The following is a 50,895-nucleotide window of genomic DNA, read 5'->3' as shown; positions in this document are numbered from 1 at the left end:
CTTGCGACCTACAACGACGATCCCAAGCCGTTTGTCTGGCGTAAAACAGCCAATCAAATCATTGCGTCAATCGCTCGGCTGTCCGACAAAATCAATAATAAGACGAACTTTTGTTAAAGTACACTAGTTGCAGCTATAGCGAAAACTGTCATCCAGTGCCAATGGCAGCACGAGGGTGCTGAACTGTCGGTTAATGCTGTCCGTGCACAGTGCTGCTCGTTGCGATGCGTCATTCGCATAGGCATCGAGGTATTCCGCGTTGAGCACCGGCTTGCTGGCATCGATAAAGGGCTGCAGCCTGTCGCACTCGTCGTACTGGAAGCACTGCTCGTTCACCGCGAAATCAAAATAGCTTACCAGCGAGTCGATTTGGTTCAGATCGTTCTTTAGACCCACGGCCAGTGTTCTTTGGTGGGTCTGGTTGGCGAGCCAGCGGTTGTAGGTGAGCTGGTCTGCGGCGGTGAAGCCGAAACCGGGATCGTTGGTGTAGCCGTCCATGTTGTCTGGCTCGACGCCGTCGCAGCCCTTGCTGACGGCGAGATCCAGCCGTGCCTCCATGATGCCCCGCACGTTCGGGTTGCGGATATCCAGCCAGCGTTCACCGGCCCAGCCATCCAGCGTGTTGCCCAGATCCGCGGCCTCGAAGTCTCCGGCATCGTCGCGCCAGTTTTCATAGGACCCGGCCGAGAAATAGCAGATGACTTTCCTACCCGAGGCCTGGATGGACTGGATAAGCGAGACATCGGAGTCGAACAGGTCGATGTCGTAGATTTCCACATCGTAGCCGGTGTCCACCGTACCCTGGAGTTGCCACTGCCAGGTCACCAGGGGAACCGGTTGATACCAGGCGCCGGCGGTAATCGGGGCGGGATCGGCTGCTTGGCCGGGTGATGCGCTATCGGATGTGCCGGTTGACGAGGAGCCGCCGCAGCCTGAGAGAAGGAGCGGCAGGAACAACAGTGTTCCCAATGCTTTCATGGAACCATCCCTGTTCGAATCACGGTTCCATTATAGGGCTTCGGGTGGGGCGGAGGTTGCCCATTCCTGTTGGGATACCCAATAAAAATCAGAGTGGGGTGGTGTCTGGAAGGGGTGAGGAAAGCCGGACCCCGGGTCGACGGGGTCCGGTGAGCGGGTGATCAGTAGTGAATCACCGTCCGGATGCTCTTACCTTCATGCATCAGCTCGAACGCTTCGTTGATGTCTTCGAGCTTGAGGTTGTGGGTGATGAAGGTGTCCAGCGGGATCTCGCCTTTCTCGGCTTTCTCCACGTAGCTTGGCAGCTCTGTCCGGCCCTTCACGCCACCGAAGGCTGAGCCTTTCCAGACCCGGCCGGTGACCAGCTGGAACGGACGGGTGCTGATTTCCTCACCGGCGCCGGCGACGCCGATGATGATGGATTCGCCCCAGCCCTTATGGCAGCACTCCAGGGCGGCGCGCATCAGCTTCACGTTGCCGACGCACTCGAATGAGTAGTCGACGCCGCCGTCGGTCATCTCGACGATGACTTCCTGGATCGGCTTGTCGTAGTCGTTCGGATTGACGAAGTCGGTAGCGCCCAGCTCTTCGGCGATCTTGAACTTGGCCGGGTTGATGTCGATGGCGATGATACGACCGGCCTTGGCCATCTTGGCGCCAATGATCGCGGCCAGGCCGATGCCGCCCAGACCAAAGATGGCGACGGTCGCACCTTCCTCAACCTTGGCGGTGTTCAGCACGGCACCGATACCGGTGGTGACGCCGCAACCCAGCAGGCAGACCTTGTCCAGCGGCGCTTCCTTGGGAATCTTCGCCAGCGACACTTCCGGCAGCACGGTGTACTCGGAGAAAGTAGAGGTGCCCATGTAGTGGTACAGCGGCTCGCCCTTGTAGCTGAAGCGGCTGGTGCCGTCCGGCATCACGCCCTTGCCCTGGGTGGCCCGGACCGAGCCGCACAGGTTGGTCTTGCCGGATTTGCAGAACTTACACTCGCCGCACTCGGCGGTGTACAGGGGGATCACGTGATCGCCCACTTCGACGGAGGTCACGCCCTCGCCAACGGCTTCAACGATACCGCCGCCCTCGTGGCCGAGGATGGTCGGGAACAGGCCTTCCGGATCGGCGCCGGACAGGGTGTAGGCGTCGGTGTGGCACACGCCAGTCGCGACGATGCGCACCAGCACCTCGCCCGCCTTGGGTGGTTCCACATCCACTTCAACGATTTCCAGGGGCTGGTTGGGGCCAAAGGCAACGGCCGCGCGGGATTTCATCTGTTGGTTCTCCTCAATTTCGATGTGCGATGCAATTCGATTAGGATAATGCACACTGCCGCCGTCCGCCCGTCGAATTGCCCCGGTTCAGGGACACATCGCCTGTAAATTTGGACACGGCGCGCCATCCGCCATTCAGTGAAGAGGTATTGCATGTCTGAACGCCAGAGACACCGCGTCGATCTGGTCATCTATCCGGGGTTCAAATCACTGGAGGCGATCGGCCCGCTGACGGTGTTCACCTATGCTAACAAGCACCTGGAAAGTCAGGGAATGCCCGCGTTTTATGATGTCCGCGTGGCCGCCGCGATGGCCGGGCCGGTGGAATCCGATACGGTGATGACGCTGGAAGCCGCCCAGCGACTCGACCCCGACGACCTGCCGGACACCGCCCTGGTGGCCGGCGCCCACGACATCGAAGGGTCCATGGCCAACGCCCAGGGGGTGATCGACTGGGTGAAAAGCAGCGCGCCGCGGATCAACCGGTTCGCGGCGCTGTGCACGGGCACCTTCTTCCTGGCGGAGGCCGGCCTGTTGGATGGCCGGCGGGCGACGACCCACTGGCGCATGTCGAAGCGGCTGGAGCAGCGCTTTCCGGCGATCGAAGTGGACGTGGATGCGATTTTTATCCAACAGGACAACCTGTGGACGTCGGCCGGCGTGAGCGCGGCGATCGACCTGTCGCTGGCGTTTGTCGAGCGCGACTGCGGTCACAAGCTGGCGCTGGAAGTGGCGCGGGATCTGGTGATCTTCCTCAAGCGGCCGGGCGGGCAGTCGCAGTTCAGTGCGGACCTGGCCAGTCAGATGTCCCAGTCCTCCGCCGTGCGGCGCATCCAGGCCTGGATCATGGATCACCTGGAAACGCCGTTCACGTCCAACGAACTGGCGGAGGAAGCCGCCATGAGCCTGCGCCATTTAACGCGCCTGTTCCAGAAAGAGACGGGGATGAGTCCGATGGAGTTTGTCGAGCGCTCGCGTCTGGACAAGGCCCGTCGCCTGCTGCAGGACACGGAATTGCCCCTGAAAAGCATCGCCTTTCGTTGCGGATTTTCGTCGGACGAGCAGCTCCGGCGCACTTTCCGCAAGTACCTGTCGATCCTGCCCACGGATTACCGGGCTCGGTTTTCCAGCCCTAATTGATACCAGCTCCGCAGTGCAGAGTTTGAGAGCCTCGATGTTCCGGGAAACTGTGCCACAACAACGGCATCCCTTACGAATCGGCCTTGAGGAATTGATAGCGTACCGGGCGATTCAGTTTCCTGACCTGACCCTCATCAATGGCACGCTTCAGCCACTCGTTGACCTGGGTTTTGTGCAGCCCCATGCTTTCCGTGAGAGTTTCCGGCGAAAACGGTTCTTCGGCCATGCGGCCCAGCTCCTTCAAGAACAGCAGGTAGAAGTCTGCGGGCTCCCCGCTTACAGATCCTTCTTCTTTTTCAGCGGAGATATCTGCAGGCTCTTTTTTGGCGGCAAACAAGGGTGGTTGTTGCTGGCCAGCAAACAGGTCATTGCTTTCATTGATTGGCTGCCCATTGAAGTTGTTGCTCTCCAGAAGGTTTCTGACGGAAATCGTGTCCGGATTGTTTCCACACCAATGACCGCCATGATTTACCAGATCCGCATTGGCGGCAGCAGGGTCATCAGTCGGCTTTACCCAGAGCGGCACCCAACTGTGTTTCAGATTTTCCCTAGCGCCATTGAGAGTGCCGCCTTTTTTGCCCGAATGGATTACTAGTGAACTGTCTGCCAGGCAATAGATGTATTTGTTTCGCGCCATTGCGTTGCCGGCGCTGAAGCCAGCCTCCGGATAGAACGGGGATACCAGAACAAGATTGCCCTCCATCAAGCCTTTGCGCCATTTGGCGCTGGTGGCTGCTTTCAGCAAGCTGTCCGCCATGACGCCGATCACCGGGCCGCCTTGGTCGATGGCTCCAAGCATGGCGGTTTCATCCACGCCGCGGGCACCGCCCGAAACGATGGCTATATCTTCAGAAGCCGCCTTGACACCAACCTGCCGGGTGAACTGTAGATCGATTTCATTGGCGTTGCGGGAGCCAATAACCGCAAGGCCGCCACTGTTGAGAAGCGCCTTGTTACCACAACCGAATAGCACCGGCGGCGAGTCGGCTTTCAGGTTTTTTTTTAGCCGTGCGGGGTATTCTCTGTCTGAGCGGGTAACCACCCAAAGGCCGGCCCGCTGCCACTTCTCGACCGCCAGGGCGAGGCTGTGCCCACGGTTCAGCAGGCTGACAATCCGGTCCTGCGTGATTTTGGCATCATGCCAGCATTTCAACAGGGCCAGCGGGTCGGCCTTCAGCAAATCCGCGGGGGTGCTGTTCTGATGCCTTAGCCACAGCGCAAACCGGCCCCACTCCTTGTTGGTCAAAGGCTGAGCCGGTTCCGACGAAGCTTTAGAAAAGTAGCTGGTCAGCAATAAGGTGGCTTGTGCGGTATGGGATAAATTCATGAGTCTTTTACCGAAGAAGAGGCCAGTGCAGCCGGGTAGACAACACCGCTGCCTGCTTGTTGTAGCAAAGCTGAGATGACTGTGAGCGTCCAGCCGGAATCAACGATATCGTCTACGAGAAGTACCGGTGTGTCTGGTATGCCTTCGGCGATCTCAAAGACACCATCCAGGTTCCGGCACTGATGAAAACGATTCTGTTGCCCCTTTTGGGGTTGGTTATCCTTGATCTTGGCCACTGCATCCACGAACGGCAAGTTCAGTCTTGCTGCCAGACGGCGAGCGAAATTCGGCACCACTTCAGGGTGGTTGCGTGAGGGCACGCAGCAAATCCATTCCGGCGTGGGGTTGGGCTGCCAGCGTTGGAGGATCATCTCTGCCAGGGCTTCCATCAGCTCATCGCTGAATTGCCCGGTGTGTTTCTGGTGCGCAACGATGCGACCCCAGCCAGCATCCCCCCAGCGGCACAGTACACGGCCTTCCTGTGCTCGGAGCTCCAGAGGCAGGTTACCTCTGAATCCGTATTCCATAAAGGCGTTGGCGGCGACTTGGGCTTTGGGTGGAATCACTATTTCAGCGTGTTTCAGGAAGGCCGCCGCCTGATGTGTGAGAGCCGGGTCAATCGCCTGGTTGGTCACTGGCTGCCCCAGGCAGGAGTCGCACTTTCCGCAAGACGTGGTGTCGTTGTCATCCAGTGCCTGTCGTAGATAGGCCATCTTGCAGCCGGTTTCGTTCAGGTAGGCCTGTACCTCGGCCCATTCCTGTTCCCGTTGATGGGTCAAGTGGTCAATCCGGGCCTGGTCCATGGTAAAGGGGACTGCGGTTCTGCGCCATTGGCTGCCAATTTTGACCACCGGTGCCGGGTTTTCGACGCTCAGCAACTTGAGCACTTTTTCGATCTGTCCGTGGCGCAGGTTGGTTTGCTCCTCGATACTGCGAATCGATAGTCCGTCGCTTTGCGCCATTAGCTGTAGTATTTCATCGACATGCGCCTGGGAGGGGAAGGCTGAACCCCGGAAGAACTCGTGAATATCGCCATCCTCGGTACCGGACATCAGTATGCCAACGGCGTGATCGATGCCTCGGCCGGCACGTCCCACCTGCTGGTAGTAAGCCACAATAGAGCCCGGAGCCTGATAGTGAACCACAAAGCTGAGATCGGGTTTGTCATAACCCATCCCCAGCGCAGTTGTGGCAACCAGTACCTTGAAATTGTTATTCAGCAATTGTGTTTCCAGATGCTGGCGATACTGGTTACTGTTCTCGAAATCTTCTGCGTCAATACTGCCATGATAGGCTTTTGCATCGATGCCCTGTTCGCGTAACCAGCGGGCCACCTGCTCGGCATCCCGCACCGTGAGCGTATAAACGATGCCCGTTCCATCCAGCGCGGGGATCACCTGAGCCAGCCATGCCAGGCGCGACGCTTGGTCGGGCAGAACCAGAGTTTGCAGAGCCAGGCTTGTCCGGGTTAGCGGCCCCCTGTGAATCTTGATATCGCCCAACTGGGTCTGAATGTCCGCGACCACCCGATTATTGGCGGTTGCGGTAGTGCCCAGCACGGGGGTGTGAGGGGGAAGTTGTTGGAGGATGCTCACGATGCGCCGGTAATCCGGGCGGAAATCGTGGCCCCAGTCAGAAATGCAGTGAGCCTCATCAATCACCATCAGGGCAATTCGGTCTGCTATGGGCTGGAGCACCGTCTCAATAAACCGGTCATTGGCCAGACGTTCCGGGGAGATCAGCAGGCAGTCGATTTCGTTATTCAGCATCCGCTGGGTAACGACATGCCAGTCATCACTGTTCGTTGAGTTCATGGTCTCGGCCGCAATGCCAAGGTTTCGGGCCGATTCGATCTGGTTGCGCATCAGGGCCAGCAGGGGCGAGACAATGATGGTTGGCCCCAGCCCCCGGTCCCGGAAGATTTTGGTACTTATAAAATACACCGAACTTTTGCCCCAGCCGGTGCGCTGGACCACCAACAGTTTCTGCCGGTGATTGACAAGGGCCTCGATAGCTTCCCACTGGCCCTCACGGAAAGCTGCGTTGGGGTTGGCGAGGGCGGTTTGTAGCAGTTGTTCGGCGCTGGCTTTATCAGTCTGGGTGTTCATCATCGGTCCTTGATGGGGTTATACGGTGAGCTCTCCGCTCATGAGCTTGGGAAGGAGAAGGTCTATGGCTTGAGCGAGCTTCTGGTTGTGTTCTTTGAGTTTATCTATTTGTTGATGAAAACAGCGCTGGTCTGGTCTTCAAACTCGCTCATAAGCTTCTGCTCGGGGCGCGGTACGTCTACTTTATGGACATCATTTCGGTTCAGCGTCGGTACCGTAGACCTGCCGTTATAGCCTTCATGCAGAATCTCCCTGCGGGTAGCTTACGGAAAATTCTACTTTTGAGCACCGCTATTTTCGGGGGGATTACCCACCTACCGGAATCGTTCACTTTGAGATTATCAAAGAGCATCTCGACCCTGAACTGAAAGCCGAGGTGATACTCTGCGCAGTGCCAGCGCAGAAAGTACGGCGCTTTGGGTGCGGTTATCTCGCTCCCGAGCACGGACCGCTCGAATTTCTGGCTCAGCATCACCCATCGGGCAAGGTTCGTGTAAGGGTGATTGCGATGCTGCACGACGCAGCCACCAAGGAGGCGCAGCAATGCGGACACGTATTCCGGCAAGTACACTGAAACGACTGGAGGCCTTGGAGCACTCGCGTGGTAAAAGAAAGGTCGTGGCCCTGTTCCCCGAGTTGATGCCCGTTGACGAGTGGGGAGCCATTGCCAGTAACATGCAGGCGGAGCTGAAAGCGAATATCAAGAAGGACTGCCCGCCGCAGTACGACAAGGGAGGCTTGAGCCATCTTGTACTTGTCGCCAGTGGGTAAAGTGTCTCCGGTCCGGGAGCCGTGCCTTAGAGGTGAGTCGCACGTAAATCAAACCGCCTCAGTTGGGGCAGTCACCCGCTCCACGACCTGTGACCCAGCCTTCAGCGCCCCTTGGCAGCAATGTCTCGGGGCGCTGTCGTTTGCGTTCACTGTGGGCTGGCACAGGCGACGATCGGCAGGCCACCAGTACGCTAGTGGCGGTGACAGGTGATCGAGCGGCCTGCGCGAGTTGCTACACCTTTATCGGGCCGAACATTCCGGTGTAGATGAGCGAGTTCCAAATCTTCTTGATGGCCTGCCCAGTCTCCTGATTCACGAATAGCGAGGAACGGGCACCGTGTGGGCTGCCTAGCAGGTAGTAGCGCATTGACTCCCAGGTTTCGGCCACCTCAGCCCAGCGCCAACATGGAACCTCGTGTTCGAGGATCAGGGGCATGGCGATAGAGAGCGGAATTGTCCCATCGAGGTTGAGGGGCCTATCCCAGTTGCACTTGACTAGCACCGGTGTCGCGTCTGGGTTGTATAGCTTCACGTCCAGCTTTTCGGCTGTGATGTTTGCGATGGGGTGGGGAGGTAGCGCGTTCACCGACTCAATGACTTTGTCGGCTTTACCGCTCGCGGTATACGGGCAGGTGATAAAGCCGTTGCGGAAGAACCTTGTGTGATCGAGCCCGTTGTAGCCACAGCGGTCACTGGGCGCAATCTCAGGGTGACGACTGTTGTGGTTACAGACCAACGGGTGCCATGTGGGGTAGCTATCAACCACTGGTCCGATCTCATCAGCTATGTCCATCAGGGCCTCTCTGCTCTGCGCCCTTATTGACTCGTCTGCGTATTGAGGCCTCGGAACTAGGTAGGCCTCCACATGCTCATATCCCCGTTGTGCTGCTTCGTCTGCTCGAAATGCCATGGTTCACCTCTCAATCGTGAGTACCAGCGCATAGCATCTAGGATTTTAGCATAAAGAAAGCATTTCATGCATGGAGTTGATTTTTTGTGTGTCGTGCCGACGATGTAAGCGCATGTAAGCATGGTGCAGCGGCTTGGATTTCAGGCAAAGAAAAAGCCCCAGACCGCGTGGTGTGGGGCTTTGTATGGTGGGCCTTGCTGGACTTGAACCAGCGACCAATCGATTATGAGTCGAGTGCTCTAACCAACTGAGCTAAAGGCCCGAAACTTTGTAAAACGTTTACACACCTTTTACATGGTGCTGCCGCTGAGTTTTTTGGCTTCGGGTAAGCGGCTGTATTTGCAGTGTTTTCCTTCCTGGTCTACCCGTTAGCGCATTCTATTATGAGTCGCCTGCTCTAACCAACTGAGCTAAAGGCCCGGACGGAAACTAAAAACGGGCGCCATTATACTCATCGTACAGGGCGCCCGCCAGAGCTTGTTGCGCGAGTCGTTGAGGCGGCCCGCGCAAGCTCGATCAGGAGTTGTGGTCGTCGATGAAACCGCGCAGGTGATCGGAGCGCGAAGGGTGGCGCAGCTTGCGCAGGGCCTTGGCTTCGATCTGGCGGATCCGCTCGCGGGTGACGTCGAACTGCTTGCCGACTTCTTCCAGTGTGTGGTCGGTGTTCATCTCGATACCGAAGCGCATACGCAGGACCTTGGATTCCCGTGCGGTGAGGCCGGCCAGGACGGAGCGGGTGGCTTCGCGCAGGCCTTCGGCCGTGGCGGAATCCACCGGCGACAGCGCCTGGATGTCCTCGATGAAATCGCCCAGATGGGAGTCTTCATCGTCACCGATCGGGGTTTCCATGGAGATCGGCTCCTTGGCGATCTTCAGGACCTTGCGGATCTTGTCTTCCGGCATTTCCATGCGCTCACCCAGCTCTTCCGGGGTAGGCTCACGGCCCATTTCCTGCAGCATCTGGCGGGAAATCCGGTTGAGCTTGTTGATGGTCTCGATCATATGGACCGGGATCCGGATGGTCCGGGCCTGGTCCGCGATGGAGCGGGTGATCGCCTGACGAATCCACCAGGTGGCGTAGGTCGAGAACTTGTAGCCACGACGGTATTCGAACTTGTCTACCGCCTTCATCAGACCGATGTTGCCTTCCTGGATCAGGTCCAGGAACTGCAGGCCGCGGTTGGTGTACTTCTTGGCGATGGAGATCACCAGGCGCAGGTTGGCCTCGACCATCTCTTTCTTGGCGCGACGTGCCTTGGCTTCGCCGATGGAGACGCGGCGATTGATTTCCTTGATCTCCGGTACGGTCAGGTCGACATCGCTCTGGACGTTGATGATGCGTTTCTGCATCCGCACGATTTCATCCAGGCGCTCGCCAATCCTGTCGGCATGGGCGCCCTTGCCCTTGGCGATTTCCTCGGCCCAGGCCAGGTTGGTCTCATTGCCGGGGAAGGATTTGATGAAGTTCTTGCGCGGCATGTTGCTCTCGCGCACGCAGATGGCCATGATGGCGCGTTCGTTTTCCCGCAGGGCCTCATTGGTGGAGCGGATGACATTGACCAGTTCGTCGAAGGCCTTGTTGGCCAGCTTGAACGGGGCGAACACTTGGCCCAGCTCGTTGAGGGCTTCCTGGGTCTTCTCGTCGTCACGGCCGTGCTTGGCCAGGGCCTCTTCGGCAATCCCCAGCTTTTCCCTCAGCAGCTCGAAACGCAGGCGCGTTTCTTCCGGATCCGGACCGTTGTCGGTATCTTCATCGGAGGAATCGTCATCGTCGTCACTGCTGGATGAGCTGTCATCGTCGTCACTGCTGGGCGTGGGCTCGCCCATGAACGGCTCGGCATCGTCCGGATCGAGGAAGCCGGTGACGATATCGCTCAGGCGACCTTCGTTCTCGATGATGCGGTCATAAGCCTGGATAACGGTGGCAGCTGTACCGGGGAAGTGGGCAATCGCGGCCATCACATCGCGGATACCTTCCTCGATGCGCTTGGCGATCACGATTTCGCCCTCGCGGGTCAACAGTTCGACGGTACCCATCTCGCGCATGTACATGCGCACGGGGTCGGTCGTGCGGCCAGCGTCGGTTTCCACCGCAGCCAGTGCCGCAGCTGCCTCGGCAGCCGCTGCCTCATCGGCTGCGGTGTCGCCATCGGTCATGAGCAGGGTATCGGCGTCCGGTGCTTCCTCGGATACCTGGATGCCCATGTCATTAATCATCCGGATGATGTCTTCCACCTGATCCGGATCCGCTATATCCTCAGGCAAGTGGTCATTGACTTCGGCGTAGGTCAGGTAACCTTGCTCTTTGCCGCGGGCAATGAGATCTTTTAAACGGGACTTCTGCGAATTGCTGCCTGACATAGACACCCTATGGACTCGCTGGTAAAAAGATGAAAAGATAAACAGCCATTATAGCTGTCGCTCAAATTCTCTGCCACAAAGCTTAAATTGTGGCACGGCTCCCCTGTTTCAAGAGAAACCCCAGTAAGTAACCTTCACAATGCCTTTCGATTCGGCATTTCCGAAAAGGTTCAACCGCCTTCGCCACTGCTCAGGCGCTTCAGTTCGCGGTGATCTTCCGCGGTAAACTCGCCGGCGGCCTTGCGCTTGATCAGCGCTGCGATTCTCTGTTTTCGAACCGCTTCGCGGTTCGGTGTCAGGATTTCTCTGGCCGAGGCGATGGTATTCTCCCGTTCGGGGACATGCTCGATGCCGTCGAACAGGTGGAAAAACTGTGACCGGGCCCGGCTGTCGAAGGCCAGGGCGGTAATCACCTCCCGGTGCTTTTTCAGATTCGACTCCCGAATCCAGTGTGCCAGTCGGCCCGACTGTCGCAGGCTGCGATCCTGGCGGGCCGCTTCCAGTACTTCGTCCGCGAGCTCCGGCGCTTCGATCAGTGCCAGGCTGAGGCTGCTGTCGCGGCTCAGGCGAACCTCTACCGGTTCTTCGTTGATGCGCTCGGGAGCCCTGAACCCTTTGCCCCCGAAGCCCTTGCCCTTGTTGCCGTCGCGCCGTGGTTGCCATTCCCGGCGACCGCAAAGGCGCATCATTTCCTGCCACATGGCATCGCGCAGCGTGCTGCGCGGCATCTTGTTGAGCAGCGGTTCGACCCGCGCCCGCAGTTCGCCGCGGGCCTCCGGCAGATTGAGGTCGAGCCCCTGGCTCTGCCGGTCGAACAGGAAGCGCGACAGAGGCGTCGCCCCTTCGATACGCTTGCGGAAGGCGTCTGCACCTTCCTTGCGGACCAGCGTGTCCGGATCCTCGCCCTCGGGCAGCATCAGGAACTGCAGGTGCAGTCCGTCGGCCATCAACTCCAGGGCGTTGTCCATGGCCCGTTCGGCGGCCCGGAAGCCGGCGTTGTCACCGTCGAAACAGAATACGACGTGCCGCACGTGCCGAAGCAGCGCCTGCAGGCTGTCCTGGTTGGTGGCCGTACCCAGTGTTGCCACCGCTTCATGGATGCCGTGCTGGGCCAGGGCGATGACGTCCATATAGCCTTCGACCACCAGCAGACGGTCCAGCCGGCGGAGCGATTTCTGTGCTTCAAACAGGCCGTAGATTTCCCGGCTCTTGTGAAACACGTCCGACTCTGGCGAATTGATGTACTTCGCCTTGTCGTCGCCCAGGGTGCGGCCGCCAAAAGCAACCGTGCGGCCCCGCGTATTGCGGATCGGGAACATGATCCGGTTGCGGAACAGGTCCCGTGGGCGCCCATACTTGTCCGAGACGGTACCGGTCTCGATCAGCGGCCCGCGCAGGGCCGGCTCGGCAGCCTGGTGTAGGGCGGTGCCGTCGCCCGGTGCAAAACCGATCTGGTACTGCTCGATGGTGGCGGCATCCAGGCCGCGTTGGCGCAGATAGTCCCTGGCCAGTGCTGCGCCTGGTTGTGTCAGGGTGTCGCGATAGAACTGGTTGGCAAACTCCAGCGCGTCGGTCAGCGTCTTTGCCTGCTGCATTTCCTGGCGGGCCGCCTGGTCATAGGGCACTTCCAGGCCCATGCGGCGTGCCAGTTCCTCAACCGCTTCGGTGAATCCCAGATTGTCGTATTCGCGGACGAAGCTGATAGCGTCCCCATGGGCGCCGCAGCCGAAACAGTGATAGAACCCCTTGTCGGGGCGGACGTTGAACGATGGCGTCTTTTCGTCGTGGAAAGGACAGCGGGCCTTGTAGTTGCCGCCGGCTTTCTTGAGTGTGATCCGGCTTCCGATCAACTCGGCCAGATCGACCCGATCCAGGAGCTCATCGATAAAGCGTTGGGGGATCAGACCACTCATGACATCTCCGGCGTTGTACAACTCTCAGCATCAAGAGACTAGACCATATCGCTCCGGTTGCCAGCGGGCCCGTGAGCTGGATCATGGCTCATTGCTATCGTGTAGAGTCGGGACGAAAAGGGGCATCTACAAGCCAAAAATGCCGCCGAAGCAGGGCCTCGACGGCATCGGATGCATGCATTCCACAGCCCGGCTGACCGGGAAGGGAATGTGAAGCGGCAATTCCGGGCGGTCTGAAACTCAGTACAGACGCTCGAACTTGCGCTGTTCCCGCTGAAGCTTCTTGAGATGGCGCTTGACGGCAGCAGCAGCTTTGCGCTTACGAACGGCAGTCGGCTTCTCGTAGTGCTCGCGACGACGCACTTCGGACAGAATGCCGGCCTTTTCACAAGACCGCTTGAAGCGACGCAGCGCTACGTCGAATGGCTCATTCTCTTTCACTTTAACAGCTGGCATTCGAAAATCACCTACCTTTAAGATCGATTCGGTTTGAGTTCAGTTCCCGCGCGGGCCGGGGCCCGTGCCTGGCGCTGATGATTCGGTTGATCCGGCGCAGATCGGTACAGAATTGTCTAAAACTCGACCAGCGCAGATTTAAGGGCGGCAATGATAGCGTTTTCCCAGGCTGGTTGTAAAGCGCCCAATTCGATCATCCCGGTCATCCGGGGCCAGGGAAAACCACAGCGCCGGCGGCGGCCCTGATCTGGTAAAATACGGCGTCATTTTTTTACCTGCCCCGGTTATGGGGGCAACCCTATGGAAGTTCAATATGCTGGTTCTGGGAATTGAGACATCCTGCGATGAAACCGGTGTCGCGCTGTTCGACAACGAGCGCGGCCTCCTGGCCCACGCGCTGTTCAGCCAGATCGACATGCATGCCGACTATGGCGGCGTGGTGCCGGAGCTGGCGTCGCGGGATCACGTGCGCAAGCTGCTGCCGTTGTGCGACCAGGTGCTTTCCGAGGCGGGTTGCACTCGTCACGACCTGGACGCGGTGACCTACACCGCCGGCCCCGGACTGATCGGCGCGCTGATGGTGGGCGGTTCGGTGGCCCATGCACTGGCATTGGCGCTGGATATCCCGGTCCTCGGCGTACACCACATGGAAGGACACCTGCTGGCGCCCATGCTGGAAGACAATCCGCCGGCGTTCCCGTTCGTGGCGCTGCTGGTGTCCGGTGGCCATACCCAACTGGTCCGGGTGGATGGCATTGGCCAGTATGAGTTGCTGGGTGAATCGGTGGATGATGCCGCCGGCGAGGCCTTCGACAAGACCGCCAAGATGTTGGGGCTGGACTATCCGGGCGGCCCGCGCGTGGCCAAACTGGCCGAGCAGGGGCGGGCGGGGCGCTACCGCTTCCCGCGCCCGATGACGGACCGGCCCGGACTGGATTTCAGTTTCAGCGGTCTGAAGACCTACACGCTCAATACGGTGAACGAGGCGGAAGCCAGCGGCGGTCTGGACGACCAGACCCGGGCCGATATCGCGCTGGCGTTCGAGAGTGCGGTGGTGGATACCCTGGCGATCAAGTGCCGGCGGGCGCTGGAAGCGTCGGGCTGCAAGCGGCTGGTCGTGGCTGGCGGGGTCAGTGCCAACCGGCGACTGCGGGCCGCGTTGGAGTCAATGGTCGGCAAGTTGCGGGCGGAGGTGTTTTACGCGCGCCCGGAATTCTGTACCGATAACGGCGCCATGATTGCCTATGCCGGCTGCCAGCGCCTGCTCGCGGGGCAGCGTGACGGCGACCGGATTGTTGCGGTACCGCGCTGGCCGATGAATACGCTGCCGTCGCTGGAGGCGACGTGCCTCAACGGCCTGAAGGAGGCGACCCGGACGTAGTCAGACTGGGGGTTCCCGGCGCTGTGCCAGACGGATCAGGTTGTCCCGGTGACGAACCAGGATCAGCAGCGTCAGCAGGCCGAACAGGGGTAGGGCATCGGGTTCCAGCAGTGCGCTGACGATCGGGCCGGCCGCCGCCGCGGCCACTGACGCCAGTGACGAGATATGCCAGCGCCATAGGATCAGGCCCCACAGGCCGGCCAGTATCACGGTGGTCATCGGTGCCAGGGCCAGGCCGGCACCCAGCGCGGTAGCGACGCCCTTGCCGCCCTGGAAGCGGGCAAACAGTGGCAGCATGTGTCCGGTGACCGCGCAGAGGGCGACAATCGCCAGGGCTACCGGACTGAGTTGCAGCCAGAGCCCCAGCCAGACCGGGATGGCGCCCTTGATGGCGTCCAGCACCAGGGTCAGCAGAGCCGGCAGCCAGCCGCCGGCGCGGTAGACGTTAGTGGCCCCGGGGTTGCCTGAGCCAAGGGCGCGCGGGTCCGGCAGTCGCCACAGCCGGCAGATGACGGGAGCGAACAGGATCGAGCCCATGAGGTAGGCGAAGAGACCGGTGATCACAGTCAGTGCGGTTTCAGGCATGGGCAGAGACGTCGAACTGTCGATTGTGCGAGAATCGCTCCCCCGCACGTCGATCATTACGTGTGCGTTGGGAGAAAGGCCTGATTTTACGTTAATGGGAATGTGATGCAGGCCGCAAGTTTTTAATGAGGGCGACTGACCCGTGACTGACACGGTATTTATCGAAGGGCTCGTCGTGGAAACCGTCATCGGTGACTACGAATGGGAGCGGCATGTCCTGCAGCGTCTGGAAATTGACCTGGAGATGGCCTGGGGCAACCGGGCGCCGGGGGCCAGCGACAATGTCGCTGATGCGTTGGATTACGCCGCTGTCAGCGAAACGATTCGCCGGTGGTTCAGGGACAATCGGCCCCGACTGCTGGAGGCTGCTGCGGAATCCCTGGCTGCGGAGATTCGCAAGCGCCACGGTGTAAGCTGGTTGAGTTTGTGCCTGCGCAAGCCCGGTGCCGTTCCGGACGCGCGCAGCGTCGGGGTGCGTATCGAACGGGGGAGCCGCTAGTGTCCTACGCAGCGACCGTCTATCTCGGTATTGGTAGTAACGTCGATCGGGAACGCCACGTTCTCGCCGCCCTGAATGCACTGGCGGAGCGTTATGAGCTTATTGGGGTCTCATCCGTCTATGAAAGTGAGTCGGTCGGCTTCGACGGCAGTCCCTTCTATAACATGGTCGTGGGCATCCGTACGGAGGAGTCCATCGCGACGCTGTCACGTTTTCTCAAGGCGCTGGAAGTTGAGAACGGGCGCCGCCCCGGAATGCCGAAGTTCAGCCCGCGGACGCTGGACCTGGATATCCTGACCTATGACGATCGGGTCGGTGTGATTGACGGCGTGGAGTTGCCGCGCGGCGAAATCCTCACCAATGCGTTTGTCCTCCGGCCTCTGGCGGAGATCGCACCGGCGGTGCTCCATCCGGAAAAGAAAGTGGCCTACCAGCAGCTCTGGGCCGAATACACCGGCGACCAGAAACTGTGGCCCATCCCGTTCCGCTGGCAGGGGCGGGCGATCTCGCCCCGCCCCTGAGCGGTCAGCACGGGCGCCCGGCCTCAGGCGTCGTCCTTGTGTTTGCGGCGGAACAGGTCGATCAGGCCATCGGTTGAGCTGTCGGTCCGCTTGTCGTCGCTGGACGCCAGCAGGCGGTCGAGAATGTCCTGTCCCAGTTGCTTGCCCAGCTCCACGCCCCACTGATCGAACGAATCCACGTCCCAGATCGCGCCCTGCACGAACGTCTTGTGCTCGTAGAGCGCGACCAGTGCGCCCACGGTGCGTGGCGTGCTGCGCTCGAACAGGATGGTGTTCGACGGCTTGTTACCCGGAATGACTTTGTGTGGCGCCAGTTTTTCGATGGCCGCTTCGTCGAGCCCCTGTTCGCGCAATTCCGCCCGGGCTTCGTCGAGGTTCTTGCCGCGCATCAGGGCCTGGGCCTGGCTCAGGCAGTTGGCGAACAGGATCGCGTGGTGCGTGGCGACCGGGTTGTGGGTGCGCAGCGGGATAATGAAATCCGCCGGTGACATGCGCGTGCCCTGGTGCAGCAACTGGTGGTAGGCGTGCTGGCCGTTGGCGCCGGCGCCGCCCCAGATGATCGGGCCGGTCTGGTAGTCCACGGACGTGCCGTCGTGGGTCACGCACTTGCCGTTACTTTCCATGTCCAGTTGCTGCAGGTGGGCTGGCAGGCCACGCAGGTAATGGTCGTAGGGCAGGATCGCATGGGCATCGGCGCCCCAGAAGTTGCCGTACCAGATGCCCAGCAGGGCAAGGATCACCGGCAGGTTGTCTTCCAGCGGGGCATTCTTGAAATGCTGGTCCATGGCGTGGGCGCCGGACAGCAGCGAGCGGAAGTTTTCCATGCCGATGGTCAGCGCGGTGGGCAGGCCGATCGCGGACCACAGCGAGTATCGTCCGCCGACCCAGTCCCACATGGGGAAGATGTTTTCCTCGGCAATCCCGAAATCGATCGCTTCCTTCTCGTTGGCGGTGACCGCCACGAAATGCTTGGAAATCAAAGCCTCGTCGCCGCCGTTGTGGAGGAACCACTCCCGGGCCACCTTGGTGTTTTCCAGCGTTTCCTGGGTCCGGAACGATTTGGACTGGATCAGGAACAGGGTGGTTTCCGGGTTGATGTGGCGTAGCACCTCGGTGATGTGACTGCCGTCGATGTTGGCCACGTAATGGCAGTTGAGGCGGCCGTGCCAGTAGGGTTTGAGCGCTGCCGATACCAGTTTGGGGCCGAGGAAGGAGCCGCCGATTCCGATACTGACCACATCGGTGAAGGGCTTGTTGGTGAAGCCGCGCCACTGGGTGCTGCGGATGCGCCAGACGAACTCTTCCATGCGTGCCAGTGTTGAGCGTACCTCCGGCATGATGTCGTCATTGCCGACATGGACCGGATCATCGCTCAGGTTGCGCAGGGCAATGTGCAGGGCCGGCCGGTTTTCGCTGGTGTTGATGTTGTCGCCGCGGAACATGGCTTCAATCTGTTCCGGTACCTTACAGGCCCGCGCCAGCGCCATCAGGTGGGGCATGGTATCGCGGGTGATCAGGTTCTTCGAGTAGTCCAGGGAGATGCCGGCGGCTGTGGTGAAGTAGTTCCGGAAACGCTCCGGGTCCTGGTCGAACAGGTCCCGCATGTGGGTGTTTTTCAGACTGGCCTGATGGTCGATCAGGGCTTTCCATTCCGGCTTTTCAGTCAGTCCTGGCTTGCTCGTACTCATGTCCTCTCCCCGGTGGGTTGCCGTTGCGGCGCCGGGCCCTGGTTGGCCCGGCACTGCCACTAGCGGTTAATGGATAGGTTGTCGATCAGTCGAGTGGTTCCCAGAAAGGCGGCAGCAAGGATGGTGATCTGTGCGTCATCTTTCTGTGCCGGCTTCAGCGTCAGGCTGTTCACGATGTTGTAGTAGTCCGGCCGGAAGCCGGCTGCGGTCAGACGGGTCTGCGCCTCGCTTTCCAGTGCGGCGAAGTCGGTATTGCCGTCCTTGAGGGCCCGTGCCGTGGCTTGCAGGGTCCCGAACAGCGCGGGGGCGATGGCCCGTTCCTGCTCGCTCAGGTAGCTGTTGCGGGAACTGCGGGCGAGACCGTCGTTCTCACGATGTGTGGGGGCACCGACGATCTCGATCGGCATGAACAGGTCGCTGACCATCTTGCGGATGACGGCCAGTTGCTGGAAGTCTTTCTCGCCAAAAACCGCCACGTTCGGCTGGACCATGTTGAACAGCATGGAGACGACCGTGGACACGCCGTCAAAGTGGCCGGGCCGGCTGGCGCCGCAATGACCTTCGCTCACCCCGGGCACCGAAACCTGGGTCTGCTGGACTAGGCCATGGGGATAGACTTCCTCGACGCTGGGTGCAAAGACGATGTGGTTGCCGGCGGCCTCCAGCTTCTCCTGGTCGTCCCGCAGGGTGCGCGGATAGGTTTCCAGGTCCTCGCCGACGCCGAACTGCATGGGATTGACGAAGATGCTCGTCACCACCACGTCGGCTTGTTGCAGGGCCTTCTCGACCAGGGACATGTGGCCGGCGTGCAGGTTGCCCATGGTGGGTACCAGCCCGATCCGGTGGCCGTGCTGGCGATGGCTGTTCAGGAGCGCGCGAAGCTCCCGGACCGTATGTACCGTTCTCATGACTTGAACGTGTGCTCCTCAGCAGGAAAGCGTCTGTCCCGGACGGCGGCCACGTAGGCCTCGAAGGCGCCCTGGATCGAAGCCGCCTCCGCCAGGAAATTCTTGACGAAACGGGGTGTGCGTCCGGTGTTGGCGCCCAGCATGTCGTGCATGACCAGAACCTGGCCGTCCGTGTCCGGACCGGCGCCAATGCCGATAACCGGCGCGTCGACACTCTCGGTAATGCGTTTGGCCAGCGCTGCGGGTACGCACTCCAGCAGGATGACGTCGGCACCGGCGTCCACCAGCAGGCGAGCGTGCTCGACCATGGCGTCCGCCTGGGCATCGCTACGCCCCTGCACCTTGTAACCGCCAAACTTGTTGACGAACTGCGGCGTCAGACCCAGGTGGGCGCACACCGGCACACCCCGTTGGCTCAGGGCGTGGATGGTGTCCTTCATCCAGTCGGCTCCCTCCAGCTTGAGGGCCTGGGCGCCGGCGCGCATCAAGGCAGCGGCATTGTCCAGGGCGGCTGCGGTGGTGCCATAGCTCATGAACGGCATGTCCGCCATGATCAGGGCGCCCCGATTGCCTTTTGCCACCGCTCGCGTGTGATAGCACATCTCTTCCATGGTCACCGGGAGCGTACTGTCGTTACCCTGCAGCACCATGCCAAGAGAATCACCGATCAACATGACATCAACACCGGCTTCACTGATCAATTGGGCGAAAGTGGCATCGTATGCCGTCAGTACGGAAAAGGTTTCGTTATTCTGCTTGCGTTCACGCAGCGTGTTGATGGTGACAGCCATAGAATCCTTGCCTTATGGATGGATTATGGAAGAAGAGATGCCGGGAACCTTCCTAGGTTAATCGTCACCCCCTGACGAGGCAAGGCTGCCCGGGACAGGGTGAAGGCGGCGTAACCCGTTGTCCACGCAATGCCGGCGCAGGTCCGCAATGCGCTGTCCATCGGGAAGTTGCAGTTCCGGCGTCAGGTCCAGCAGCGGCTGGAGGACGAAATCCCGGTTGGCCAGTTCGATATGGGGAACGGTCAGGCGGTCGTTATGGATGCGCTGGTTGCCGTAGAGCAACAGGTCCAGGTCCAGTGTCCGTGGCCCCCAGCGTTGCAGGCGAACGCGATCATGGGCCTGCTCGATGGCCTGTAGCGCGTCGAGCAGCTCCAGCGGCCTCAGCCCGGTGCGCAGGTGCACCGCGCCATTGACGAAATCGGGCTGGTCCTGCGGCCCGACTGGTCGGCTTGCGTAAAACGGGGACTGGGCGACCAACTGGGTCCTTGGCAGCGCGGCCAGTCGCGCAACGGCGCCGGCCAACTGGCTCAGGGGGTCGGCCAGATTGCTGCCGAGACCGATATAGGCGTCAACCGGGGCCATGACCTACGCCTTCGGCTGAGGTTTCTTGCGACGCTTGCGGCGCCGGTTGCGGGGACCAGAGGGGCCGAGCTCGGACAGCATCTTCTCGCGGCCGCGTTCGTCGGCGTTCTGGAAGTCGGTCCACCACTGGCCCAGCCCGTCCGTATCCTCGCCGGCGGCCTCCCGTACCAGCAGGAAGTCATAGGCGGCCCGGAAGCGCGGGTGCTCGAGTGTGGCGTAGGCGCGTTTGCCATTCCGCCGGGGCAGGCGCATCTGCAGTTCCCAGATTTCCTTCATGGGGCCGGAAAAACGGCGCGGGATGGCGGTGGCCTGAACCTGCTGGCCAATCACCCGCGCAATGGCGGCGTGCAGGGCCGGCTGGGCGGGCTCACCCTGGTCCTGGCGGCGCTTCCATTCCGCCTGCAGGGCCGGCCAGACCAGCGCGGCGTACATGAAATAGGGGGTAACGGATTTGCCCTGATGGATGCGTCGGTCGGTGTTCTCCAGCGCCTGGCGAATGACGCCGTCCGGTTCGCCATGCTCGATCGCCACCGCCGTTGCCGGGAACAGCGGTGCGAACAGGCCATAGTGCTGGAGCAGGTCGTAGGTGGTGGCCCCGTAACCCGCGGAAAACAGTTTGAGGACCTCGTCGAACAGGCGCGCGGGCGGAATATGGGTCAGCAGCGGCGCCAGCTCATGGATCGGCTCCTCGGTTTGCGGCGCGAGGGTAAAGTCGAGTTTGGCGGCGAAGCGGATGGCTCGCAGCATCCGGACCGGATCTTCCCGGTAACGGGTTTCCGGGTCGCCAATCAGCGACAGGCGACGGGCGTTCAGGTCTTCCACGCCGCCGGTGAAGTCGATGACGCTGAAGTCTTCCATGCTGTAGTAGAGGGCGTTGACCGTGAAATCACGGCGCAGTGCGTCTTCTTCCATGGATCCGTAGACATTGTCCCGCAGGAGCAGGCCGTGCTCGTTGGAGCGGCGTTCGTCATCGTCGTCGCTGTCGGCTTCCATGGCGTTGCCGCGGAAGGTGGTCACTTCGATCACCTCTCTGCCGAACAGCACGTGCACGATCCGGAAGCGTCGACCGATCATGCGGGAGTTGCGAAACAGGTCCCGCACTTCTTCCGGCGTGGCGTTGGTGGCCACATCGAAATCCTTGGGATGACCGTCCAGCAGGATGTCACGGACACCGCCGCCGACCAGGTAGGCTTCGAAACCGGCCTTGTTCAGACGGTTCAGCACTTTCTTGGCCGGTTCGCTGATCAGGGAGCGTGAGACAGAGTGCTGGTCGCGGGGAATGACCTGCCGCTGGTAGGCGGGTTTTTGTTTTTTGCCTTTCCCGAAAATCTTGGATTTTATCTTATCTAACATCGATACAGATTCTGATGGTTAGGTCGTATGAATGCGCTGCCAGGGGATTTCCATCTGTATGGCCAGGATTCTGGCCATACAAAAACCGATCGGCAGGTTCGACGACAACGAGATTAGGGAGCCTCTGATGAACTCCTGAGGCAGGGAGTTTACCGGTTTGTCGCGATTAAGGCGAACAACCATTCGGCGGCGGGTATCGGGAAGGAGGGCATTTAGCTGGCCCCGGAAAATCAAAAGGCGGGAACGTGAAGCACGAACCCGCCGAGAAGAGTAGACGATCTGCATTGTTGTTGTTGTGGCGCGTTCTAAACGGTTGAACGCAAGCTCCAAGCAGGGAGCGAATGATGCGAGCGGAACGCTTTGACCACAGAGAGCGGCAATGACCTTTTGCGAGATTGGAGCAGGTGGAGGGTCGTCTGGAAGACGATTCTTTTCTTCACTTGCAACTCGCAACAGTCAGGCACCACTAAAAAGCTCAGCACCCAAAACACTCAGTTCGCTCGCGCTCAATTCTTGTTTTTGTTGATGAGCGCATTGCAGCTTTTTGTTCTTGTTTTGGCGCTACGTCATTCAGTTCTTGTTGTTGTTCGCCCGTATAGATTGCAGTGCGCGTGCCAGTTTTTTCTAATCCTTGATTAACAATGAGTTACGAATAAGTGGTTTCCGAAGGGCGGGATTTTTTTAGACCTGGGTGTTACTTCGATATCAGTTCTCAGACCGAGACTGTTCCCCCAGGTAACACCGGGTAACATATGAGGAGCGGTTCACACTTTGACCGGTAGCAGGCGTATTGGGGGTATTGACTAAAGAGTAGCCAATGCCTGTCGCTTGGCCACTTCGCCTCACCTGCGGGAAGGCCGGGTGCAGGGAGGACAGGTGTAGCAAGCCGGTCTGTGTTCATCGACAGACCGGATGGCAGGGTGGTTCCACGAGTTGGATTACGAAAAGGAAAGGTGGGGGCGCTCAGCCCTTCTTGCGCGGAATGCCCAGACGCTGACGGCGTTCCCAGAGGGACTTGCGGCTGATGCCCAGCTTCTGGGCCAGTTCCGTCTCGCTCATCTTGTCCTGGTTCTCCAGGACGAAATGCTGGAAGTAGTCTTCCAGCGAGAGATCGTTCGACGTCTGTGGATCCGGGGCTGGAGTCGGGTCCTCTTCCTCCAGCAGGCCGGCGGGAATATGGACATCGGAGCCATCCGTATCCAGGTCGAGCAGTGCCGGAGTGATCATGCCGTCGTCGCAAAGGATGGTGGCCCGCTCAATCGCATTCTCCAGCTCCCGCACGTTACCGGGCCAGCGGTGCTGTTCCAGCGCCCGCATGGCTTCCGGGCTGAGACTGATATCCGGCTTGCCCATGCGCTGGGCCTGGCGTTGCAGGAAGCGCTTGGCCAGCCCCAGTATGTCGCCGTTACGCTCGCGCAGTGGTGGAATGCGGATCTGCATGACGTTGAGGCGGTAATACAGGTCTTCCCGGAATTCGGCCGTCTTGGTCATGGCGCGGAGGTTCCGGTGGGTTGCCGCGATCATGCGGACATCCACCGTGCGGCTCTGGGTCGAGCCCACCCGACGAATCTCGCTTTCCTGCAGGACTCGCAACAGTCGGGCCTGGGCCTCGGCCGGCAGCTCGCCGATCTCGTCCAGGAACAGGCTGCCGCCGTCGGCCGCTTCGATCAGACCGGTGCGGGCGGACACGGCTCCGGTAAACGCGCCTTTCTCGTGACCGAACAGCTCGGACTCGATCAGGCTTTCCGGAATGGCTGCGCAGTTGACGCAGATCAGCGGCTGGCGCGCCCTTGGGCTGAGTTGATGCAGGGCGCGGGCGGCCAGTTCCTTACCGGTGCCGGATTCACCGTGGATCAGTACGGTGGTCTCGGTGGGAGCGACCTTGCGGATCAGCGTGAATACGGACTGCATGGCCTGGCACTGGCCGTACATGATGCGCGAAGGGTCGCCTTCGGCCGTGGCGCCTTCTTCCCCGGTGCTGTTTTCTCCGGCCGTATCCTGTTCCGGCGTGGCGGTGCGCCTGAGGATGTCCTCGACCGAGGCAAGCATTTCGTCATGGTCGAACGGTTTGGCGATGTATTCCACGGCGCCCATTTTCATTGAATCGACGGCCGATCGAAGGCTGGCATAACTGGTCATGATCAGGACCGGCGTATTGGGCGCCAGGCGAATCAGCTCGGTGCCGGCGGCACCGGGCAGGCGCAGGTCGGAAATGATCAGGTCAAAACCGTCGAGCTCGTAACGGGAGCGGGCCTCGTCCACGGAGCCGGCATCGGAGACATCGTAGTCTGCGTGGGTCAGCAGCTTGCGCAGGGCCGAGCGAATGATCTCTTCGTCTTCTACGATCAGGATACGATGCATGCCTTGGGAAACCGCCTCTTTCATGACTCTTGCAGGGTGTCAGTGTCCGCTTCGAAGGCCGGCAGGCTCAACCGCACGCAGGTGCCGCCATTGCCGTCTTTTGCGATCGGACTCTCAACCTGGATATGACCGTAATGCTCTTCAACGATGCTGTACACCAGCGAGAGCCCCAGACCGGTCCCTTCATTGGGGGCCTTGGTCGTATAGAAAGGCTCAAAGATGTGATCGAGCTGGTCTGCAGGGATGCCTGCACCCTCATCAACCACTTCGATGATAGCGGAGTAGGCTTCCTGCTTTCCACTGATCCGGATCAAGCTACCCTCAGGTGAGGCATCGCGGGCGTTGGCCAGCAGGTTGACGAAGACCTGCACCAGCCGCTGTTCGTCGCCCAACACCTGCAGTCCGGCCGGGCAGTCGTTGCTGTATTGCAGGCTGCGCCCCTTGCCGCTGAGCGACACCAGGTTAAGGGATTCGTCGATGCAGCGGCGCAGCTCCACCGGTTCATAGCGGTTGGCCGGGGCGTGGTTGCCGGAGCGGGCGAAATTCATCAGGGATTGCAGGATCCGTGAGATGCGCCGGGTCTGCTGCTGGATTTGATCGGCGGTCGCGAGGATATCCGGGTTGTCGGTCTCCAGCTTCAGGTTCTGGGCCAGCGACGAGATGCCGGTGACCGGATTGCCGACCTCATGGGCCACGCCCGCGGCGAGCCGACCCACCGAGGCCAGGCGTTCGCTGTGCATCAGCTCGTCTTCCAGCAGGCGGGTTTCGGTCTGGTCTTCCACCAGCACCACGCTGCCGCCCTCCGGATGGTCCGGCCCGCTGAGCGTCGACTTGTGCAGGTTGAACCAGCGGGGGCGGCCTTTCATATCGAGGCGGTGTTTGTAACGGTGCAGTTCCTCGCCGCTGACGAAGTCTTCCAGCATGTCACGCCACTGCTCCGGAAGGGCTGTCAGCCGGGCGCCGACCACGTCGTCGGCGGCGATGCCGGTGATCTCGTCCATGGCGTGGTTCCACATCAGGATTTCGCCATCGTCACCGATCGAGCAGGCGGCGATCGGCAGGTTCTGGAGGGTCTGGCGATAATGGCGACGCAGGTTGTCCAGTTCGCCGGCCAGGCCGGTCAACTGACTCTGGTAATCGCCCAGCGCCTTCTCGATGTAATGGATATCCTGCCCGGTACGGCCGCCGGCCTGGGGCTTGAAGCCCAGGTTGTGCTTGACGATGTCCTGGGCTACGGACGGCCCCATCAGCCCGGACAGGTTCACCTCGATCTGGTCACGCAGCCGGCGCAGCTGGTAGGGGCGGTACTCGATGCTGGGCAGGCGCAGCTGGAAGAGGGCCCGGTTGACCTCCCGGCTGGCGACCGCCTGGCCGAGCGGGATGGCCAGTTGCTGCTTGAATTCCTCCGACGAGCCGGAAAGCAGCTCACGCCGCTGGGGGCGGGAGAGTGCACCGAGGGAGCAGGATTGCGCGGCGCTGTCCTCTTCGCTGGACGTTTCCGTCAGCAGGGAGATGAGGGCAAAGACACTGAGGTTCACGGTCAGGCTGGCAAAGGCAAAGATGTGGGAATTGGAGACGGTGACCGAGGGCAGTCCGAAGGCGGTCAGCACATCGGCATTGACCGAAAACGGCAGGACCAGTGTCAGGGCCCAGATGCCGCCACCCGCCAACAGCCCGGCGATCAGACCCTTGCGGTTGCCTTCGGGCCAGTAGATCACGCCCAGGGCGCCGGGAAGGAGCTGCAGCACGCCGGCCAGGGCGAGGATGCCGAGCGTGGCGAAATCCAGCTTAGACCCCACACCTTCATAGAACACCAGCGCGGCGAAAATGATCACCGCGACCAGGATCCGCTTGACCCAGCGCAGCCAGCTGTAGATGTCCGCCCGTTCGCGGGGCGGGCGCAGCGGGAGCACCACGTGGTTGAGGACCATGCCGGCCAGGGCCAGGGTGCTGACGATAACCAGGCCGCTGGCGGCGGACAGCCCCGCGATGTACATGGCCAGTGTCAGGGCCGGATGCCCCAGGCCAAACGTGGCGCCGAGGGCAAAGTAGCTGGACTCGGTGGGTGCATCGAGCGCCTGGCCGCCCCACAGGATCAGCGGCACCGGTATCGCCAGCAACAGCAGGTACAGCGGCAGTCCCCAACTGGCCTTGGCGAGGGCCCGGGGGCTGGGATTCTCGCTGAAGATCATGTGGTACATGTGGGGCAGGACCAGCGCGGCGGCAAAGGACATCAGCATCAACGCCCGCCAACTGCCGTCGTCCAACTGGATACCGAAGGGCGAGGCCAGCGCCACATTATGGTTAAGCCAGATCTCCAGGCCATTGAATCCGTCGAAAACGGAATACAGCAGCAGTCCGCCCAGGAACAGCAGGGCCACCACCTTGACCAGCGAATCGAAGGCGATCGCGACAACCAGTCCCTGGTGGCTTTCCTGGCCCTGCTCGCGACGGGCGCCGAACAGCACCGTAAACAGCACCATGGCCAGGCTGAACAGCTGCCCGATCATATGGGGCGAGGCGCCGGGCGAGAGCAGGGCGGCGGAGTCGGCCACCGCCTTGATCTGCATGCTCAGCAGCGACAGGATGGCGGCCCCGGAGAGCAGGGTGACCAGCGTTCCGGCCCACTGGCTGCGATAGCGGAAGGCGAACAGGTCGGCCAGCGATGTGAGCTGGTAGGTGCGGCCGATCCGCAGGATCGGGTTGAGCAGCACGGGGGCCAGCAGGAAGGCGCCACTGATCCCGATGTAATAGGCCAGGTAACCGAAACCGAACACGCTGGCCATACCCACCGAGCCATACACCGCCCATATCCCGGCATAGACGCCCAGGCTTAGGACATACACCAGCGGATGTCGGACCCAACGGGCCGGTATCAGGCCGCGCTCGGTCATGTGCGCAATGCCGAACAGGAGTGACAGGTAGGCGAGGCTGACCAGGATCAGCGTGGTCAGACTAAAACTCATTGGGGTCGCGTCGCCATTCCAGCCAGAAACCCACGGCAATCAGGCCAGCCCAGGCAATGAAGGGGCTGTACCACGCGCTGCCGGGCTCGATCCACCAATCCAGGATATTGGGGGAAAAAATGTAAACGGCCAGCACGAGCAGGAAGACCAGTCGGTAGATGTACATCGGGCAATTGTTCCCTGCGGTTACGTCGAGCCCCGGGCACGTGTCCGTCGGACATCCGGCGAGTTCGCTGCCCCAGGCTCCGGGTTTGCGTTATACCACGCAACCCCTTGTATTGTCAGGCGGACGCCGGTGCCAGGTTGGACTGCAGCGGCAGGCGTTTGGCTGACCAGTGCGTCCGGGCCCATTCCAGTATAGCGCCCGGTGCCGCGCCCAGCAGGTCTTCCGGCGGTTGTTGCCCCAGTGCCTGAAGTGCCTGCCAGAGGTTTTCGACCGGTCGGCTGTCGTCGAGCGCCGGGGCGTAGGTCTGCTTGCTCAGCTTCTGCCCGGTGGCGTTGAGGATCACCGGGATATGCAGGTAGCTGGGCGCCGGGGCGCCCAGCCAGTCGAACAGCTTGAGTTGTGCGGCGGTGGTTTCCAGCAGGTCCGAGCCGCGAACGATGTCGGTCATGCCCTGGTCAATGTCATCAACCACCACCGCCAACTGGTAGGCGTAGAAGCCTTCCTTGCGCTGCAGCACCGGGTCGTCCCGCTCCGCGCGCAGTACCTGGGCCTGGGGGCCCAGCAGCCGGTCCTGCCAACTGAGGGTGCAGTCCTCGAGCTTCAGGCGGACCGCGTGGGGCGCTTCCGGCACCGCTTTCCGGTTGCGGCAGTCGCCGGGGTGCTGGCCGCCATGGGCGCTGAGTTCCTTGCGGGAACAGGTGCAGCAATAGGCGCGGTCGTCGGCGAGCAGTTGCCGGATAACCGCCGCGTAGGCGTCGTGCCGTTCCGACTGGAAGCGGACGGCCTCGTCCCAATGCAGGCCATGACGCTCCAGGCTGCGCAGGATCTGACCGGCGGCTTCGGGCGGTTCGCGCAGGGGATCGAGGTCCTCAATACGGACAAGCCAGGTGCCGGTACGTGTGCGTGCTTCCAGGTAGCTGGCAAGCCCCGTGACCAGGGAACCAAAATGCAGGGGGCCGGTGGGTGAGGGGGCGAAGCGGCCGCGATACTTGGAGGTCATGGGGCAGCAGCGCGCCGGACGAAGCTCGCCCGGCGCCTCGGGGAGGCCAGATCAGATTCCGGTCTGGCGTTCGCGGATTTCCGCCAGGGTCTTGCAGTCGATGCAGAGCGTCGCGGTCGGACGGGCCTCCAGGCGGCGGGTGCCAATCTCGACGCCGCACTGGTCGCAGAAGCCGTAGTCGTCCTTGTCGATGCGATCGATGGTCTGGTCAATTTTCTTGATCAGCTTGCGCTCCCGATCGCGGGTCCGCAGCTCCAGACTGAATTCCTCTTCCTGAGTGGCCCGGTCACTGGGATCGGCGTAGTTGGCCGCGTCTTCCTGCATGTGATGCATGGTACGGTCAACCTCTTCCATCAGCTCCTGCTTCCACTTGAGCAGAAGCTGACGGAAGTGCTCCAGCATGTCCTCACTCATGTACTCCTCGCCTTTCTTCATCTCGTAAGGCGTGAAGTTGGTGAATCTTTCGCGGGCTTTCTCTTCAATATTCGGCATAGAAACCAGCCTCTTCTCTAAACTTCAAGGAGGCTCCGACCACCGCGGGTCCGGAGGCCTGGCCTTAAGGGCATGGCGGCTGCCGTAGCAGTCACCCCGGATTCCTGTCACCCGTCCCGGCCTTTTTGCCTGAGTATTCAGCGTAGCATCTTTTGACGGGTGCCTTCGCCCCTTGCCTCAGGCCGGCGGCGGGACTCAATGAATCTGCGGAAAATAGCAGATTCAATGGGGCCGCGCCAGTCCCGTGAGCCGGTCGTGCCAACGGTGTCGTCGGCTGGCTAAACCGGTATGATAGGTTGCTGATTTTAAATGGATCCGGGTAGGTCGGGCTGGCTGCAGACAGGCCGCGGAGCCGTCGCCGGACCGTTCAGGAGTATAGACCGATGGAATTTTCCGCGCCGTTGATCGAAGGGCGGCTGATCAAACGTTACAAGCGCTTCCTGGCGGACGTGACCCTGGGCGATGGCCAGGTGGTGACGGCCCATTGCCCCAACACGGGCTCCATGCTGGGGTGCGCCAGGCCTGACAGCCGGGTCTGGCTGACCCACAGTGACGATCCCAAACGCAAGCTTAAGTACACCTGGGAACTGGTGGAGGTGGCGCAGGAAACGCTGGCGCTGATCAACACCAGCCGGCCCAACCGACAGGTCCAGTCGGCTATCGAGGCGGGGCGGATCGATGATCTGGCCGGTTATACGGCGGTGCGTAGCGAAGTGCGTTACGGCAGCGAGAAAAGCCGGATCGATCTGCACCTGTCCGGCCATGCCAATCGGCCCGATGCCTGGGTGGAAGTCAAGAACGTGACCCTGGGTGAAGACGGGCGGGGCTACTTCCCGGACGCCGTGACGACCCGCGGCCAGAAGCACCTGCGGGAGCTCATGGCCCAGGCCGCGGCCGGCGAGCGCGCCGTGCTGTTTTTCTGCGTCAATCACACCGGCGTGGACAGCGTGGCTCCGGCGGATCACATCGATCCGGAATATGGCCGGCTGTTGCGTGAAGCCGCCGGCAGAGGGGTGGAGATCATGGCTTGGCGGGCCGCCCTCAGCCCCACCTCGCTGGCGCTGGAGACGCCATTGCCGGTGGTGCTCGACTGAGCTCAGGCGATATCGATCACCAGCTTTCCGTCGCGCCTTGCCACGGGCAGCGGGGTGAGCGTGTCGCCGGCACAGGGACCGGTGATGCAGTGGCCGTCATCCACGGTAAACAGCGCGTTGTGGTTGGCGCACTGGATAAAACACCGGTCCGGATCCATAAACTGATCCGGCAGCCAGTTGAGGGCGATGCCCAGGTGAGGACAAGCATTGCGGTAGGCATAGACCTGCCCGCGATGGCGGATCACGAAAGCGCTGTGGGATTCGCCGGGCAGGTCGAACTGGCGGCATTCGTTGTCCGCCAGGTCGTCGGGCAGGGTGAGGGTTGCCGTCATGCCTATTTGGTGATGTTGTAGCGCATGCGCGTGCCGTGGTTCAGCGACATGACGATCTCGTCCGCGTGCAGTGCGATCGGGAACAGGCAGCCGGATATCTTGGCACCGGCGATGCTGGCGCCTTCCAGGTTGGCGTTGCTGAAGTCGATGCCGCGCAGGTCGGCCCCACGGAAGTAGGCGTGGCTCAGGTCGAGCCCATCGACGTCGATACCTCGCAGATCCAGGCCGCGGAAGTCTCCGTGCGAGAAGCTGGGGTAGTTGTCCAGGCCAGCCTTGGCTTCGTTGAACGCCTGGATGTTCTCGTTGCGCAGGGTCTGGTAGAGCGGGTGATCCAGCACGCGTACGTTGTCTTCCATGGAGCCGACTCCTGTCTCATGGGATTGTCATCAGTGTAGTGTCGCCTGCCGCCTAGGCGAGCGCAAAATGGCTGCGGATGCGGTCGGCGAGACTCTCGGCGACCTGGTCCTCTTCCGTATGCACGTGGACGGTGTGGCCCTTTTCATCCTCGGCCAGCGGTTCCAGCCAGCTCATCTGCTCGTCGAGCAGGGCTTCGGTCGCTTCGGAGGCATCGTTGCTGCGGGCCCGGATCCACTTGCGGCGCAGGGCCTCGGGTGCCTGGCAATCAATCAGCGCGAACGGCATGCCCAGCTCGGCCGCCAGCTCGTTGAAGCGCGCCCGTTCCGCGTGCTTGAGGCAGGCGGCGTCGACGATGACCGGGCATCCCGATAGCAGCAGTTCATGCGCCAGGGCGGCGAGACGGTCATAGGTCTTCCGGGTGGACTCGGCGCTGTAGATGTCGGTGCCGACGCCAGAGCCGCTCCTGGCCAGCGGATCCAGGCCATGCAGGCGCTTGCGCTCCACGTCCGAGCGCAGTCGGACCAGGCCCAGCTCCCGCGCCAGGGCGCCACTGACCACCGTCTTGCCGCTGCCGGACAGGCCGGTCGTGGCCAGCAGGTAGGGGTTGGGGCAGGCGCCGTAGCTGTCGGCCAGTTGCGCATAGGTGCGGAACGTATCCAGCAGGCCGGCCTTCTGGGCCTCGCTGAGCCCGTCGTTGCCCCGGGTGAGCAGGGCGATCTTGGCGCGCACCATCGCCCGGTAGGCCTTGTAGAGCGGCAGCAGGGGCAGGGCATCGAAGTCGCCGCTGTATTCGAGGTAGGTGTTCAGGACATCCATGGCCAGGCGGTTTTCGCCACGGGACTCCAGATCCATGAGCAGGAAGGCGATGTCATTGATCACATCGATCCAGCGGAACGGTTCGTTGAACTCGATGCAGTCGAAGACCGTGACCTCACCCTCGTAGAAGGTGATGTTGGACAGGTGCAGGTCGCCGTGGCATTCGCGCACGTACCCGTCGGCCCGGCGCTGGGCGATCCGGTCTTCCAGGCGATTGAAGGTGGTGCGGGTCCAGGCTTCCAGCTCATCCACCTGTTTCAGCAGCTCCGGATCGTCCAGCAGCGGGCGCACCTGGTCGAAATTCTCCTGCATCGCCGCGTAGACCGCCTCCGGTGTGCCCAGGGGCTTGTCGTCCGGCACCCGCGGCAGCTCCCGGTGGAACTCGGCCACCTGGCGTGCCAGGTCCTTCATCGCGTCGCTGGTGAGGTTGCCCTTTTCCTGGATGGCGTCGAGCAGGTTGGCCTGGTCGAACTGGCGCATGCGGATGGCGTACTCGAACGGCTCGCCGTCACCACCCAGGGCGGGATCGTCTGCGCTACCGGTAATGGGGACGACGGCTTCATACAGATCCGGCGCCAGACGACGGTTGAGGCGGATCTCCTCCTCGCAGAAATGCCTGCGGCGATCCAGGGATGAAAAGTCGAGAAAGCCAAAGTCCATCGGTTTCTTGATCTTGTAGGCGTAGGGGCCGGTGAGGATGACCCAGGAAATGTGGGTTTCCAGGACCTTGAACTCGTCCACCGGATGGTCATAGCGGGCGGGATCCTGAAGGGCACGGATCAGGTCATTGCTCACGGGTCTCTCCTTGGCATCGGGTAGGCTTTGACGTGTCGCCGCCTATGATAGCGTCCCAGTCCCCAAATGACAGTGGGCGATTCACAGAAAGCCACGGCGCAAACCGGACATGGCGGCCCGGATCTGCCAACAACGCCCTGTATTACAGTTTCACAACCTGTGGTCTTCCCGTGAGGCGGTCTGGTTATAATGCGCGCCATGGCCAAATCATCCCCGAAAAACCGCAGTCGCGGTAAAAGTAAGAAAAATCAACGTAAATCCCCGGAAAAGCAGGGTTTCCGCGCCCGGTTCTGGCGTGTTTTCTGGCGCCTGGGACTGGTGGGGCTCGTGGTGCTGGCGGGCTGGACGGTTTACCTGGACGCTGTGGTGACCTCGAAATTCGAGGGACGCCGCTGGGAAATTCCCTCGCGGGTCTACGCCCGCCCGCTGGAGCTCTACGATGGCGCCGCCGTGACCACGGTGGGGCTGGGTAACGAACTGTCGCAACTGGGCTATACGCCGGTCCGCTCGGCCCGGGAACCGGGCACCTACAGCCGTAACGGTCGTACGTTCGAAATCTACACCCGCGCGTTCCGTTTCTCCGATGGCGAGGAGCCGGCCCGCCGGCTGCGATTCAGTATCAGCGGCGATCGCGTCCAGCAGTTCCGGGTGACGGCAGGGCCGGATTCGCCGGTGGTGCGCCTGGAGCCGATACAGATCGGCGGGATCTATCCGGCCCACAAGGAAGACCGCATCCTGATCAAGCTGTCCGATGCCCCGGACTATTTCGTGCCGGCGCTGCTGGCCACGGAAGATCGCGACTTCTACGAACACTGGGGGATCGCGCCGCTGTCGATTGCACGCGCCATGTGGGCCAACCTCCGGGCCGGCCATGTGGTGCAGGGGGGCAGCACGCTGACCCAGCAACTGGTCAAGAACCTCTATCTCAGCCGCGAGCAGACGCTGGTGCGCAAGGGCAACGAGGCCATCATGGCCATGCTGCTGGAATTGCACTACGACAAGCCGGAAATCCTCCAGACCTATCTCAACGAGGTGTACCTGGGGCAGGCGGGCTCGCGTTCCATCAATGGTTTCGGGCTGGCCAGCCAGTTCTATTTCGGGGAGTCGTTCAGTCACCTGGACCTGCATGAAGTGGCCTTGCTGGTGGCGATCATCAAGGGGCCCAGCTACTACGATCCGCGTCGCCACCCACAGCGGGCGCTGGCGCGCCGAAACCTCGTCCTGGACCTGCTGGCGCAGACCGGCAAGGTACCGGCGGACAAGATTGCCGAAGCCAAACAGCGCGGCCTGGATGTGGTCAACAAGCCGTCCTACAGCAACGCCCGCTACCCGGCCTACCTGGACCTGGTGCGCCGTCACCTGGCCCGGGAGTACAAGGACGAGGACCTGAAGAGCGCCGGCCTGCGGATCTTTACCACCCTGAATCCGGAGATCCAGCGCATCACCGAGCAGTCCGTGCGCAAGACGCTGGATCGGCTCGATGGCGGCGGCAAGGACAAGACACTGGAGTCGGCGGCGGTTGTCACCTCGCGGGACAGTGGCGAGGTGTTGGCGCTGGTGGGCGGTCGGGAGCCCAAGTTTGCCGGGTTCAACCGGGCGGTTGATGCGCGCCGGCCGATCGGTTCGCTGATCAAGCCATTCATTTACCTGACGGCCCTGAGCCATCCGGACAAGTACACGCTGATCACGCCGGTCAAGGATGAGCCTTTCACGCTGGTATTCGACGACGGCCGCCGCTGGTCGCCGGAGAACTACGAGCACGAATCCCACGGCCTGGTGCCGTTGCACCGGGCGCTGGCCAAGTCCTACAACCTGGCCACAGTCCGGGTGGGGCTGGATGTCGGCGTCGACGAGGTGATCGACAACCTGCACAAGCTGGGGCTTGATTCGCCGGTCCAGAGCTACCCGTCGATGCTGCTGGGGGCGATCAACCTGTCGCCGGTCGAGGTGGCGTCGATGTACCAGGGGCTGGCCACGTCCGGTTTCAACACGCCGCTGCGCACCATCCGCGAGGTGATGACCGCCGACGGCAGGATCCTGTCCCGTTACGGGCTGGAAGTGGATCAGGTGGTCGACCCGGCGGCGGTTCATCTGGTGCAGTATGCGATGCAGGAGGTAATGCGTGAGGGAACCGGCCGTTCCGCCTACCGTTACCTGCCTTCCGACCTGGGGCTGGCAGGCAAGACCGGCACCACCAACGACGGCCGTGACAGCTGGTTTGCCGGCTTCAGCGGCGACCTGGTGACGGTGGCCTGGGTCGGTCGGGACGACAACGGCCCGACCAGCCTGACCGGCGCCACCGGGGCCTTGCCGGTGTGGGCCAACATCATGTCCCGGATTCCCCAGTATGGGTTCTCACCCGTCGTGCCGAGTGATGTAAAGTATGAATGGGTGGACGGAAAACAGCAGGCGCTGACCAGTGAATCCTGTGACAACGCGCGGTTCGTGCCCTTTATCGTCGGCAGCGAGCCCAAAGATACGGTGAATTGCTCCGGAGACCTGACGCGTCAGGTCCGGAGCTGGTTTGAAGGACTCTTTCAATGATGCATAAACGTCTGCTCCCCGGCCTGTGCCTGGGTATGACCTTGCTGGCAGGCTGCGCCAGCGGGCCGGGTGGCCCCATCTATGTGCCGGCTGGACAGTCACAGGATGAGGCGCCTCCGCCGCCGGCGGCCAACGAACCGGAAACCGCGCCGCGGGCGTCGGAGCAGCCGCAGCCGCCGGCCGAGCCCCGTAAGCCGGCGCCGAGCTACCAGGACCAGAGCGAAGCCATGTCTCCGGCCGCCGCCAGCCTGGTCCGGAAAGCGGACGTGATGCTGGCGGAGGGCGATACCCGGGCGGCGATCAGCCAGCTCGAGCGGGCCCAGCGGATTTCACCGCGCTCCAGCAAGGTCTATTTCAAGCTGGCCTACGCCTACAAGGCGGAAAACCAGTTGGGCAAGGCCGAGCAGTTTGCCCTGAAAGGGCTGTCCCTGGCCGGTTCGGATACCGGACTCCAGCGTACCGGCTGGCACATGCTGGCGGACATCCGCCGGGCCTCCGGTAACGTGGCGGGTGCCGAGCAGGCCGAGGCCCGGGCGGCCGCACTGTAGGCATCCCGCCGGATGGATCCGTCCGGCACGTTTGGGGCTAAGGGGGGGGGATGCACAAGCGGAAGTGGCTCTTTGTGGCCATGGCAACGGCCCTGGCGGGCCTGGGTGGCTGTGAATGGGAATTCGGCACCATCGGCTCCGACAAGGAAGGCTCCCTGACGCTGAAGCTGGCCGATGCGCCGGTGGATGACCTGACGGCGGTCGTCATTACCGTCAAGGGCGTCGAGCTCAAACCATCGGACGGCGACAGCTTCACCGTCGACTTCGACAACCCGCAGCCGATCAACCTGCTGGATCTGCAGAACGGTGACGTGGAAACCCTGCTCAATGACGAGAGTGTGCCGGCGGACAGCTATGAATGGGTCCGCCTGATCCTGAGCCAGCAGAGCAGCGACCAGTACGCCACCGGCGATAACGGCGGCACCTACGGACTGGTCATCCCTTCCGGCGACCAGTCCGGCCTCAAGGTTAACGCGGGGTTCAGCGTGGCCGACAACAAGTCGGTGTCCATGACCCTGGATTTCGATGTCCGCAAATCCGTGGTGGCCCCGACGCTCAATCCGTCCACCTATTTCCTGAAACCGGTCCTGCGCCTGGTTGACGACGACAATGTCGGTTCCATCTCCGGAACGGTCGACGAGTCGACCATTCTCCAGACACACTGCACCAGCGTTGGTGACTTTGCCGGATTGGTGTATGTCTACGAAGGGGCGGACGTGGAGCCCGACGACCTGGGGGGCGCAACGGAACCGGTGGCGGCAGTGCCGGTCACCGACCGGATTAATCCGGGCACCTTTCGCTACAAGGCGTCGCTGCTCAATGAAGGGGATTACACGGTGAGTTACAGCTGCGGCAAGGATGATGTCGAGGCGAACGAGTCCCTGTCCTTCCTCGATCCGGTGAATGTGGAGGTCGAGGCCGGTGATGATACCGACCTCGATCTGGAGTAGTTATCGCTATACTTAGGGGCTGACGAAATCAACCGTGGTAGTTTCGCCGGCGGCGACGGTGGCGTTCTGGGTACCGTAGAACGTGATGTCCTCGTCGACTTCATTGCCGTCCGCGTCCTGGTCTTCGATATCGCAGGAGTAACTCACGGTGTAGTTACCTTCCGGAAGGAAGGCAGCGGTGTAGGTCTTGTCAGCGGATGAAGCATCAACGGGGACACTGACCAAGGGTTCATTGTCACTGCCGTAGTCGTCCACCGTGGCATCCTCACCGGTGTAAATGTAGACGTTACCCGCGTAAACGCTCGGGCCCATCTCGGTTGGGTTATCAGCACATGCGATTGAGACCAGTGTGCTGTCAATCGAACCTGAGATCTTGCCCACTTCGGAATTGTCCGTCAGGCGCAGTGTTGGGCGCAGGATGTACTCGTTGCCGCTCTTCTCGGTCAGTGACTTCCTGACATCAAAGTCGATGGTGAAGTTGACGACGCCACCCGCCGGGACGGTGAAGCCGGACGTTTGCAGCCCGCGCTGCTGGCCGGACGGCACTGTCAGCGGATGCTCGCCGCCTCCATCCGGGACGACAGAGAAGTTATCGATGGTATCGTCGGCCAGTTCAAGACGCATCCAGCTGTAGTCGCCCGCGACCACTTCCTCGTCGGTAACGAGCTGCTGGATGTCGCCATTCTGGAGGTCGAGAAGGTTGATGTGGGCCGGCTCATCAAGCGTGAATGTACGGCGCTCACCGCCATCACCTGCGGGCTGCAGCACCAAGCCAGTGACCGTGACGTTGACTTCCTGGACCGAATCGACGGGAGCATCCGTCATGCCGACCGACACCGTCCCGGTAGCTGCCTCGTCACTGCCACCATCGCCACCGCAGGCTGCCAGCGCGGCCGTCATGGCGGTGATCGCGAAACCCTGTAAGAACTTCTTTTTCATTGGATTTCTCCCTCTCACCATTCGATGTTGTTATGCGTCGCAACGGCGGGTCATCTGTGGACTGGCTCGATATACCCGTCATTACGTTACTTTCCTATTTGTAACGCATGCGACATTACGGGAGTTCCGTCCCCAAAATTACGATCGTTTAACAACAGCGTCTACGTTTGAAATAACGAGAGGGATTCCGTCGGGAGGGAAGGAAACCGGCAGCCACCCGGTGCTGCCGGTCCGGGCGGGTCAGAGGCCCGCGTTTTTCAGACGGTTGGCCTGTTGCCGGTAGACCGTCTTGGGATCGGTTTCGAACAGGCTGTGCAGACCCAGGGCCTGGTTTACCTCGTCCAGGTGATTCATGAAGTAATAATCGCGGATGACCTTGCCGAAGTGGTTGCTGCAGCGACCGACCAGGCCGTCATTGGCTGTGGTGCCGAAGGCGGCCGCGGTCACCAGCAGCAGGGCGTCGGATGGATCCAGCGCGTTGGTCAGGTGGCCGGTGCCACCCCAGGAATAGAAGCGCATGCCATTGGCGCTGTAGGCCCCTTCGCCGCACGCCGATGTGGGAATGCCGGCCGGCGCGAACGCATTGAACTCGGCACTGCCCTCCGTCGACAGGGAGGCCACGCTGGCACTGAAGTCCTGGTCATAGCCGCCACCGGACAGCAGGTCGATCAGCCCGCCCAGCGCATTGGCCAGTCCGGCCACCGGACCCTCGATCGGCGAGCCGGTGATCAGGTCCGCGACAGCCGAGCCCTTATGGGGAGACCCCACCGTCGTGACCGAGGCCACCAGGTCCGGACGGACACGGGCCACGTAGCGGGCAGTGGGGCCGCCGTGGCTGTGGCCGATCAGGTTGACCTTGCCATACACCGCGGCGATCGCCTCGATCTGCGGCAGCAGCGCTTCGCCGCGCTCGATGGAGGTGTCCAGCGCCGGAACCTGGGTGAGGAAGACCTTGGCACCGTTGTCGCTCAGGTCTTCGGGAATGCCGTACCAGTAGTCATAGCCGGCGATGTCGTCAAACCCGAACATGCCGTGGACCAGGACGATGGGGTAGCGTGTCTTCGCGTAGTCGGAGGGCGTGGTGTCCCACCACCAGGCCGCAGCCGGCATGGACCACGCCAGCACACCCGCCAGGGTGAACAGCTTCAGCCAGTGTTTCATTGTCGTCGTTCCTACCGTTTGATTGTTGTTGTCTTTGTTCCGGGATCGTTCCCGTCCCGGGCGGACGGGAACGATCGGGTCAAACTACGGACGGTCTCTGTCCGGCCGCGCAGGGACAATGGCCGGAAGCCGTTGATACCCGCTGATCGCGTGGAGAGACAGTCGCAGACTGCTTTGACGGACACCGTCAGTATTCAGCAAAGAAAGTCGTCATGCTTGGGCGGGGCAGGCCCGGGAGGCGGGGATGTGATGCAGGTCGCTTAACTGGCCCGGTGTGACAAGGTTGAAGGTGGCCGGCGGGACCGGCCACCCTGCGGGTTACAGTGTTTCCATGACCTTGCGGGCGGCGGTCAGGGTGTGCTCGATATCCTCGTCACTCATCGCCGCACTGGTGAAGCCGGCTTCGAAGGCCGAGGGCGCCAGGTAGACGCCTTCCTTGAGCATGCCGTTGAAGAAGCGACCGAAGCGTTCCGCGTCGCAGCGCATGACATCCTCGAATGAGTTCACCTGGTTCTGGTCGGTAAAGAAGAAACCGAACATGGCGCCGGCACTCTGTACGACGAGCGGCACGCCGGCGGCATTGGCCGCGCGCTTGAAGCCATCCCGCACGGTGTTGGTCTTCTCGGTCAGGCGATCGTGGAAGCCGGGTTCGGAAATGGCCTCCAGCGTGGTCAGTCCGGCCCGCATCGCCAGTGGGTTCCCTGACAGGGTGCCGGCCTGGTAGACCGGGCCCAGCGGCGAAATGTGGGACATGATGTCGCGTTTGCCGCCGAAGGCACCCACGGGCAGGCCGCCACCAATCACCTTGCCCAGCGCGGTCAGGTCCGGCGTCACGCCGAAACGTTCCTGGGCGCCGCCCAGCGAGACGCGGAAGCCGGTCATGACCTCGTCGAAAATCAGCACGCTGCCGTGTTGATCGCAGACGTTGCGCAGCCCTTCCAGGAAGCCCGGGACCGGCGGAATGCAGTTCATGTTGCCGGCCACCGGCTCGACGATGACCGCGGCAATTTCGTCGCCCATTTCGGCGAACACCCTGCGCACGCTCTCGATGTCGTTGAACGGCACCGTCAGGGTGTGCTCGGCCAGGCTGGCGGGAATGCCAGGGGAGTTGGGCACGCCAAGGGTCAGCGCACCGGAACCGGCCTTGACCAGCAGCGAGTCCACGTGCCCGTGATAGCAGCCTTCAAACTTCACGATCTTGTCGCGGCCGGTGTAGCCGCGGGCCAAGCGAATGGTGCTCATGGTGGCTTCGGTGCCGGAATTGACCATCCGTACCAGGTCGATGGACGGCACCAGTTCGCAGATTTTCTTGGCCATGGCGGTTTCGATGGCCGTCGGCGCGCCGTAGCCCACGCCCACGTCGATCTGGGCATGCAGGGCATCGATCACCCGCTGGTCGCGATGGCCGAGAATCATGGGTCCCCAGGAGCCGATAAAGTCGATGTAGCGGTTATCGTCCTCGTCGTAGAGGTAGGCGCCCTTGGCGGTCTTGATAAAGATCGGGGTGCCGCCGACACCCTTGAACGCACGCACCGGCGAGTTGACGCCGCCGGGGATGTACTGCTGGGCGTTTTCAAAGAGGGTTTCGGACTGGGTCATCAGGAAAGCTCCTGTTCGGTGGTCTTGGCAAAAAGATCGGTAAAGGCTCGGGCGCGGGCTTCGATGTCGTCGGTGCCAAACAGGCCGCCGATGACGGCCAGCAGGTCCGCGCCATTGGCAATCAGTAACGGGGCATTTTCCAGGCTGACGCCGCCGATGGCACTCAGGGGAAGTCCCAACGACTGCGCCCGTTGCAGGATGTCCGGCGTTGCGGCCGGTGCCCCGGGCTTGGTCATCGACGGGAAAAAGCGGCCAAAGGCCAGGTAGTCGGCGCCGGCGTCGCGGGCGGCCCGGGCCAGTTCCAGGCTGGCGTGGCAGGTCTTGCCGAGTATGGCCTCCGGGCCGAGCAGGCTTCGGGCTTCGGCCAGGTTGCCGTCTTCCTGGCCGAGATGCGCGCCAGCAGCGCCCACCCGCTTTGCCAGGGCGGCGTCATCATTGATGAGCAGGGGAACCTGATTGTCGGTGCAGAGGCTGACCAGATCCCGCGCACGGGCCAGGCGCTCGGTTTCCGTGGCCTCTTTGTCGCGGTACTGGACCAGGACCGCGCCGCCGCGGATGGCGGCCTCGACGGCCGGTACCAGTCGATCACCGGGTAACAGGTCGGGATCGGTGATGGCGTAGAGGCCCGGCCGCAGCGCATCCCTTGGGCTCATGAGGACACCATCGCCACACTGCGATCCGGCACCGGCTGGCCCTTGCCTACTGTCAACGCCTGGTCGATGGCCCGGGCCACAAGATACTGGGATCGTTCAATGGCATCCTCCAGTGGCAGGCCCTTGGCACGACCGGCGGCGATGCCGGCCGCCAAGGTGCAGCCGGACCCGTGGTATTCACCACCCAGCCGGTCAATGCGCCATTCCTGTGTATCGGTGCCGGTGCGGAACAGCCGGTTGATGATCTGTGGCCCGGTGCCGTGGCCGCCGGTCGCCAGAACCGCAGGGCAGCCGGCTTCCAATAGCCGTCTGGCGGCGGCTTCGGTGTCGTCGTCATGGCCGAGCTGGGCCAGTTCGATGCCGTTGGGGGTAATGACGTCAGCGAGCGGGAACAGGCCCTCGGTCATGGCCTGGACCAGGTGGTCGTCCGCCAGGTCGCCACCGCCGGCCGCCTTGATCACCGGATCGACGATCAGCGGGATGTCCTGGCGGCACTGCATGAAGTCCACCAGCACATCGACGATCGCCGCGCTGCCCAGCGCACCGGTTTTCACCGCGTGGATCGGTACATCCCCGGCCAGGCAATCCAACTGCTGGCGGATCAGGGCCGGATCGATGGCTTCGGCGCCGTAGACATTACGGGTGTCCTGGACCGTCAGGCAACTGATCACCGGCAACGGGTGGCAGCCCAGCGCGGTAACGGCCTGGATGTCCGCCTGGATGCCGGCACCGCCGGACGGATCGAGGCCCGAGAGGATGAGTACGTGAGGGCGTTGGTGCATAACGTGACCTGTCTTTCCCAGAGGATCAGAAGGGTTTGACGGTGACCAGGATCACCACGGCGACCAGGATCAGCACGGGCAGCTCGTTGAACCAGCGATAGAACACGTGGCTTCGCTGGTTGGCATCGTCCCGGAAAACCCTGACCAGATGGCCGCAATAGAAGTGATAGACCACCAGCAACGCGACCAGCGCCAGTTTCGCATGGAGCCAGGCCTGGCTTAAATAGGTCGAAGGGCTGTAGCTGACCAGCCACAGGCCGAGCACGATGGTCGCAACCATCGACGGTGTGCCGATCCCGCGGTACAGCTTGCGCTCCATGATCTTGAAGCGTTCCCGGCCGGCCTCATCCTCGCAGCTGGCGTGGTAGACGAACAGGCGGGGCAGATAGAAGATGGCCGCGAACCAGCACACCACCGCGATGATGTGGAAGGCTTTAACCCAGAGCATGAAAGCTTATTCCTTACGGTATTGGTAGTAGTGTTCGATTTCCGATTTCAGCACGACACCGATGATCCGCTGGATCATGGGTGCCACGTGACGCTGCACGTAGAGCGCTTCGGCCCGGGTATCGTTGAACTGGGCCATCGCTTCCTCGAGGGTTGCCTGGTATGGAATGGGGGCCAGGTCCCGCCGGTTGGCCGGAATTTCCATCAGGTCGATCTCGGGGGCCTTCTCGGGATCCTCCGGATCCGGCTGCAGCACCTCGGCATGATCCTCCAGGTAGCGGGCGAGGTCCACTGAAGGCAGAAGGGCCGTGGGCCCGTTCTGGCCATCAACCACCAGCCAGCGGGGCTCCGCCTTGAGGATCTCCCGGGCCGTCTCGGGGCCGATGCGACGCTGCACGCGGCGCAGGCTGCGTTCCATAATGGCGCCCACGGACACCCGCCGCAATGCCTGGATGACGGGGGAGTTCTGGTAGCTCAGTCCCTGGCTCTTGAGGACCGACAGGAAGATCGAGCGCTGCCCGAATACCTCGCTGGCCACCAGGCTGGAGACCGTGACGATCAGCATGCCGGGCAGGATGATGTTGGGATTGCGGGTGAGTTCGATCAGCGCCATCAGTGCGGCCAGGGGCGCCTGCAGGACCGAGCCCATCATCGCTCCCATGCCCAGCATGGCGTAGAACCCGGTGCTGGAGGCGACGTCCGGCGCCACCGCGGCGCCCACCAGACCCATGGCGCCGCCCAGGGTCGCGCCGATAAAGATCGTCGGGCCGATCAATCCGCTGGGCATGCCCAGGCCGATGGTGATCGCCGTAATGACCAGCTTGGTCAGCGCGATGGCGAGCAGCAGCAGGAGCGGAATCTGGTCATGGATCGTCTCGCTGACGGTGTCATAGCCAATGCCCATGATCTCCGGTACCAGAATCGCCGCCGGCACCATGAGCAGGCCCGCCACCGCCATGCGCAGCAATATCGGCTTGTCGTTGAAACGGGTGGACAGCACCAGCAGCCGGACGAACCCCGCCGAGGCCACCCCGATCACCACGGCAATCACCAGGATCCAGGGAATTTCCAGCAGGGAGTTCATGGTCAGCGGCGGTACCGTGAATGCCGGGGCCGAGCCGTAGACCGCCTGGGTGACGACGCCGGCGCTCACTGAAGCCAGGATCACCGGAGTAAAGCCGGCGATGGAGTATTCCATCATTACCACCTCCATGGCGAAGATCACCCCAGCGATCGGCGTGTTGAAGGAGGCGGAGATAGCCGCCGCGCAGCCGCAGGCCACCAGGGTGCGGATGCTGTTGTTGGGTAGCTTCATCCATTGGCCCAGCAGGCTGGAGAAGGCCGCCCCCAGGTGTACCGCCGGACCTTCCCGGCCGGAGGACTGACCCGAAACCACGGTGCCCACGCCGAAAATGAACTGGACGATGGCGCTGCGCAGGGAAATGTAGCCTTGGTGATAGTTGAGGCGTTCCATCACATAGGTCACGCCCACCTTGCGATCGGAAATGACCAGGCGGTGCATCAACAGGCCCAGCAGCAGGGCACCGCAAAGTGGCAGCAGGCCGCGGGCGAGCAGGTCGAGACTCTCGAACGATTCGTTGTGGCCGCCGGGCAGGAATTCGGCCAGCGGCCATTCGATGGCCAGGCGGAACAGCAGGATAACGAGGCCGGTGACGATGCCGGAAAGCAATCCGAGGATGGCGAGCTGGGGCAGCGCATCAACGCCCGACAAGCGTCTACGGAACATGGGAATCAGCTCGTCGACGATGCGTTGCCTCAGTTTGCTCATGCGTGGGGATGCCTTTTGTAGGGGCGTCCCGGCTGCCAATGAGGCCTTCCTGTTCGGGTTGTGGGAGTGGCTGGCGGGCGCCGGGTGCCGTGCGTATGTCAAACGTAACAATGACTTATTGTATTGTAATTGGCGCTACATAGCGTGCCAAAAGCCTGACCAATATCATGTTAGACTGTCGACCGATTCAAGAAGGGCGCCCCGACCCGGGGGCAGCGAGGAGGACAGCACATTGATCAAGGTAGGTATTGTCGGCGGGACCGGTTACACCGGTGTGGAACTGCTGCGGATTCTGGCAACCCATCCGGAGGTGGAAGTGGCGATGATTACCTCGCGATCCGAGGCGGGGCAGCCGGTGGCCGACATGTATCCGAACCTGCGCGGCTACTACGATCTGGCCTTCACCGAGCCCGATGAGGCCACCCTTGCCCAGTGCGACCTGGTCTTCTTTGCCACGCCCCATGGCGTTGCGATGCGGATGGTGCCGGGTCTGATTGCGGCCGGCACCCGCGTTGTCGACCTGTCCGCCGATTTCCGGATCCGCGACCTGGACGTCTGGGCCAAATGGTACGGCATGCCCCATGAGTCGGCCGAATGGGCCGGGAGAGCCGTCTACGGACTACCGGAAGTCTTCCGGGAGCAGATTCGCGAGGCGCAGTTGGTGGCCAACCCCGGCTGCTACCCGACAGCTGTCCAGCTTGGCTTCCTGCCGCTGCTGGAAAGTGGTCTGGTCAATCCGGCCCACCTGGTGGCGGATGCCAAGTCCGGGGCCAGCGGCGCTGGCCGCCAGGGCAAGATCGGTATGCTGCACGGCGAGATCGGTGAGAGCTTCAAGGCGTACGGAGCCTCCGGCCATCGGCACCTGCCGGAGATCCGCCAGGGGCTGGAACTGGCCGCCGGCGGCCGGGTCGGTGTGACCTTCGTGCCGCACCTGCTGCCGATGATTCGCGGCATCGAAGCGACGCTATACGCCGAGGTGCGTGACCCGGTGTCCTTCGACACCCTGCAGGGGCTTTTCGAGAAGCGTTATGCGAACGAGCCGTTCGTGGATGTCATGCCTTTCGGGGCGCATCCCGAAACCCGCAGCGTGCGTGGCGCCAACCATTGCCGGATGGCCCTGCACCGCCAGGAAGACAGCCCGGTGATCATCGTCTCCTCGGTGATCGATAACCTGGTGAAGGGCGCGGCCGGGCAGGCCGTCCAGAACATGAACATCATGTTCGGTCTCGAAGAAACGGCGGGGCTGGCGGCGCCGGCCCTGCTGCCGTAACGGGGGCCGGCTTTTGGCTTCCAATCGCAGGAAAAAGGAAGGTGAGTACATTGTCGTCCGCTACCAGCCGGGGCGACGTTTCAAGCGACTGCTGATCCTGCTGGTCGTGAGCCTGGTCTTTGCCGGGGTGGGGTATCTCGCGGGAATGGCCCAGGGTGGCTTCCGCTTTACCACGGAGGCCCGGCCCGGGCCGGATCTGAGTGGCGAGCTGTCGGAGATGCGGACCCGGCAGACGGATCTCCAGCAGCAGTTGATCAACCTGGAGCGCGGTCGCAAGATCGATCAGCAGGCCCTGGCGCAGGCCAGGCACACGATCTCCCGGCTGGAGGACCGGCTCGGTTCGGTCAAGGCGGATCTGACGTTCTACAAGAACATCATGGCGCCGTCGGAATCGGATAACGGGCTGACGATCCAGCGCCTGGAGCTGAATCGCCGCCCGGGTGACCAGGCGGTCCGATTCAAGCTTGTCCTGACGCAGGTCGGCGACAATCGCAGCTATATTGCTGGCGATGTGGCGGTCAATGTCATCGGCGAACAGGAGGGGGAGCGGCAGGTGATCGCCTTACGAGACCTGTCGAAGGATATTGAAAATCTGGGCATCCGGTTCCGTTACCGGTATTTCCAGGATATTGAGGGTGTCATGACGCTACCCAAGGGCTTTGAACCACTGGAGGTCCAGGTGGTGGCAAAAGCCGAGGGGCGCAAGGCGACCCAGACTGAACGAACCTTTGAATGGCAATCGGTAATGGAGAAATAAGACATGCTCGGCAACAAGAAGCAGAAATCGCGTAAGCCAACCACGGGGCATTTCGATACCCTGATTTCCAGCAAGACCGCGATTTCCGGCGATGTCGAATTCTCCGGCGGCCTGCATGTGGATGGCCGCATTCGAGGAAAAGTCATAGCCGAGGAGGGGGGTGCAGCCATCCTGCGGGTATCCGAGATCGGTTCGGTGGAGGGCGACATCGTCGCGCCGCACGTGATCATCAATGGTACCGTGCATGGCGATGTTTATGCGTCCGAGCACCTTGAACTGGCCCAGAAGGCCTCCATTACCGGTAATGTCTATTACAGTCTGATCCAGATGGCGATGGGGGCCGAAGTCAACGGCAACCTGGTCCACCAGAAGGAGCCGGTCGGCCTGCTGCGTCAGTCGCGGGAGGCGCTGGAGGCCAATCCGGCATCGCCGAGCGAAGCCGACGCCGAATCCGAATCCGCGGAGGAGCGGTCTGAATAATTGACTGTTTTAGTCGGGAATTGGATAATCCACCGGTAGCTGGTTTTGTTTAACCCAGGAGGCGACCCTTGAGTGCAGTTCAGGAACAGATAGCCACACCCCTGTTCGTCAGCGACAACGCTGTGGCCAAAGTTCGGGAGCTGGTCGAGGAAGAGGAAAATCCCGATCTGAAGCTTCGTGTCTTTGTGACCGGCGGCGGTTGCTCCGGATTCCAGTATGGCTTTTCCTTCGATGAAGCCCAGGAAGAGGATGACACCATCATCGAGAAGGATGGCGTGACGCTGCTGGTCGATCCGATGAGCTATCAGTACCTGATTGGGGCCACGATCGACTATCAGGAAGGGTTGCAGGGCGCGCAGTTTCTCGTGCAGAACCCCAATGCCACCACAACCTGTGGCTGTGGATCATCGTTCTCGATCTAGAACGGTCGGGTGATTGGAAAAGGCTCGCAGCCCGACGGTTGCGGGCCTTTTTTGTGTTCTAGGCCTGGTAGATTGCCCCCAGGATCCTCTTCCCCCGCGCACCGGTCACGGCCGGCAGGTTGCCGGACTGCTGTTCCAGCGTGCGTTTGGCCAGCCAGGCAAACGCGACGCCCTCGACCCATTGTGGATCTACGCCCAGTTCAGCCGTGGTCTCGACGGCGGCTTCCGGCAGTGCGGTGCGCAGTCGATCCATCAGGAACCGGTTGCGGGCGCCGCCGCCACAGACATAGAACGTCACGTCGCGGGTTTGCGGAAGCTGCATCGCCAGCGAGCGTACCGTCAGCTCGACCAGCGTGCATTGGACATCGTTGGCGGGAACGCCGGTATGGCGCGCAATGACGGTCTCGATCCAGGAGAGATTGAATCGTTCCTTACCGGTACTCTTGGGTGCCGGTCGCTGGAAGTAGGCATCGCTGAGCATGTCGCTCAGCAGCGCCTGGTTTATCTCACCCGTGCTCGCCCAGTGGCCATTGTCGTCATAAGGGCGACCGGTCTGCTTGAGGCACCAGGCGTCGATCAGCGCATTGCCCGGGCCGGTGTCGAATCCCAGCGCCTGATCCGGCTGGGCGTGGGGGAGCCAGGTGATGTTGGCAATGCCGCCGATATTGACGATGCAGCGGTTCGCCCGGTCGTCGCCAAAGAAAGCCCGATGAAAAGCGGGTACCAGGGGCGCGCCCTGACCGCCTGCTGCCAGGTCGCGCCGGCGGAAGTCGGCTACGGTTGTAATGCCGGTGGCTTCGGCGATCAGGTTGGGATCGCCGATCTGCATGGTGAACGGCATTTTGCCCGAGGGCTGGTGCCGGATGGTCTGGCCGTGGCTGCCGATGGCCGCGATGACTGAACGGGGCAGGTCAGTGGCCTCGATAACTCCCTTGGCGGCATCGCCGAATAGGACACCCAGCTCATGGTCCAGTTCGCCGACCTCATCGGGGGTCGACTGGTTCTGACAGGCGCGGGTCAGGCGCTGGCGGAGCGTATCCGAGTAGGGGAGCGAGAAGGTGCCATGGATTTCCACGCAATTACCGGGAAACGACGCCAGCACCGCATCAATTCCATCCATGCTGGTGCCGGACATCAGTCCGATGTAGGCGGGTTCTGTCATCGATTCACTCGCTTTCCGGGCCGAGGGCGATCTGGCGCTCGCCGCGTGCCTCGTTGAGTGCGGTCAGCAGGGTTTGGGTCTGGGCCTGGAAGCGGGCCATCTCTGCCTTGGGAACGGGGCTGGCATCGGGCAGCTTGACGGTGCGCGAATTGCGCGGTTTGCCATTGATCCGGAACTCGTAGTGCAGGTGCGGGCCGGTTGCCAGGCCGGATGAACCCAGGTAGCCGATGGTTTGTCCCTGCTTGACCCGGACGCCGCTGCGTATGCCCTTGGCAATGGCGCGCATGTGGGCGTAGAGCGTTGAAATGTTGTCGCCGTGCTGGATCACCACCGCACGGCCGTACCCGCCTTTCCAGCCCGCAGACACGATACGGCCGTTTCCGGCGGCCTTGATCGGCGTGCCCGGTGGCGCAGCATAGTCCGTGCCTTCGTGCGGGCGAACGACGCCCAGCACCGGGTGCCGGCGCTGTAGGTTGAACGGCGAGGAAACGCGGGCATTGATCGGCGTCCGCAGAATGGCCTTGCGCAGACTGTGGCCATCGGGAGTGTAATAGTCGGTATCACCGTTCTTGTCGGTGTAGCGCAGGGCGACGGTCTCTTTGCCGCGGTTGATGAACTTGGCCGCCAGGATGTCGCCGGTGTCGATCCGCTTGTCGTCCAGGTACAGGTCCTGGTAGAGCACCTCAAACTTGTCCCCCTTGCGGATGTCGTAGACGAAATCGATGTTCCAGCCAAAGATGTCGGCCATCTCCATGGTCAGACGGTCATTGAGGCCGGCGTCGCGGGCAGACAGGTAGAGGGAGTCGTCGATCACGCCGTGGCGGTAGACCGGGCGGGGTTCCGGTTCGCGTTTGAGGATGGTTCCGGTGAAGCCGTCACCCTGGCGTTCGATAAGCAGGGATTCCAGGCGATTCCGGGTCAGCTTCACTTGTTGCAGTTCGCCGTTGCCGTCTTGGGCAAAGCCAATGGACTCACCGGCATAAAGGCGTTCGAGCTGGCTGGCGTCGCCGTCGCCGTGGATAACGGAGAACATCAGGCCGCTGTCGAATCCGGCTTTCTTGAAAAGAGTGGTTAGCGAGTCGCCGCTTTTGATCGTGAAGCGCTGCCACTCCAGTTGAGGTTCAACGCTGGTCTGTGCGGTCGGCGAGGTCTCTTGCGCCGGCGGGTTGGCTTTGGCAATCTCTTTCGGCTCCTCGGTCGGGGCCGAAGTGTCCTGGTGTATAGGTTCGGCTGCCGTTACGGGCGGCGGTGCAGCTTCGGTCTGTTTGACCTCGTCAGGCCTGGCGTCGGCCTGGTTGAGTGAAATCGACGTGCGGCCCGCTTCGGCGGGGTCGCCGGGGCTGGCCATAAAAGCCAAGCCGACAACGGCGCTGAGCGTGCCCGCAGCGATCAGGTGTTTTTTGGGGAATGTTTTGAGCACGTTGAAACCTGTTTTCCCTGACGCAACTGAATGTTGTGCCGAATAGTTAAAGTTAGTCCGAAGTATAGTGCATGCCAAACCGCTGGCAACAGCCTTTGCTGACGGTTCGGGCGGTACAAATCGCGACCGGCGAAAGCAGGGCGAGCTTGATATAATGCGGCGCCCGCGCCGGCCAAAGCGGCAAACACTAGTATGAAATGGCTAAAAACTGAACAGTGTGAACTGTATCAGGTCTGCAGGTAACGCTCTGATGTGTTGTGTTGAGCTTTGTTAAAACCGACTGGTAATAGAGGAAGGATGAATGACCGCAATCGATGATGCCCTGGCGCTGATCAAACGTGGCGTTGACGATCTCCTGCCCGAGGATGAGCTGATCGAGAAGCTCAAGTCCGGCCGTCGTCTGCGTATCAAGGCGGGCTTCGATCCCACGGCGCCGGATCTTCACCTCGGTCACACCGTCCTTATCAATAAGCTGCGCCAGTTCCAGGATCTGGGGCACGAAGTGATTTTCCTGATCGGCGACTTTACCGGCATGATCGGCGACCCGACTGGCAAGAGTGCTACCCGTCCGCCACTGACGCCGGAGCAGGTGTCACAGAATGCCCAGACCTATAAAGAGCAGGTCTTCAAGATTCTGGACCCCGAGAAAACGACCGTGGCCTTTAACTCCACCTGGATGAACAGGATGTCCGCTGCGGACATGATTCGTCTGGCCGGACAGAGTACCGTGGCCCGGATGCTGGAGCGGGACGATTTCTCCAAACGCTATGAGGGGAATCAGCCGATCGCAATCCATGAATTCCTCTACCCGCTGGTGCAGGGCTACGATTCCGTGGCGCTGGAAGCCGATGTCGAACTGGGTGGGACGGACCAGCGCTTTAACCTGGGGATGGGGCGCACGGTCCAGAGCCGATATGGTCAGGAACCGCAGGTCATCCTGACCATGCCGATCCTGGAGGGGCTGGACGGTGTGCAGAAGATGTCCAAGTCGCTGGGTAACTATGTGGGCGTCAACGATTCACCTGGCGAGATGTTCGCCAAGCTCCTGTCGATTCCCGACAACCTGATGTGGCGCTACTTCGAGTTGCTGAGCTTCCGCCCCCTGGCTGAAGTCGGCGAATTCCGCAAGGCCGTGGAAGGTGGTGCTAATCCCCAGGACTACAAGCGAATTCTGGCGGAAGAGATCATTGCCCGCTTCCATGACGAGGAAGCCGCGGAAAATGCACACAAGTCGGCGGGCAACCAGGTTGCTCTCGGTGAAATTCCCGAGAATGTGCCTGAGGTGTCGGTGTCACTGGGAGAGCGGGACAGTATCCATATTGTCTCGCTGCTTCGTGAAGCCGGACTGGCTCAGAACGGTAAGGCCGCCAAAGACGTCTTCGGGCGTGGCGCCGTCTATATCAACGGCGAGCAGCTTAAGGACGAGCGAATGTTCGGGCAAGGCGAGGACTTCGTGATCCAGGCAGGCAAGAAGAAAATTGCCCGGGTTGTGATCGTCGATTGAGTACCGGGACAGGCATCAGCCGGTCGAGTCGGCCAATGGCTGATGATTAGAGAGCGGATTCGCGACTCCGGTCTCTATGGATGTGGAAAAGGCCATGCCCGGTTCGGGCATGGCCTTTTCTTTAGTCAGGTGTATTGAGTTGGCGGAGGGATGACCTCATCTAACAGAGAGTAAGGTGATCGGCTGCGTGACGATGCACCACTGATCCTGGTTGTTTGTTGATCGGGATTGCGGCGTTTCTGGTTGTGGTTTGATCAGTGCGTATCGGAAAACCGAGACGCTGGGAAAAAAGCGTCAAAAAAGGCTTTACAGGCCCGCTGGGGTCTGTAGAATGCGCATCTCTTTCGAGGGGCCCGCCACAGAGGCGGGGCCGAAATCGAAAGGTAACCGATTGTTTTGGTTTGGGATTTCGAGTTTCGGGATTCTTCAGGGCAACGGTTGACAGGGTGGCAAAGCCGTGTAGAATGCGCGCCACCTTGAACGGGCAGCCGGCCCGGTTCGGCGGTTTTCGGAAGTAGCGGAAAGCGCTGAAAAATAACGGTTGAC

Annotated in this window: 46 protein-coding genes, 1 tRNA gene and 1 pseudogene; 15 read left to right on the top strand and 33 right to left on the bottom strand. The window is 61.7% G+C overall.

The window, feature by feature from the left end; all coding sequences use genetic code 11:
* A pseudogene (locus EZI54_RS25480) lies at positions 1–117 on the top strand (IS630 family transposase); the annotation flags it as partial.
* Positions 118–123: 6 nt separating this feature from the next.
* On the opposite strand, the gene EZI54_RS19450 reads toward EZI54_RS25480, so the two are convergent.
* On the bottom strand, positions 124–978 hold the full coding sequence (locus EZI54_RS19450; RefSeq protein ID WP_131483551.1) for an endo alpha-1,4 polygalactosaminidase: 855 nt from the start codon (positions 976–978) through the stop codon (positions 124–126).
* A 161-nt stretch (positions 979–1,139) separates the two neighbouring features.
* Positions 1,140–2,249: an S-(hydroxymethyl)glutathione dehydrogenase/class III alcohol dehydrogenase gene (locus tag EZI54_RS19445; RefSeq protein WP_131483550.1), complete on the bottom strand. Its 1,110-nt coding sequence runs from the start codon at positions 2,247–2,249 to the stop codon at positions 1,140–1,142.
* A gap of 153 nt (positions 2,250–2,402) precedes the next feature.
* Here EZI54_RS19445 and EZI54_RS19440 point away from each other — a divergent pair, with 153 nt between their 5' ends.
* A complete protein-coding gene (locus EZI54_RS19440) occupies positions 2,403–3,389 on the top strand; it encodes a GlxA family transcriptional regulator (RefSeq protein WP_131483549.1) in 987 nt (328 codons plus the stop codon).
* Positions 3,390–3,459: 70 nt separating this feature from the next.
* Here the strand turns inward: EZI54_RS19440 and EZI54_RS19435 are convergent, their stop codons facing one another.
* Positions 3,460–4,716, bottom strand: a complete 1,257-nt coding sequence (locus tag EZI54_RS19435) for a DNA-processing protein DprA (protein WP_131483548.1) — start codon at positions 4,714–4,716, stop codon at positions 3,460–3,462.
* Entirely contained in the window at positions 4,713–6,824 is a 2,112-nt protein-coding gene (locus EZI54_RS19430; RefSeq protein WP_131483547.1) for a RecQ family ATP-dependent DNA helicase, read from the bottom strand. Before EZI54_RS19430 ends, EZI54_RS19435 begins: the two co-directional genes overlap by 4 nt.
* Before the next feature lie 543 nt (positions 6,825–7,367).
* Here EZI54_RS19430 and EZI54_RS19420 point away from each other — a divergent pair.
* Positions 7,368–7,595 (top strand): hypothetical protein, encoded by a 228-nt coding sequence (locus EZI54_RS19420; protein ID WP_131483546.1) that lies wholly within the window; start codon positions 7,368–7,370, stop codon positions 7,593–7,595.
* A 232-nt stretch (positions 7,596–7,827) separates the two neighbouring features.
* Here the strand turns inward: EZI54_RS19420 and EZI54_RS19415 are convergent, their stop codons facing one another.
* From EZI54_RS19415 to rpsU, 5 genes are all read right to left on the bottom strand, one after another.
* Positions 7,828–8,505, bottom strand: coding sequence for a hypothetical protein (locus EZI54_RS19415; RefSeq protein WP_131483545.1), 678 nt, complete (start codon positions 8,503–8,505; stop codon positions 7,828–7,830).
* Between the two features lie 185 nt (positions 8,506–8,690).
* Positions 8,691–8,767, bottom strand: a tRNA-Ile gene (locus tag EZI54_RS19410).
* 254 nt (positions 8,768–9,021) lie between these two features.
* Entirely contained in the window at positions 9,022–10,866 is a 1,845-nt protein-coding gene (gene rpoD, locus EZI54_RS19405; protein ID WP_131483544.1) for an RNA polymerase sigma factor RpoD, read from the bottom strand.
* 170 nt (positions 10,867–11,036) lie between these two features.
* Positions 11,037–12,779, bottom strand: a complete 1,743-nt coding sequence (gene dnaG / locus EZI54_RS19400; protein ID WP_131483543.1) for a DNA primase — start codon at positions 12,777–12,779, stop codon at positions 11,037–11,039.
* 240 nt (positions 12,780–13,019) lie between these two features.
* Complete coding sequence (rpsU, locus tag EZI54_RS19395) at positions 13,020–13,235, bottom strand: 30S ribosomal protein S21 (RefSeq protein ID WP_004578868.1); 216 nt, start codon at positions 13,233–13,235, stop codon at positions 13,020–13,022.
* 313 nt (positions 13,236–13,548) lie between these two features.
* Between rpsU and tsaD the strand changes: the two genes are divergently transcribed.
* The gene (gene tsaD / locus EZI54_RS19390) at positions 13,549–14,616 is read left to right on the top strand and encodes a tRNA (adenosine(37)-N6)-threonylcarbamoyltransferase complex transferase subunit TsaD (protein ID WP_131483542.1); all 1,068 of its coding nucleotides are present in this window, start codon (positions 13,549–13,551) and stop codon (positions 14,614–14,616) included.
* On the opposite strand, the gene plsY is transcribed toward tsaD, so the two are convergent.
* A complete protein-coding gene (plsY, locus tag EZI54_RS19385) occupies positions 14,617–15,201 on the bottom strand; it encodes a glycerol-3-phosphate 1-O-acyltransferase PlsY (RefSeq protein WP_131483541.1) in 585 nt (194 codons plus the stop codon).
* 142 nt (positions 15,202–15,343) lie between these two features.
* On the opposite strand from plsY, the gene EZI54_RS19380 reads away from it, so the two are divergent.
* Positions 15,344–15,700, top strand: a complete 357-nt coding sequence (locus EZI54_RS19380) for a dihydroneopterin aldolase (protein WP_131483540.1) — start codon at positions 15,344–15,346, stop codon at positions 15,698–15,700.
* Positions 15,700–16,221, top strand: a complete 522-nt coding sequence (gene folK, locus EZI54_RS19375) for a 2-amino-4-hydroxy-6-hydroxymethyldihydropteridine diphosphokinase (RefSeq protein WP_131483539.1) — start codon at positions 15,700–15,702, stop codon at positions 16,219–16,221. Before EZI54_RS19380 ends, folK (EZI54_RS19375) begins: the two co-directional genes overlap by 1 nt.
* Before the next feature lie 23 nt (positions 16,222–16,244).
* On the opposite strand, the gene pgi is transcribed toward folK (EZI54_RS19375), so the two are convergent.
* The 10 genes from pgi to dksA all read right to left on the bottom strand — a co-directional run bounded on the left by pgi (position 16,245) and on the right by dksA (position 28,528).
* Positions 16,245–17,909 carry a glucose-6-phosphate isomerase gene (pgi, locus tag EZI54_RS19370; protein ID WP_131483538.1) on the bottom strand — a complete coding sequence of 555 codons (1,665 nt, stop codon included), beginning with the start codon at positions 17,907–17,909 and terminating at the stop codon, positions 16,245–16,247.
* Between the two features lie 59 nt (positions 17,910–17,968).
* Positions 17,969–18,817 carry a pantoate--beta-alanine ligase gene (gene panC, locus EZI54_RS19365; protein ID WP_131483537.1) on the bottom strand — a complete coding sequence of 283 codons (849 nt, stop codon included), beginning with the start codon at positions 18,815–18,817 and terminating at the stop codon, positions 17,969–17,971.
* Positions 18,814–19,608: a 3-methyl-2-oxobutanoate hydroxymethyltransferase gene (gene panB / locus EZI54_RS19360; RefSeq protein WP_131483536.1), complete on the bottom strand. Its 795-nt coding sequence runs from the start codon at positions 19,606–19,608 to the stop codon at positions 18,814–18,816. The genes panC and panB overlap by 4 nt, the downstream gene beginning before the upstream one ends.
* Positions 19,609–19,665: 57 nt before the next feature.
* Positions 19,666–20,190 carry a 2-amino-4-hydroxy-6-hydroxymethyldihydropteridine diphosphokinase gene (gene folK, locus EZI54_RS19355; protein ID WP_131483535.1) on the bottom strand — a complete coding sequence of 175 codons (525 nt, stop codon included), beginning with the start codon at positions 20,188–20,190 and terminating at the stop codon, positions 19,666–19,668.
* Between the two features lie 3 nt (positions 20,191–20,193).
* A complete protein-coding gene (pcnB, locus tag EZI54_RS19350) occupies positions 20,194–21,543 on the bottom strand; it encodes a polynucleotide adenylyltransferase PcnB (protein WP_131483534.1) in 1,350 nt (449 codons plus the stop codon).
* A gap of 963 nt (positions 21,544–22,506) precedes the next feature.
* Entirely contained in the window at positions 22,507–23,904 is a 1,398-nt protein-coding gene (locus tag EZI54_RS19345; protein ID WP_131483533.1) for a sigma-54-dependent transcriptional regulator, read from the bottom strand.
* A gap of 20 nt (positions 23,905–23,924) precedes the next feature.
* Positions 23,925–26,870, bottom strand: a complete 2,946-nt coding sequence (locus EZI54_RS19340) for a sensor histidine kinase (protein ID WP_131483532.1) — start codon at positions 26,868–26,870, stop codon at positions 23,925–23,927.
* Positions 26,860–27,036, bottom strand: coding sequence for a hypothetical protein (locus tag EZI54_RS24505; RefSeq protein ID WP_165495810.1), 177 nt, complete (start codon positions 27,034–27,036; stop codon positions 26,860–26,862). Before EZI54_RS24505 ends, EZI54_RS19340 begins: the two co-directional genes overlap by 11 nt.
* Before the next feature lie 115 nt (positions 27,037–27,151).
* On the bottom strand, positions 27,152–28,036 hold the full coding sequence (gluQRS, locus tag EZI54_RS19335; RefSeq protein ID WP_131483531.1) for a tRNA glutamyl-Q(34) synthetase GluQRS: 885 nt from the start codon (positions 28,034–28,036) through the stop codon (positions 27,152–27,154).
* Positions 28,037–28,087: 51 nt separating this feature from the next.
* The gene (gene dksA, locus EZI54_RS19330) at positions 28,088–28,528 is read right to left on the bottom strand and encodes an RNA polymerase-binding protein DksA (RefSeq protein ID WP_131483530.1); all 441 of its coding nucleotides are present in this window, start codon (positions 28,526–28,528) and stop codon (positions 28,088–28,090) included.
* 383 nt (positions 28,529–28,911) lie between these two features.
* On the opposite strand from dksA, the gene sfsA reads away from it, so the two are divergent.
* On the top strand, positions 28,912–29,622 hold the full coding sequence (gene sfsA / locus EZI54_RS19325) for a DNA/RNA nuclease SfsA (RefSeq protein WP_131483529.1): 711 nt from the start codon (positions 28,912–28,914) through the stop codon (positions 29,620–29,622).
* A 2-nt stretch (positions 29,623–29,624) separates the two neighbouring features.
* Here the strand turns inward: sfsA and EZI54_RS19320 are convergent, their stop codons facing one another.
* The 3 genes from EZI54_RS19320 to EZI54_RS19310 are packed head-to-tail and all read right to left on the bottom strand — an operon-like array spanning position 29,625 to position 31,922.
* Positions 29,625–29,954, bottom strand: coding sequence for a Rieske (2Fe-2S) protein (locus EZI54_RS19320; RefSeq protein WP_131483528.1), 330 nt, complete (start codon positions 29,952–29,954; stop codon positions 29,625–29,627).
* A 2-nt stretch (positions 29,955–29,956) separates the two neighbouring features.
* Positions 29,957–30,310, bottom strand: coding sequence for a pentapeptide repeat-containing protein (locus EZI54_RS19315; protein ID WP_131483527.1), 354 nt, complete (start codon positions 30,308–30,310; stop codon positions 29,957–29,959).
* 52 nt (positions 30,311–30,362) lie between these two features.
* A complete protein-coding gene (locus EZI54_RS19310) occupies positions 30,363–31,922 on the bottom strand; it encodes a bifunctional aminoglycoside phosphotransferase/ATP-binding protein (RefSeq protein WP_131483526.1) in 1,560 nt (519 codons plus the stop codon).
* 198 nt (positions 31,923–32,120) lie between these two features.
* Here EZI54_RS19310 and mrcB point away from each other — a divergent pair, with 198 nt between their 5' ends.
* From mrcB to EZI54_RS19295, 3 genes are read left to right on the top strand one after another with little or no spacing between them, the layout of a single operon-like run.
* The gene (gene mrcB, locus EZI54_RS19305) at positions 32,121–34,466 is read left to right on the top strand and encodes a penicillin-binding protein 1B (RefSeq protein ID WP_242674529.1); all 2,346 of its coding nucleotides are present in this window, start codon (positions 32,121–32,123) and stop codon (positions 34,464–34,466) included.
* Positions 34,466–35,014, top strand: a complete 549-nt coding sequence (locus tag EZI54_RS19300) for a tetratricopeptide repeat protein (protein ID WP_131483552.1) — start codon at positions 34,466–34,468, stop codon at positions 35,012–35,014. The genes mrcB and EZI54_RS19300 overlap by 1 nt, the downstream gene beginning before the upstream one ends.
* 50 nt (positions 35,015–35,064) lie before the next feature.
* Positions 35,065–35,964 carry a DUF4382 domain-containing protein gene (locus EZI54_RS19295; RefSeq protein WP_131483524.1) on the top strand — a complete coding sequence of 300 codons (900 nt, stop codon included), beginning with the start codon at positions 35,065–35,067 and terminating at the stop codon, positions 35,962–35,964.
* Positions 35,965–35,976: 12 nt separating this feature from the next.
* Here the strand turns inward: EZI54_RS19295 and EZI54_RS19290 are convergent, their stop codons facing one another.
* From EZI54_RS19290 to EZI54_RS19260, 7 genes are all read right to left on the bottom strand, one after another.
* Positions 35,977–36,903 carry a DUF4382 domain-containing protein gene (locus EZI54_RS19290; protein WP_131483523.1) on the bottom strand — a complete coding sequence of 309 codons (927 nt, stop codon included), beginning with the start codon at positions 36,901–36,903 and terminating at the stop codon, positions 35,977–35,979.
* Between the two features lie 240 nt (positions 36,904–37,143).
* Positions 37,144–38,064, bottom strand: a complete 921-nt coding sequence (locus EZI54_RS19285; protein WP_131483522.1) for a lipase family alpha/beta hydrolase — start codon at positions 38,062–38,064, stop codon at positions 37,144–37,146.
* A gap of 318 nt (positions 38,065–38,382) precedes the next feature.
* A complete protein-coding gene (gene hemL / locus EZI54_RS19280; protein ID WP_131483521.1) occupies positions 38,383–39,663 on the bottom strand; it encodes a glutamate-1-semialdehyde 2,1-aminomutase in 1,281 nt (426 codons plus the stop codon).
* Positions 39,663–40,316, bottom strand: coding sequence for a thiamine phosphate synthase (thiE, locus tag EZI54_RS19275; protein WP_131483520.1), 654 nt, complete (start codon positions 40,314–40,316; stop codon positions 39,663–39,665). The genes hemL and thiE overlap by 1 nt, the downstream gene beginning before the upstream one ends.
* On the bottom strand, positions 40,313–41,098 hold the full coding sequence (gene thiD / locus EZI54_RS19270; protein WP_131483519.1) for a bifunctional hydroxymethylpyrimidine kinase/phosphomethylpyrimidine kinase: 786 nt from the start codon (positions 41,096–41,098) through the stop codon (positions 40,313–40,315). The genes thiE and thiD overlap by 4 nt, the downstream gene beginning before the upstream one ends.
* Positions 41,099–41,123: 25 nt before the next feature.
* Positions 41,124–41,546: a protoporphyrinogen oxidase HemJ gene (hemJ, locus tag EZI54_RS19265; RefSeq protein ID WP_131483518.1), complete on the bottom strand. Its 423-nt coding sequence runs from the start codon at positions 41,544–41,546 to the stop codon at positions 41,124–41,126.
* 6 nt (positions 41,547–41,552) lie between these two features.
* Complete coding sequence (locus EZI54_RS19260) at positions 41,553–43,334, bottom strand: chloride channel protein (RefSeq protein WP_131483517.1); 1,782 nt, start codon at positions 43,332–43,334, stop codon at positions 41,553–41,555.
* 232 nt (positions 43,335–43,566) lie between these two features.
* On the opposite strand from EZI54_RS19260, the gene argC reads away from it, so the two are divergent.
* From argC to erpA, 4 genes are all read left to right on the top strand, one after another.
* Entirely contained in the window at positions 43,567–44,604 is a 1,038-nt protein-coding gene (argC, locus tag EZI54_RS19255) for an N-acetyl-gamma-glutamyl-phosphate reductase (RefSeq protein ID WP_131483516.1), read from the top strand.
* Positions 44,605–44,617: 13 nt separating this feature from the next.
* Positions 44,618–45,361: a DUF6776 family protein gene (locus EZI54_RS19250; RefSeq protein ID WP_131483515.1), complete on the top strand. Its 744-nt coding sequence runs from the start codon at positions 44,618–44,620 to the stop codon at positions 45,359–45,361.
* 3 nt (positions 45,362–45,364) lie between these two features.
* Positions 45,365–45,841, top strand: a complete 477-nt coding sequence (locus tag EZI54_RS19245; RefSeq protein ID WP_131483514.1) for a bactofilin family protein — start codon at positions 45,365–45,367, stop codon at positions 45,839–45,841.
* Between the two features lie 68 nt (positions 45,842–45,909).
* Positions 45,910–46,263: an iron-sulfur cluster insertion protein ErpA gene (gene erpA, locus EZI54_RS19240; RefSeq protein ID WP_131483513.1), complete on the top strand. Its 354-nt coding sequence runs from the start codon at positions 45,910–45,912 to the stop codon at positions 46,261–46,263.
* 58 nt (positions 46,264–46,321) lie between these two features.
* Here erpA and EZI54_RS19235 read toward each other — a convergent pair whose 3' ends face one another.
* A complete protein-coding gene (locus tag EZI54_RS19235) occupies positions 46,322–47,425 on the bottom strand; it encodes an anhydro-N-acetylmuramic acid kinase (RefSeq protein WP_131483511.1) in 1,104 nt (367 codons plus the stop codon).
* Between the two features lie 4 nt (positions 47,426–47,429).
* The gene (locus EZI54_RS19230; RefSeq protein ID WP_131483510.1) at positions 47,430–48,845 is read right to left on the bottom strand and encodes an OapA family protein; all 1,416 of its coding nucleotides are present in this window, start codon (positions 48,843–48,845) and stop codon (positions 47,430–47,432) included.
* A 301-nt stretch (positions 48,846–49,146) separates the two neighbouring features.
* Here EZI54_RS19230 and tyrS point away from each other — a divergent pair, with 301 nt between their 5' ends.
* Complete coding sequence (tyrS, locus tag EZI54_RS19225) at positions 49,147–50,349, top strand: tyrosine--tRNA ligase (protein ID WP_131483508.1); 1,203 nt, start codon at positions 49,147–49,149, stop codon at positions 50,347–50,349.
* A 160-nt stretch (positions 50,350–50,509) separates the two neighbouring features.
* Here tyrS and EZI54_RS24875 read toward each other — a convergent pair.
* Positions 50,510–50,895: hypothetical protein (locus EZI54_RS24875; protein WP_207389276.1), on the bottom strand; the 386-nt coding region annotated here is incomplete at its 5' end.

The organism is Marinobacter halodurans (genome assembly GCF_004327985.1).
GTDB lineage: Bacteria > Pseudomonadota > Gammaproteobacteria > Pseudomonadales > Oleiphilaceae > Marinobacter_A > Marinobacter_A halodurans.
Note: the sequence above shows the minus strand (reverse complement) of the source record. Positions and strands in the feature narration are given on the sequence as shown.

Excerpts from the sequence above, each read along its gene's own strand:
- EZI54_RS19450 (WP_131483551.1), bottom strand. The coding sequence starts at position 978 with ATGAAAGCATTGGGAACACTGTTGTTCCTGCCGCTCCTTCTCTCAGGC.
- EZI54_RS19445 (WP_131483550.1), bottom strand. The coding sequence starts at position 2,249 with ATGAAATCCCGCGCGGCCGTTGCCTTTGGCCCCAACCAGCCCCTGGAA.
- EZI54_RS19440 (WP_131483549.1), top strand. The coding sequence starts at position 2,403 with ATGTCTGAACGCCAGAGACACCGCGTCGATCTGGTCATCTATCCGGGG.
- EZI54_RS19435 (WP_131483548.1), bottom strand. The coding sequence starts at position 4,716 with ATGAATTTATCCCATACCGCACAAGCCACCTTATTGCTGACCAGCTAC.
- EZI54_RS19430 (WP_131483547.1), bottom strand. The coding sequence starts at position 6,824 with ATGAACACCCAGACTGATAAAGCCAGCGCCGAACAACTGCTACAAACC.
- EZI54_RS19420 (WP_131483546.1), top strand. The coding sequence starts at position 7,368 with ATGCGGACACGTATTCCGGCAAGTACACTGAAACGACTGGAGGCCTTG.
- EZI54_RS19415 (WP_131483545.1), bottom strand. The coding sequence starts at position 8,505 with ATGGCATTTCGAGCAGACGAAGCAGCACAACGGGGATATGAGCATGTG.
- rpoD (WP_131483544.1), bottom strand. The coding sequence starts at position 10,866 with ATGTCAGGCAGCAATTCGCAGAAGTCCCGTTTAAAAGATCTCATTGCC.
- dnaG (WP_131483543.1), bottom strand. The coding sequence starts at position 12,779 with ATGAGTGGTCTGATCCCCCAACGCTTTATCGATGAGCTCCTGGATCGG.
- rpsU (WP_004578868.1), bottom strand. The coding sequence starts at position 13,235 with ATGCCAGCTGTTAAAGTGAAAGAGAATGAGCCATTCGACGTAGCGCTG.
- tsaD (WP_131483542.1), top strand. The coding sequence starts at position 13,549 with ATGCTGGTTCTGGGAATTGAGACATCCTGCGATGAAACCGGTGTCGCG.
- plsY (WP_131483541.1), bottom strand. The coding sequence starts at position 15,201 with ATGCCTGAAACCGCACTGACTGTGATCACCGGTCTCTTCGCCTACCTC.
- pgi (WP_131483538.1), bottom strand. The coding sequence starts at position 17,909 with ATGAGTACGAGCAAGCCAGGACTGACTGAAAAGCCGGAATGGAAAGCC.
- panC (WP_131483537.1), bottom strand. The coding sequence starts at position 18,817 with ATGAGAACGGTACATACGGTCCGGGAGCTTCGCGCGCTCCTGAACAGC.
- panB (WP_131483536.1), bottom strand. The coding sequence starts at position 19,608 with ATGGCTGTCACCATCAACACGCTGCGTGAACGCAAGCAGAATAACGAA.
- folK (WP_131483535.1), bottom strand. The coding sequence starts at position 20,190 with ATGGCCCCGGTTGACGCCTATATCGGTCTCGGCAGCAATCTGGCCGAC.
- pcnB (WP_131483534.1), bottom strand. The coding sequence starts at position 21,543 with ATGTTAGATAAGATAAAATCCAAGATTTTCGGGAAAGGCAAAAAACAA.
- EZI54_RS19345 (WP_131483533.1), bottom strand. The coding sequence starts at position 23,904 with ATGCATCGTATCCTGATCGTAGAAGACGAAGAGATCATTCGCTCGGCC.
- EZI54_RS19340 (WP_131483532.1), bottom strand. The coding sequence starts at position 26,870 with ATGAGTTTTAGTCTGACCACGCTGATCCTGGTCAGCCTCGCCTACCTG.
- EZI54_RS24505 (WP_165495810.1), bottom strand. The coding sequence starts at position 27,036 with ATGTACATCTACCGACTGGTCTTCCTGCTCGTGCTGGCCGTTTACATT.
- gluQRS (WP_131483531.1), bottom strand. The coding sequence starts at position 28,036 with ATGACCTCCAAGTATCGCGGCCGCTTCGCCCCCTCACCCACCGGCCCC.
- dksA (WP_131483530.1), bottom strand. The coding sequence starts at position 28,528 with ATGCCGAATATTGAAGAGAAAGCCCGCGAAAGATTCACCAACTTCACG.
- sfsA (WP_131483529.1), top strand. The coding sequence starts at position 28,912 with ATGGAATTTTCCGCGCCGTTGATCGAAGGGCGGCTGATCAAACGTTAC.
- EZI54_RS19320 (WP_131483528.1), bottom strand. The coding sequence starts at position 29,954 with ATGACGGCAACCCTCACCCTGCCCGACGACCTGGCGGACAACGAATGC.
- EZI54_RS19315 (WP_131483527.1), bottom strand. The coding sequence starts at position 30,310 with ATGGAAGACAACGTACGCGTGCTGGATCACCCGCTCTACCAGACCCTG.
- mrcB (WP_242674529.1), top strand. The coding sequence starts at position 32,121 with ATGGCCAAATCATCCCCGAAAAACCGCAGTCGCGGTAAAAGTAAGAAA.
- EZI54_RS19300 (WP_131483552.1), top strand. The coding sequence starts at position 34,466 with ATGCATAAACGTCTGCTCCCCGGCCTGTGCCTGGGTATGACCTTGCTG.
- EZI54_RS19295 (WP_131483524.1), top strand. The coding sequence starts at position 35,065 with ATGCACAAGCGGAAGTGGCTCTTTGTGGCCATGGCAACGGCCCTGGCG.
- EZI54_RS19290 (WP_131483523.1), bottom strand. The coding sequence starts at position 36,903 with ATGAAAAAGAAGTTCTTACAGGGTTTCGCGATCACCGCCATGACGGCC.
- EZI54_RS19285 (WP_131483522.1), bottom strand. The coding sequence starts at position 38,064 with ATGAAACACTGGCTGAAGCTGTTCACCCTGGCGGGTGTGCTGGCGTGG.
- hemL (WP_131483521.1), bottom strand. The coding sequence starts at position 39,663 with ATGACCCAGTCCGAAACCCTCTTTGAAAACGCCCAGCAGTACATCCCC.
- thiE (WP_131483520.1), bottom strand. The coding sequence starts at position 40,316 with ATGAGCCCAAGGGATGCGCTGCGGCCGGGCCTCTACGCCATCACCGAT.
- thiD (WP_131483519.1), bottom strand. The coding sequence starts at position 41,098 with ATGCACCAACGCCCTCACGTACTCATCCTCTCGGGCCTCGATCCGTCC.
- hemJ (WP_131483518.1), bottom strand. The coding sequence starts at position 41,546 with ATGCTCTGGGTTAAAGCCTTCCACATCATCGCGGTGGTGTGCTGGTTC.
- EZI54_RS19260 (WP_131483517.1), bottom strand. The coding sequence starts at position 43,334 with ATGAGCAAACTGAGGCAACGCATCGTCGACGAGCTGATTCCCATGTTC.
- EZI54_RS19245 (WP_131483514.1), top strand. The coding sequence starts at position 45,365 with ATGCTCGGCAACAAGAAGCAGAAATCGCGTAAGCCAACCACGGGGCAT.
- EZI54_RS19235 (WP_131483511.1), bottom strand. The coding sequence starts at position 47,425 with ATGACAGAACCCGCCTACATCGGACTGATGTCCGGCACCAGCATGGAT.
- tyrS (WP_131483508.1), top strand. The coding sequence starts at position 49,147 with ATGACCGCAATCGATGATGCCCTGGCGCTGATCAAACGTGGCGTTGAC.